The 40,589-nt window shown below is 29.8% G+C and carries 33 protein-coding genes and 1 riboswitch; of the genes, 16 read left to right on the top strand and 17 right to left on the bottom strand.

Features of this window, described 5'->3' with window-relative positions; all coding sequences use genetic code 11:
* Window positions 1-154: 154 nt before the first annotated feature.
* Window positions 155-880 carry a (S)-benzoin forming benzil reductase gene (locus P2G10_RS11925; protein WP_275316809.1) on the top strand — a complete coding sequence of 242 codons (726 nt, stop codon included), beginning with the start codon at window positions 155-157 and terminating at the stop codon, window positions 878-880.
* Here the strand turns inward: P2G10_RS11925 and priA are convergent.
* Entirely contained in the window at window positions 877-3,324 is a 2,448-nt protein-coding gene (gene priA, locus P2G10_RS11920) for a replication restart helicase PriA (protein WP_275316807.1), read from the bottom strand. The two genes, P2G10_RS11925 and priA, sit on opposite strands and share 4 nt — an antisense overlap.
* Window positions 3,325-3,493: 169 nt before the next feature.
* Between priA and P2G10_RS11915 the strand changes: the two genes are divergently transcribed.
* Window positions 3,494-4,357 (top strand): alpha/beta fold hydrolase, encoded by an 864-nt coding sequence (locus P2G10_RS11915; protein WP_275316806.1) that lies wholly within the window; start codon window positions 3,494-3,496, stop codon window positions 4,355-4,357.
* 160 nt (window positions 4,358-4,517) lie between these two features.
* Here the strand turns inward: P2G10_RS11915 and P2G10_RS11910 are convergent, their stop codons facing one another.
* Window positions 4,518-4,736, bottom strand: coding sequence for a VF530 family protein (locus P2G10_RS11910; protein WP_218772605.1), 219 nt, complete (start codon window positions 4,734-4,736; stop codon window positions 4,518-4,520).
* 30 nt (window positions 4,737-4,766) lie between these two features.
* Complete coding sequence (locus tag P2G10_RS11905; protein WP_275316804.1) at window positions 4,767-5,312, bottom strand: TlpA family protein disulfide reductase; 546 nt, start codon at window positions 5,310-5,312, stop codon at window positions 4,767-4,769.
* A gap of 138 nt (window positions 5,313-5,450) precedes the next feature.
* Between P2G10_RS11905 and gcvT the strand changes: the two genes are divergently transcribed.
* Entirely contained in the window at window positions 5,451-6,533 is a 1,083-nt protein-coding gene (gene gcvT, locus P2G10_RS11900; protein ID WP_275316802.1) for a glycine cleavage system aminomethyltransferase GcvT, read from the top strand.
* Between the two features lie 66 nt (window positions 6,534-6,599).
* Here gcvT and P2G10_RS11895 read toward each other — a convergent pair whose 3' ends face one another.
* From P2G10_RS11895 to P2G10_RS11880, 4 genes are read right to left on the bottom strand one after another with little or no spacing between them, the layout of a single operon-like run.
* Complete coding sequence (locus P2G10_RS11895) at window positions 6,600-7,712, bottom strand: efflux RND transporter periplasmic adaptor subunit (protein ID WP_218772608.1); 1,113 nt, start codon at window positions 7,710-7,712, stop codon at window positions 6,600-6,602.
* A gap of 35 nt (window positions 7,713-7,747) precedes the next feature.
* Window positions 7,748-8,968: an ABC transporter permease gene (locus tag P2G10_RS11890; RefSeq protein ID WP_275316801.1), complete on the bottom strand. Its 1,221-nt coding sequence runs from the start codon at window positions 8,966-8,968 to the stop codon at window positions 7,748-7,750.
* Window positions 8,969-8,970: 2 nt separating this feature from the next.
* Entirely contained in the window at window positions 8,971-10,200 is a 1,230-nt protein-coding gene (locus tag P2G10_RS11885) for an ABC transporter permease (RefSeq protein ID WP_275316799.1), read from the bottom strand.
* Between the two features lie 2 nt (window positions 10,201-10,202).
* Window positions 10,203-10,892, bottom strand: coding sequence for an ABC transporter ATP-binding protein (locus P2G10_RS11880; RefSeq protein WP_218772611.1), 690 nt, complete (start codon window positions 10,890-10,892; stop codon window positions 10,203-10,205).
* Between the two features lie 161 nt (window positions 10,893-11,053).
* Here P2G10_RS11880 and P2G10_RS11875 point away from each other — a divergent pair, with 161 nt between their 5' ends.
* Window positions 11,054-11,467, top strand: a complete 414-nt coding sequence (locus P2G10_RS11875; protein WP_275316798.1) for a thiol-disulfide oxidoreductase DCC family protein — start codon at window positions 11,054-11,056, stop codon at window positions 11,465-11,467.
* A gap of 76 nt (window positions 11,468-11,543) precedes the next feature.
* On the opposite strand, the gene P2G10_RS11870 is transcribed toward P2G10_RS11875, so the two are convergent.
* A complete protein-coding gene (locus tag P2G10_RS11870; protein ID WP_275316797.1) occupies window positions 11,544-13,412 on the bottom strand; it encodes a TonB-dependent receptor plug domain-containing protein in 1,869 nt (622 codons plus the stop codon).
* A gap of 94 nt (window positions 13,413-13,506) precedes the next feature.
* A riboswitch (cobalamin riboswitch) is annotated at window positions 13,507-13,704 on the bottom strand.
* Window positions 13,705-13,760: 56 nt separating this feature from the next.
* On the opposite strand from P2G10_RS11870, the gene P2G10_RS11865 reads away from it, so the two are divergent.
* Window positions 13,761-14,870 (top strand): ABC transporter substrate-binding protein, encoded by a 1,110-nt coding sequence (locus P2G10_RS11865; protein WP_275316796.1) that lies wholly within the window; start codon window positions 13,761-13,763, stop codon window positions 14,868-14,870.
* Between the two features lie 109 nt (window positions 14,871-14,979).
* Window positions 14,980-15,711, top strand: coding sequence for a DUF2971 domain-containing protein (locus P2G10_RS11860; RefSeq protein WP_218772615.1), 732 nt, complete (start codon window positions 14,980-14,982; stop codon window positions 15,709-15,711).
* Between the two features lie 135 nt (window positions 15,712-15,846).
* Here P2G10_RS11860 and P2G10_RS11855 read toward each other — a convergent pair whose 3' ends face one another.
* The 7 genes from P2G10_RS11855 to P2G10_RS11825 form a co-directional block, all read right to left on the bottom strand.
* The gene (locus P2G10_RS11855; protein ID WP_275316795.1) at window positions 15,847-16,455 is read right to left on the bottom strand and encodes an alpha-ketoglutarate-dependent dioxygenase AlkB family protein; all 609 of its coding nucleotides are present in this window, start codon (window positions 16,453-16,455) and stop codon (window positions 15,847-15,849) included.
* Window positions 16,456-16,516: 61 nt separating this feature from the next.
* Entirely contained in the window at window positions 16,517-17,695 is a 1,179-nt protein-coding gene (locus P2G10_RS11850; RefSeq protein WP_275316794.1) for a hypothetical protein, read from the bottom strand.
* Window positions 17,696-17,755: 60 nt separating this feature from the next.
* A complete protein-coding gene (locus P2G10_RS11845; protein WP_275316793.1) occupies window positions 17,756-20,206 on the bottom strand; it encodes a M1 family metallopeptidase in 2,451 nt (816 codons plus the stop codon).
* Window positions 20,207-20,324: 118 nt separating this feature from the next.
* Window positions 20,325-20,921 (bottom strand): DUF4252 domain-containing protein, encoded by a 597-nt coding sequence (locus P2G10_RS11840; protein WP_275316792.1) that lies wholly within the window; start codon window positions 20,919-20,921, stop codon window positions 20,325-20,327.
* A gap of 76 nt (window positions 20,922-20,997) precedes the next feature.
* The gene (locus P2G10_RS11835) at window positions 20,998-21,528 is read right to left on the bottom strand and encodes a DUF4252 domain-containing protein (RefSeq protein WP_218772620.1); all 531 of its coding nucleotides are present in this window, start codon (window positions 21,526-21,528) and stop codon (window positions 20,998-21,000) included.
* Between the two features lie 44 nt (window positions 21,529-21,572).
* Entirely contained in the window at window positions 21,573-22,043 is a 471-nt protein-coding gene (locus tag P2G10_RS11830) for a hypothetical protein (protein WP_275316790.1), read from the bottom strand.
* Window positions 22,030-22,539, bottom strand: a complete 510-nt coding sequence (locus tag P2G10_RS11825) for an RNA polymerase sigma factor (RefSeq protein WP_218772622.1) — start codon at window positions 22,537-22,539, stop codon at window positions 22,030-22,032. The genes P2G10_RS11830 and P2G10_RS11825 overlap by 14 nt, the downstream gene beginning before the upstream one ends.
* A 159-nt stretch (window positions 22,540-22,698) precedes the next feature.
* Between P2G10_RS11825 and P2G10_RS11820 the strand changes: the two genes are divergently transcribed.
* Entirely contained in the window at window positions 22,699-24,153 is a 1,455-nt protein-coding gene (locus tag P2G10_RS11820; RefSeq protein ID WP_275316788.1) for a S41 family peptidase, read from the top strand.
* Between the two features lie 106 nt (window positions 24,154-24,259).
* On the opposite strand, the gene P2G10_RS11815 is transcribed toward P2G10_RS11820, so the two are convergent.
* Window positions 24,260-25,153, bottom strand: a complete 894-nt coding sequence (locus P2G10_RS11815) for a DUF72 domain-containing protein (protein WP_275316787.1) — start codon at window positions 25,151-25,153, stop codon at window positions 24,260-24,262.
* Between the two features lie 3 nt (window positions 25,154-25,156).
* On the bottom strand, window positions 25,157-26,110 hold the full coding sequence (locus tag P2G10_RS11810) for a patatin-like phospholipase family protein (protein WP_275316786.1): 954 nt from the start codon (window positions 26,108-26,110) through the stop codon (window positions 25,157-25,159).
* 326 nt (window positions 26,111-26,436) lie between these two features.
* On the opposite strand from P2G10_RS11810, the gene P2G10_RS11805 reads away from it, so the two are divergent.
* From P2G10_RS11805 to P2G10_RS11765, 9 genes are all read left to right on the top strand, one after another.
* A complete protein-coding gene (locus tag P2G10_RS11805; protein ID WP_218772626.1) occupies window positions 26,437-26,727 on the top strand; it encodes a hypothetical protein in 291 nt (96 codons plus the stop codon).
* A gap of 75 nt (window positions 26,728-26,802) precedes the next feature.
* Window positions 26,803-27,618, top strand: coding sequence for a GLPGLI family protein (locus P2G10_RS11800; protein WP_218772627.1), 816 nt, complete (start codon window positions 26,803-26,805; stop codon window positions 27,616-27,618).
* A gap of 14 nt (window positions 27,619-27,632) precedes the next feature.
* The gene (locus tag P2G10_RS11795) at window positions 27,633-30,305 is read left to right on the top strand and encodes a TonB-dependent receptor (RefSeq protein ID WP_218772628.1); all 2,673 of its coding nucleotides are present in this window, start codon (window positions 27,633-27,635) and stop codon (window positions 30,303-30,305) included.
* 38 nt (window positions 30,306-30,343) lie between these two features.
* Entirely contained in the window at window positions 30,344-31,402 is a 1,059-nt protein-coding gene (locus P2G10_RS11790) for a WD40/YVTN/BNR-like repeat-containing protein (protein ID WP_275316784.1), read from the top strand.
* Window positions 31,403-31,479: 77 nt separating this feature from the next.
* The gene (locus tag P2G10_RS11785) at window positions 31,480-34,416 is read left to right on the top strand and encodes an amidohydrolase family protein (protein ID WP_275316782.1); all 2,937 of its coding nucleotides are present in this window, start codon (window positions 31,480-31,482) and stop codon (window positions 34,414-34,416) included.
* Between the two features lie 19 nt (window positions 34,417-34,435).
* Window positions 34,436-35,734, top strand: coding sequence for an amidohydrolase family protein (locus P2G10_RS11780; RefSeq protein WP_275316781.1), 1,299 nt, complete (start codon window positions 34,436-34,438; stop codon window positions 35,732-35,734).
* A gap of 202 nt (window positions 35,735-35,936) precedes the next feature.
* Entirely contained in the window at window positions 35,937-36,728 is a 792-nt protein-coding gene (locus P2G10_RS11775) for a TrmH family RNA methyltransferase (protein ID WP_275316780.1), read from the top strand.
* A gap of 99 nt (window positions 36,729-36,827) precedes the next feature.
* Window positions 36,828-38,078, top strand: coding sequence for a DUF2254 domain-containing protein (locus tag P2G10_RS11770; RefSeq protein ID WP_275316779.1), 1,251 nt, complete (start codon window positions 36,828-36,830; stop codon window positions 38,076-38,078).
* An 85-nt stretch (window positions 38,079-38,163) separates the two neighbouring features.
* Complete coding sequence (locus P2G10_RS11765) at window positions 38,164-40,473, top strand: type IA DNA topoisomerase (RefSeq protein WP_275316777.1); 2,310 nt, start codon at window positions 38,164-38,166, stop codon at window positions 40,471-40,473.
* The last annotated feature ends 116 nt before the right edge of the window (window positions 40,474-40,589 follow it).

Here is a 40,589-nt window from a genome sequence, read left to right as displayed (position 1 = left end):
GTAATGACGTATAGAATTCGTCATTGCAAACAAAGTGAAGCAATCTCTATTTCAATAAAATAAACTTTCCTAAAACTACTCTTTATTGTTTTGATATGATACATTACTTCACCATTTTTCCTCATAATAATATTTCATTTTGTATTTTTACTTTATGGATATAATTATTATTACAGGTGGTAGCAAAGGAATCGGAAAAGCATTGGCTAATAAATATGCTACAGAAAACTACAAAGTATATTCTTTGGCTAGAACATCTTCTGATTTAGCAAACGTAACAAATATTAATATAGACTTATCGAATCTTACAGAAACAGAAAACACTTTTAGTACTCTTTTAGAAGAAATTGTTAATACCAATATTTCCTCAATTACTTTAATTAATAATGCTGGACGTTTAGGTAAAATATCTAATCTAGAAAATTTAAAACCTATCGATATTTCCAAAACAATTCAGTTAAATACTACTACTCCAATTATACTATCTAGCCTATTTATCAAAATAACAGAACAATTAAGTTGTAAAAAACAGATTATTAATATTTCTTCCGGAGCTGCGAAAAGTCCATATCAAGGTTGGTCTATTTACTGCACGTCAAAAGCTGCAATTGACATGATGACTAAAGCTATTGCTACGGAACAAATTGAAGTAAAAAACGGTGTAAAATGTAATGCTATATATCCTGGCGTTGTAGACACCAACATGCAATCAGAAATTAGAAGTACTAATAAAACTGACTTTAATAGCTTACAACGTTTTGTTGATTTAAAAGAAAATAACGAATTATATACGCCTGAATTTGTAGCTGAAATTATTTACAAAGTAGATACCGAAAACCAATTAAAAAGCGGAGATATTGTTGATATTAGAGATTTTTAATAAGCATCTACATCAATAATAAAACGGATTGGTCTAAAATCTTTTATCCCTTCAAATGTATTTCTTACTTTTTGCAGTTGCTCTTTTGTTTTTGCCAACGATTGTTTTGGCGGAATTTTTATAATCAAGTTTTTAATATACAAATTACGAACACGAGAAACTGCCGGAGCTGTTGGACCCAATACATTATCCTGAAAAACAATTTGTAATGATTTTGCCAACCAGTTTACGCCGTTTTCTACACGATTGTAATCTTTGTGTTTCAACGTAATTTTTATCAATCGAAAATATGGCGGATATTTAAATTGCCAACGTTCTTGTAGTTGCTCCTTATACATCTCAGCATAATTTGTGGAAGAGACCTGCTGTAAAATTTGATGATACGGGTTATACGTTTGTATCGCAACCTTACCTTGCTTTTTGCTTCGTCCTGCCCTACCCGATACTTGTACCATTAATTGATAAGCTCTTTCGTGTGCTCTAAAATCTGGGAAATTCAACATCGAATCGGCACTTAAAACGCCTACTAACGATACGTTTTCAAAATCTAATCCTTTCGATAACATTTGTGTACCAACTAAAATATCAATTTCCTGGGCCTCAAAAGCACCAATTATTTTTTGATATCCATATTTACCACGTGTCGTATCTAAATCCATTCTTCCGATTTTATACTTCGGAAAAAGTTCTTTTAATTCTAATTCAATCTGTTCGGTTCCAAACCCTTTAGTATCTAGAGTTGCGCTACCACAAGCACCGCAACTATTTGGCATTGAACGTTGATAGTGGCAGTAATGACATTTTAATTCACGTCGGAATTTATGAAACGTTAAACTCACGTCACAATTTGGACATTCGGGAGAAACACCGCAAGTTGTACACTCTACGACAGGTGAAAATCCACGTCGGTTTTGAAATAAAATCACCTGTTCTTTTTCTTCTAACGCCTCCGTTATCATTTTTAACAATCGGTCAGAAAAATGACCTTTCATTTCCTTTTTTCGATGTTTTTCTTTTACATCAATCAACTCAATTTTTGGTAATTGAATATTCCCAAAACGTCTTGTTAATTCTACAAAACCATACTTATTTTGTTTCGCGTTATAATAACTCTCTAAAGACGGCGTTGCAGAGCCTAACAATACTTTTGCTTTATGTAAATGACCTAAAACTACCGCTGCATCTCGTGCATTATAACGTGGCGAAGGCTCGAATTGTTTGTACGAACTTTCGTGTTCTTCATCAACAACTATTAACCCTAAGTTAGAAAAAGGTAAAAACCCTGATGATCTTGCACCTAATATTATTTGTGCTTTCGGCTTATTCTCTAACACGTTATTCCAAACTTCTACCCTTTCATTCATAGAGTATTTTGAGTGGAATACTGATATAAAGCTTCCAAAATAACGCTGTAAACGCGTAATTATTTGTGTTGTTAAAGCTATTTCGGGTAATAAAAACAATACTTGCTTGCCTTCCGCTATAACCTCTTTTATCAGTTTTACATATATTTCTGTTTTCCCTGAACCGGTAACTCCGTGTAAAAGTGTTACATTTTGAGTTTCAAAAGAAGTTTTTATTTCATTAAAAGATTGCTGCTGAAATTCGTTCAGTTCTTTTATTTCATTGGTTTCACCTTTAAAATTAATTCGATCTGTTTGAATTTCATAAAACTCGAAAATCTCTTTATCCACCAATGCTTTTAAAACTGCTGATGAAGTGCCCGATTTATCTTCTAATTCCTTACTCTTTATTGGTTTTTTAGAAACTGATAATTGAAAATAAGTCAATACAGCTTCTCGTTGTTTTTTTGCTCTAGAAAGCTCTTCTAACAAATTCTGCAAAGCTTCGTTTGAGGTATATTTCGAATTTAAACGAACATACTTGACTAATTTCGGTTTATATGTTTCGTAAATTTCCTCTTTAATAAAAGCGGCTTCTTTGTTTATCAATCCATCGATAATTGGCAAAACTGTTTTCTTACCTAAAATATCTGCTACCTGGTGAATAGTTATTTGCGAATGATGCTGTAGTGCTTCAAAAATTAAAAACTCTGAATCTGTTAAACTTGTTTCATCAGTAAAAGTTTCGTTTTTGTAAATAATCGTTTCACTTTCCAATAAAAAAGCAGATGGTAATGCTGCTCTGTAAACATCTCCTAAAGAACACATATAATAACTAGAAATCCATTCCCAATGTTTTAATTGACGCTCCGTTACAATAGGTTTTTCATCTAAAATTTGATGAATGTCTTTTGCCTCGTATAATTCTGGTGCATTTTGATGAATGTTAAACACCAAAGCAGTGTAAATTTTACTTTTACCAAAAGAAACAGCTACTCGCATTCCTTTTTTCAGGAATGAAAACTCTGCCTCATTTACCGAATATGTAAATGTTTTTTTTAACGGAATTGGTAATATGACGTCGATGAAATATGGTGTCACTTCGAGTAATTTTATGATTGAAATGAATAAAGTTATATCGAGAAGTTTTTTTTCAGTTCTCTATATAATTTTAATTTTCTCTTATCTGTTCAAATAAATTTTACTCGAACTGACAAAATCAAAACTACACAAAAATCACTACATTGTAAACAGAAAAATAAAGGTATTTATGACTTCATTAGAATGGAAAGCAAAAGGAAATATTATTAGAGTTAATAATCGAGATATTTTTGTTATTGATGAAGGAAATCATGAGAATACATTAATCATTTTACATGGATACCCAACATCTTCTTTTGATTATTATAAAGCGTTGCCTTATTTAACTAAAAAATATCGAGTGATTATTCACGATCATTTAGGCTTTGGTTTTTCAGACAAACCTTTAAATTATTCGTATTCTTTAATTGAACAAGCCGATATCGCTTTACTTTTATGGAAAAAACTAGCTTTACAAAACATAACTCTATTAGCACACGATTACGGAACAAGTATTGCTACCGAAATTATTGCGCGTGCCAATATAAATCAAGCAAATATTACGATAGATAAATTGATTTTATGTAACGGAAGCATGCATATTGAATTGGCTAAACTAAGAACGATTCAGAAATTATTAAAAAATAAAATTACAGGAAAATGGGTTGCTAAATTGGCGAATCAAGCTCTTTTTAATCGAAATATAAAGAATATATATTTTGATAAATCTAAAGTTTCTAAATCCGAGTTAAACGAAATGTGGTTTCAAATTAATTATAATAATGGTCGGAATGTGATTCACTTATTAAGTAATTATATTAACGAGCGTTATTATTTTTGGCATCGTTGGATTGGTGCTTTAACACAAACCAACATCGAAACAAAAATTGTATGGGCAACACACGACCCTATTGCCGTAAAAGAAATTGCTGAGTTGTTGCATAAAGAAATACCTAACAATACATTATTATGGCTACAAAACACAGGACATTTCCCTATGTTAGAAAAACCAAAAGAATGGAGTGAATTGGTTTTAAAAGACGAAATTATTTAGCTTTTAAATGAAATTTATTTATGATTACCCGTTATTAACGATAGACTGAATACGTCAACCTGAACTTGTTTCAGGTTCTCTTAACAAACGACAAGCTTCATGTCAGATGTGATTCCGAAATAAATTCGGAATGATGCTAAAAAAAGAAATATGACTTAAATTAACTAATATACTCTAAGTACAATGCTTCTACTTTAGTTCTTGCCCAAGGAGTAGTTCTTAAAAACTTTAAACCAGATTTGTAAGTAGGATTATTTTTAAACGCATTTATCTTTAAAATTTCACCTAATTCTTCCCAACCATATTCTAAATATAATTCTTCTAGCATGGTGGCTAATTTTATTCCGTGAAGCGGATTATTTGGTTGTTCTTGGCTCATAATATATTAAAAAACACAAAAGTAAAGTTTCTACTTGATTAATTCGTCTAATAATTCTCTAACTTTAGTACTATTCCAATTAGCTGGTCCTTTTTTATCGGTAACAATGTTTCCTTTTTTATCAATAATAAAAGTAGCAGGAATCGAATTACTTTTTAATTGCCCAGGAACTTTACTCAAGGTATTATAAGTAGGTAAATTATAACTATTTTTAATGTAAAAATCATCAATAACAGTCCAGTTTTCATTACTTACAAAAACAAAGGTTACTTTGTCTTTATAATCATCATATAATTTTTGAATACTTGGCATTTCTGCAATACAAGGAGGACACCAAGTTGCCCAAAAATTTATGAAGACAACCTTATTTTTGGTTTCATTAAAATCAATATTCGCCGTATTTAATCCTTTTAAGTTCCAGTTATAATCCGTTAATTTTTCTTGCTTATCATCAGTAATAACCGAAGGCGAAAAAGAAATCAACCGTATAAAATATACTTTCGTTGGCGGATATAACAATAAACCGATTATAATTACAAATACAATATTAGAAATCGTTTTTTTACTAAACTTCATTACTACTTATTTAAAGCTTATCAAATGTACTACTCTTCTTGATAATTTACTTCTTAAAATATTAAATTGAATGACACTATTTGTTTGTCATATTTTCGATATTTTAGCAGTACTTTTTATAAAACAAACAACTTTAAAATGAAAAATACTGCATTAACACATATTCATGAAGCTTTAGGCGCTAAAATAGTTCCGTTTGCGGGTTACAACATGCCTGTACAATACGAGGGTGTAAATATAGAACACGAAACCGTAAGAAAAGGTGTGGGTGTTTTTGATGTAAGTCACATGGGTGAATTTTTCTTAAAAGGAGAAAATGCTTTGGCTTTAATTCAGAAAATAGCCTCTAATGACGCTTCTAAATTAGTTCCTGGAAAAGCACAATATAGTTGTATGCCAAATGCAGATGGAGGAATAGTAGATGATTTAATCATTTACATGATTGCCAAGAACGAATATATGCTAGTAGTAAATGCTTCTAATATTGAAAAAGATTGGAACTGGATTTCTAAACACAACGATTTAAAAGTTGAAATGGAAGATCGTTCTGATGATTGGTCTTTATTAGCTATTCAAGGTCCAAAAGCTGTTGAAGCTATGCAATCGTTAACTTCAGTAAACTTATCTACTATTAAGTTTTATACTTTCGAAATTACTGATTTTGCAGGAATTCCAAACGTAGTTGTATCAGCAACAGGTTACACTGGTTCTGGCGGATTTGAAATTTATGTTAAAAACAAAGATGTAGAACAACTTTGGAAAAAAGTTTTTGAAGCTGGTGCTGATTGGGAAATTAAACCTATTGGTTTAGCAGCTCGTGACACTTTACGCTTAGAAATGGGATATTGTCTATATGGTAATGATATTGATGATACTACTTCTCCTTTAGAAGCTGGTTTAGGTTGGATAACCAAGTTTACCAAAGACTTTGTAAATGCCGAAGCTTTAAAAGCACAAAAAGAAGCCGGTGTTACTAAAAAATTAGTAGCCTTTGAATTAACAGAACGCGGTGTTCCTCGTCATGATTATGAAATAGTTGATGCTGATGGAAATAATATAGGTAGAGTTACCTCTGGTACAATGAGTCCTTCTTTAGGAATAGGAATTGGCTTAGGATATGTAACGAAAGAACTTTCTAAAGTAGATTCTGAAATTTTTATTCAGATTCGTAAAAAACAAATTCCTGCAAAGGTGGTTAAATTACCTTTTTACAAAGGATAGTTTTAAATAAATAGCATAAAAAAAGCAACTCAAATGAGTTGCTTTTTTTATAGGAAGTAACTACTATTAATTCTTTCCGTTTTTAGATTCTTCTTTAGAAACTTTATTCCATATTTTAATTTCATCGGTTGCTGTAACTCCCTCTAAAACTTCAACATTTACTCCGTCAGACAATCCTAATTTAACATCTTTCTTTTCATATTCTTGATCACCAGTTTTAATTTCAATATATGGCTTTTCAGTTTTTCTGTCGAATTGTAATAATGCTTCTTTAATAGATAAAACACTATCTCTTCTAGCTAAAACAATTTCGGCATTTGCACTATAACCTGCTCTAATAAAGTGAGAATCATCTAAAGTTACATCTGCTTTAATTTTAAATTGAACTGCTCCTCCTTCATCTGTTCCTTTTGGAGCGATAAAGTTTAATACTGCTGGGAATTTTTTATCTTCAATAGCACCTAAAGCTACTTCAATTTTTGTTCCTTTTACTAATTTACCAACTTCTGATTCATCAACCTGACCTTCAAAAATCATTTTAGTCATATCTGCAATACGAGCAATCGTAGTACCGGCGTTAAAATCGTTTGTTTGTGTTACTTGATATCCTTTTTTAACAGGAATCTCTACAATCATACCATCAGTAGTAGCTCTAATACTTGTGTTTGCTGCACTTCCTAAACCTGATGTGGTACCTTTTTTAATGATATCCATATCTGATTGTGCATTTGCTAAGTTTTGCTTTGAATTGTTAAAACTTAATTCAGAGTTTTCAAATTGTTGACGAGATATTACTCCCTTATTAAAAAGACTCTTATCTCTATCAAACTGATTTTTAGCATTATTAAATGACAATTTTGCATTTTTAACAATACCATTTGCTCTGTTTAAAGAAGCAACGTTTGGCACTACTCTTACAGTTGCAATTAAATCTCCTGACTTAACAATTGCACCTTCTATAACGGCTATTTTATCAATAATTCCTGCAATTTGAGGTTTTATTTCAACCTCTTCTAAAGGAACTACTTTACCTGTAGCAACACTCTTTTTAACAATTGTAGCTTTAAAAGCTTTTTCTGTTTTATACTCTATTGGTGAAGCGCTATTCTTCTTTCCAAACCATATTAACACTAGTACTAATGCTAACGCAATTCCGCCAAAGATGATTACTTTTTTCATTTTTATCTATTTATATTCTTGTTAATTGATTTTTTTTATTCTTCTCTTAATGCTTCAATTGGCTGTATAACTGTAGCCATGTATGCTGGTATAAATCCTATAAATGTACCTAGTATTATTAAAACTGCATATGCAATTAATACGATTGGTATGTTTACTGTTGGATTTGTTAAAATATCTGCTTTATCAATTAGCATTAAAATTAAACCACCTGCAATGATACCTAATGATCCTGCTAATAATGTTAAGAAAATTGATTCTAATATAATTTGCTGACGAATCATAATAGGTGTTGCACCTAATGCTCTTCGAATACCAATTTCTTTTGTACGTTCCTTAACTGTAATTAATAAAATATTACCAATCGCAAATACTCCTGCAATTAATGTTGCAATACCAACGAACCAAGTTAAAAACTGCATTCCTGTTAAAAAACCTGTTACTTTGGCTATTTCTTTTCCTAAATTAAAGCCGTTAAAAGCACGGCTATCATCAGGGTGAATTTTGTGAATACTTTTTAATAACCCTTTAACATCTGTTTCTACTTGTTCGATATCAAAACCTTCTTTACCGGTTATCATCATCCATTGAAACTTGTTACCCGAATTGTAAACCAAGCGGAAAGTGCTAAACGGAATATGTACAGTGTTACCTCTTCCTCCTATTCTACCTGGCTTGTATACGCCAATAACTTTATAACCAATATTGTTTACTTTTAAATAAGTACCTAAAACCTCTTCATTTTTATCGAATAACTGCTCGTAAACATCGTCGCTAATTACACAAACTTTTTTATTTTCGTTAATATCATTCTGATTGATAAAACGACCTTCAATTAAGTTTTTCTTTTGAACTTTATCTAATAACGGGTAATCTCCGAAAATAGTTAGGTTTGCTGTTTTTATTCCGTTTACTACCAAACCTCCGGTAGCATTTCTTGGCACAACAAATTCTATACCTTTAACTTCGGTTTTAATTTTTTCAACATCGCTTGTTGTTAATTGTATTTGCCTACCTTCCTGAAAACCTTTAAAAGCTTTTGATGTTCTACCACCAGCCATAAAAACACTGTTGGTTGCAAAATCACCAAACATACTATTAAAACCATTTTCAATTCCTTTGGCAGCACCTAACAATCCTACAAGAAGTAGAATTCCCCAAAAGGCTCCAAAAATTGTAATTGCAGTTCTGGTTTTATTTTTACGAATACTTTCGTAAATTTCTTGCCATACATCTTTATCAAATAGAAATTTCATAATTAATCTGCTCTTAAGGCTACTATTGGTTTAATTTGTGCTGCTTTTTTTGCTGGTAAATAACCTGCAATCACTCCTGCTAATATCAATGTTATGGTAGCTCCCACTACAACTGGTTTCGATACCCCTGGATTTAGAATAAAATATTGTTCTAAACTTGGTCCGGTAATTTCTAAAATACCTACTCCTATTACCAATCCTAAATATCCTGCCAAAGCGGTTATTAAAATAGCTTCTAACATAATCATTGTTATAATAGAACTTGGTTTTGCTCCTATGGCTTTTCTAATTCCTAGTTCTTTAGTACGTTCTTTTACAACGTATACCATAATGTTACTTATACCTACAACACCAGCAATTAGAGTTCCTAAACCAATTATTAAAATTAAAATACCTAAACCAACCATCATACTAGACACCTCTTTGTTATCTGATGCGTAATTGTTGACTCTAATTCCTCTTTGATCGTTTGGATCTATTTCGTGTTTTTTCTTTAATTCACGAAGCATTTTGTTTCCGAACGCGATAGCCTCATCAATACTTAATTTTGGGTTGTACGTTAATCCGAAGTCGCCAATATGATCGTTATTACCATAAATTTGCTGCATAGTAGTAAATGGTGTGTAAATATAACGCTCATCACTATCGCCTCCTGGATCAGAAAAAACACCGATAACTTTATACATTATTCCGCCAATATTTAATTGCTTACCAAAAGCACTTAATTGACCGAATAAATCTTTTTCAACCATACGACCGATAACAATTACTTTCGATCTTTCGTTTAAATCTCTAAAGTTTAAAAAACGTCCTTCTGTTATTTCGGCTGATTCTAATATGTCATATTGCGGATATACACCTCTAATGGTATAATTGTCTTCTTCCGTTTTATAAACAACTTTTGAGCTTCTTTGTATACGCGGACTAATCATTTGAATTTTATCAGAATACTCTTCCTTTAAAAAATCAAAATCATCATTTTTAAATTGAATTCTTCGTCCAACCTGGTGTCCTTTATATGCTTTAGTTGTGCTGTTTGAACTGATGTAAATTGAATTAATTGCATCTGAAGCAAACTGTTCTTTAAAAGTGTTTTGAAGTCCGTTACCAATACCAAAAAGTAAGGTAAATAGTAAAATTGCAAAGGCAACCGTAAAACCCGATAATATAGATCGTAGTTTATTTTTGCTGATGCTTTGAAAAATTTCTCTCCAAGTATCTATATCAAACATAATTAAATTGCTTTTGCTTTGGTGTATTCATCACTTATAATCACACCGTCTTTTAAACGTACAATTCTATTAGTTTGTTCTGCAACTTCCTCTTCGTGTGTAATTACAAAAACAGTCATTCCTTCATCATTAATTTCTTGTAATAAACCCATTACAGAATCTGTTGTAGATGAATCTAATGCTCCTGTTGGTTCATCGGCTAAAACCACCTTTGGTTTTGTAGCTAAAGCTCTTGCAATAGCAACACGTTGTTTCTGACCTCCCGAAAGCTCGTTTGGTAAATGGTGTGCCCAATCTTTTAAACCTACTTTTTCTAGGTAACTTAATGCAATTTCTAAACGTTCTTTTCTAGCAACTCCTTTATAATATAAAGGTAAAGCAACGTTTTCTAATGCTGTTTTGTATGATATTAAGTTAAATGATTGAAAAATGAATCCTAAGAACTTATTACGTAAGATTGCTGCTTTTTTCTCATTTAAATTTTCAATTAATTCTCCGTTTAAATAATACTTACCTTCATCGTGTGTATCTAATAAACCTACAATGTTTAATAAGGTTGATTTTCCTGATCCAGAAGAACCCATAATCGAAACAAATTCACCTTCTTTTATGTGTAAATCTAATCCTTTTAAAACATGAAGTGAGTCTTTACCTATTGGATAGGATTTGTGTAGGTTTTCTATTCGAATCATTGCTTGGTTAATTTTATAAAAATCTAAATTAAATACTGATAATTAGCTTATTACTAATTTTATGTTAAATCACTATTTACTTTCTTACAAGACGCCTAATTTTGAATTATGTTACAAAATATTACATTATTTTTAAATTTAATTATAATAAATACACGTAAATGATTGATTTACCAAAGGATAAGGAGATAATTTTATTTGACGGAGTTTGTAATTTTTGCAATAATACAGTTCTATGGATTATTCGTTTTGATAAAAAAAACAAATTTGTATTTGCTTCTTTACAATCTGATATTGGAAAAAAAATAACAAATCATTTGGGTATAGATACTTTAAAAATTGATGCTATTATTTTATATGCACCAAATATTTCTTATGAGATTAAATCTACTGCTGCTCTAAAAATTATGAATAAGTTTGGTGGTTTTTGGAAACTTACACAAGTTTTCTTCTTTATACCTGAAGGTATACGAAATATCGTCTATGATTTTATCGCTAAAAACAGGTATAATTGGTTTGGTAAAAAAGATGCATGTATGATTCCCTCTAAAAATATCCGTGACAAATTCTTATAAAAAAAATCCTACCAATTAAGGTAGGATTTTTTCTTCTTTTTCTTTTCACTATTTACTATGCAATTCTCCCTCTTTATTAAAACTTAACTTTTAATCCTAAATTATAATTTCTTCCTCTAGCTGTATATGCACTTACATCTTGAAAATTATCATTTAATAAATTTGTTACACTTCCGAAGAAAGTTACTTTATCTTTTAATACTTTATGGTTTATAAAAAAATCAACTACACTATATGAATCTAAAAGACCACCAAAAGTTTCTCTTTCTCCGGTGAATCTGTATGTTGCATTCACAAAAGTTTTCGAAGCCAATTGATAATTAATATTTGCTCCAAATTTTTGTTTTGGTAAATTAATAACACTTACACCACCATCAATATTAGTATAAGTATAATCTGCCGAAAATGATAATTGTTTTAAAGGATTGTAAGTTATACCTGCTTCAATACCTTTTAAGTTAAAAGTACCTATATTGTTTAAGTATTTACCAGCATTCCAAACTACTTTATCTGTTTCTTCTCTATAAAAATATGTTGCATTTAAAGTTACATTATCTAAAACATCAAACTCAAAACCTCCTTCTATCGTAAAATCTTTTTCAGGTGTTAACTCATCAACGCTATCTGCTTTATTAAATATTTCAGTTAATGTTGGTGTTATAAATGCTGTACCGTAAGAAGCGAAAAGTTTTAATTTTTTATCTTCTAAGACTTTTAAATTATAAGATGGGTTTACATTATAAACAAAATGGTTTCCATACTCATTATGAATATTCATACGAACACCTCCATTTATATTAAATCCAAAATCAGAATTATAGTTTAACGATACGTAAGGATCATAAAAACTTTGTTTTGCAGTTCCTTTTTCAATAACGCCATCTTGTAACATGTCTTGATATTGTCCTGTAATACCTGTTAAAAAAGAAAACTGATTAGAAACTCTGTAATTATTAAATACATCAAATCCTTTTACTTCTCCTTGGTAAATACTACCTCCAAAAGAATTCGATTCTCTGTCTATTTCTGTATAAAAACCTCTCGCTTTTAACTCTCCTTTCGCATAACTAAAATCAGTTGTGAATACAGCTCTGTTCTGTTTACTTTCAGAAAATAAATCAGCATCTTCAGCTGGATAAGAAGAATCAAACTCATTATTAAACTTATTAAAGCTTCCTTGAATACCAACTTTAACTTTATTATTAATTTCATATCCTATCTTTAATAAAGCATTTTGTCGGTAGAACTTATCTTCTTTATTAGCCGTGCTATTTAAGCTTTCTATTGCTGATAAACCAGATGAACTATTTGAATTTAAACCTAATAAATAAGTTACCTTATCTATTTTTCCTTTAAAGTTAAAATTAGCTTGTAACTCGTCTCCTGCAATTTTTGTGTGTTCTGCAGATCTATTACTACCTAATGAAGTTGTAAAAGTTCCTTCAAATTCTTTTTGTGAACCTTTCTTTAAAATAATATTAATTACACCCGCAGCAGCTCCCGAACCATATAACACTGAAGAAGCTCCTTTTAAAACCTCTATAGATTCTATTTGATTTAAATCTAATTGTCTTAAATCAAAATCTCCTGCAATAGATGAAGGATCATTTACGTTAATACCATCAATTAACACAGCTGTTTGCTTGTTTCTACCACCTCTAATATAAACTCCTAAATTTTGACCTCTATTACTCTGAGCACCATTAATTTCAATACCAGGAATTTCATTTAATAATTGTGTTAATGATTTTCCTTGTCTCTCTTCAATCTCTTTTGAAGTTAGTTTGTAAACTATTTTTCCAATGTTCTTTTTATTCATCTTAGTTTTAGTTGCTGTTACTACAACTTCATCTAAGTTTTCAGTTTTTTCTTGCTCTTGAGCAATAATTTTTGTGCTTGCAAATAAAGATGCAATAGCACCAACAATTAGTAATTGTTTGTTCATTTTTAATGATTTAATTTTTACAATTAATCAGGTAAATTTCTTGTACGGTACAGAATAGTAATAAGTACAGTAACCTTTATCCCGAAAGTTTTTACTTTTTTTTTTGATTTTGGCAGGTCTCCTGACTTGCGTCTTGTAACTTACCTTCCCATTTTAAAAAAAACAGTGGTAAAAGTGATAGTTACAAGCTTTATAGCTTACAGTTGCGGGAACAGTTTTGGATTTTAACCAAATTCCCTTTTAATTTCTTAAAGAAGATTTCTTAAAGAAAACCAAATTCGCGGCAAATGTAGTTTAAAAATTGGTATTACAAAATAGTTTTGTATCCTTGTTGCAAAAATAAAAGCCATGAAAATTACTCTTTTAAGAAAATCACTTTTTATCGTTGTATGTATTTTAATAACACAATGTAAATCAAAAGAAAAAGAACAAGTAATAGAGAGTAAAAGTATTATATCACATGCTTTAGGTTTCGATTTGGTTAAAGAAAATAATCAAACCACATTGATTATTAAAACTCCGTATCCAAAATCTAAAGAAACATTTACCTATCGTTTAGGTAATGATAATGCTGATATAAAAACTCCAATAAATGAAATAGTCGTTACTTCAACTACTCACATTCCTATATTAGAATTATTAAACAAAGAAAAAACCTTAATCGGTTTTCCACATACCAAATATGTTTCTTCAGAAAAAACAAGAGTTTTAATTGATAGTGGCTACGTAAGAGAATTAGGTAAAGAACAATCTTTAAACACCGAAATTTTAATAGATATTAAACCTGATTTAGTTGTTGGTTTTTCGATGGGAAAAACAAATAAAACATTAAATACCATAAAAAATGCAGGAATCCCAGTTATTATAAACGGTGATTGGCTGGAAGAAACACCGCTTGGTAGAGCAGAATGGATTAAAGTTTTTGGAGCTTTATATAACGAAAATAAAAAAGCTGATAGTATTTTTAATACTATAAAAAAGAATTATTTAGAAGCTATAGAAATTGCCAAAAAAGCAACGAACAAACCAACAGTACTTTCTGGCGCTATTATGAGCAAGGATATTTGGAATTTACCTGCCGGGGAAAGTTTTGTTGCTAAATATTTAAATGATGCTAATCTTAACTATTTATGGAAACATACCAAAGGAAAAGGGAGTTTATCATTAAGTTTCGAATCTATTTTAGATAAAGGTAAAAATGCTGATTTTTGGATTGCCCCAGGTTATTTCACTTCTAAAGAGCAAATGTTAAACAGCAATAAACACTACGCCGAATTCAAGGCTTTTAAAAATGACCATATTTATTCTCCTGCTTTGAAAAAAGGAAAAACAGGTGGTGTTTTATACTTTGAACTAGCTCCCACCCGACCTGATTTAGTTTTAAAAGATGTTATAAAAATTTCTCACCCGGAACTATTACCTGACTATAAATTAACCTTTTTCGAAAAAATGAAATAAGGTTGGTTTGGTTCTTAATTCGATTAATGTTATAATAATTTAAAAATAAAAACATCAATAAAATTGTGCTTAATTACTACCATTGAGTATCTAATATTCCTAAATTATTATGAGAAAAATAAATTCATATCCTATCAGTTCTAAAAAAAATATTGAAAAAATAAGAGATTTAAAAGGAATTCCCGAAAGTGTATTTAAATATTTCAACTTAGAAAAACACAATTTTGACAGCCTAAGAGAAAAATATCTATATTTCTCTAAATACTCTAATTTCAATGACCCTTTTGATTGTAGTTTAGATTTAATTACTTTTTCAAAAAAAAATGGACGATATAAACCACAGCAAGTAAAAAACTTTCAAGAGACAAAAACTAAAATTGAAGAACTTGGAATTTGCTGCTTTTCTAGAACAAACAAATCAATATTAATGTGGTCACATTATGCAGACAATCATAAAGGGTTCTGTATCGAGTTTGAAACAAATAAAAGATTACTCGGTATAAACCCCTTAGATATAAACTACACTGATAAATTCAATAAATCACAATATTTAAAACAGCCTAAAGATTCCTTATACCATCTAATTTACACAAAAGCTAGTAATTGGAAATATGAACAAGAACTTAGAAGTTTTGATTATAATTTATTCAACGAAGAATCACGAAAAATAAAATTTATAGATACAGATATTAAAGCAATTTATTTTGGTGTAAAAACTGAAAAAAGTAATATTGAATTAATCAGAAAAATTATTATTGAAAACTACAGTAATAATATTAGTTTTTTCCAAGGAAAAAAATCTAATTCAAGTTTTGAAATAAATTGGATTGAATTAAACTAACCACAACAATGCATAAACTCAATTTGAGCTGAGTTTCCTAACGAACTTGTAAATTTTCTATTTTACTTCCGTCATAACACGAAAAATCTTCGATATCCCAAAAAACTAAAGCTTATACAAACCGTTAATGAAAACCTATTTCTCAATAGTTCGAAAAGTTAAATTAATTCGAGGTCGGTGTATTTTTTTTGTTGGTGGTAAACGGTGTAACCAATGCGTTTGTGTTTCATCTTTCATTACCAATAAAGAACCATGTTCTAACACTTTATAAACCGTTTCTTTGGTTTCTTTATGTTTAAATCCAAACTTGCGCTCTGCGCCTAAACTTAAAGAAGCAATAGCGCCTTGTTCTTTTAAATCCTTTTCACAATCACTATGCCAAGCCATTCCTTCAGATCCGTCGTGGTATAAATTGAGCAAACAAGAATTGTAAGTTTCGTTTGTTTCTTTTTCTACTAATTCCTTTAACTCTAACAATTCTTTTGTAAAAAGTAATGCTGTTTTTGTGCTGTTAGAATAAGAGTATTCGAAAGGTTTTTCTGCATACCAAGCTACTTTTCTTTTGGTAAAAATTTGCTTCCCGAATATAATAGCTTCATCATTTTTCCATTCTATGCAATCTAATAGCCTATTATAATAAGCTTCCGCTTTTATGCTAGATAAAACTAGTCCGTAGTAATTTACAGTCCCGTCTTTGGGAAGTAAGTTTTCAGGCAAATCATTAAATTGTGAGAATAAATCCATCGATTATAAAAATAAAAAACTCCCGCTTAAAACAGGAGTTTTCATAGTGTTTATTTAAAATTTAATTTCTAAACTTATGACGCGTAATAATATGCTTTAACCTCTCCTTTAAATCCGTTCCTGTATCGTATACCATTTGTTCATTTGAAGGAAAATTGACCGACTTTAACTTTGTTAAATTAAAAAACGATTTATCTAAAGCTCTTCTATCACCATCATAATTAGCATAACTATGCTCAAAAATAAATTCGCTTTCAATAGGAAAGCTTTCTATTAATTGATCAGTAGAATTATTATAAAACTTAACAACCCCGATTACTTTGCTGCTCTTAGATTGCGTAAAACGGTATAATTTACATCTAATATTTTTAAAATTATCAACCTTAATTTTATTACCTAAACTATCTTTAACGTAAACACCTTTAGTGTTTTTTAAATACTTAAAACCATCTTTTAGTTGTTTCTCTTTTATAATTTCTTTTTCATGAATTTGTTCAGGAGAGATATCAATTCTTCTAAAATTAAGTTCTAAATCAAAATCGTAGTTAATTTGTTTGTTTTTTCTAGAATGATAAACCGTCCATAAATCATCTAAACCATAAGTATCCATTGCCAATAAATCATTTTCTAATCTTCTTGGTATTATTTGATTGGTTTCATTACTTACTGATAAAAAAACATAATCGGTTCCTTTAACATGAGCTTCTTCTATTAATTTTCTGGTGTTTTTATAATTCGAATTAATCTTATCTAAGTGCTGTAATTCATTAAAAGCGCTTCTATAATTCATTTTGTTACGACGACCTTCTTTTAAGAATGCTACTCCGTTTTTATATAAAAAATCAGAATAATTTTCTTTAGACTGAATAATATTATTGTCGTAATTCGTTAATTTAAAACGTGTTTTTTTTAAAGGCAATAAAGGTTTTATCTTTTCTTGTCTGTTATTTAAACGATTATATAAATCATAAATAGTTTTTAAGTTTTCAGCGTTGTTTTCCTTCTTTAAAAAGGCAATTTTAGATAGATCTCTATCACTTGCTTTTTTAAAAGCATTTTGTAACATTACAACATAAGGCTGGTTTTTTTCTTTAAACTTATCTTTAGCCAAGTTTTTAATAGATAATGCTATTGCTTTATCGTAATCTCCTGAATTAATTGCTTTTTCAGTTGTTTTAATGCTACTACAAGAAATTGCAACAAAAGCTATAAAGATTAACTGTAAGGTAATTTTTTTCATGTATTTCAGTTTGTTTAGAGTAGGCAATTATAATGCCAATATATTTATTTTTTTATCTATTTACTCTAATAATTTTGCCATTGCTAATTTAACAATTTCAATGTTGTTATTTTTGTTTGGTTGGTTTTCTGTCTTTTGTTTTTGCACTACTTGACGTAACAAATTTATACCTACTTTATCGAAATTGTATTGTTTGTACTGAATTCCTTTCGAAACAATATCATCCGTTAAGTTTTTAATAGCAGCTGTATTATTACTTTTTGCTATTTTTTCATAAGCCTTTTTATACAAGGTTTGTATTTTTTTATTTTGACTTAAATACATACCTGACATTACATTGCTTGCTATAAAAGTTAATTCATCATCATCATTTTCTTCTAAATAAATACGTGTTAAAGGCGTTGCAATAATCTTTTTAACCGCATCAGGTAAAGTTTTAGATTTTGCAATAGCCAACGTTTTATCTACATAATACATTCCTACTAACGACTTTCCTAAAACAGCATACGACTTACTTGTTAAACCTTTCTCAAAAACAGCTTTTAACTCAGGATCTGTTAATTTACCTAAGGTTTCTATCGCTGCTGCTTGTACAAGTGTTTTAGAATCGTTGTTTGCTATTTGCTTTATTGTTTCTATCTCTCTTCTTTTAGAATTCTTGTTTACCAAATTAATGTTTTCTAACGCTAATATTCTAACTTTATAAAACTCATCATTCATTGCATTGGTAATCGCATCAAAAGCTTTGGTATCATCTTGCTGTCTTTTTGCAACCTCTATCAAAGCTTCTTTTTTATGCATATAACTGTCTGCATATTTTAATTGATGAATATAATCACTCAATATTTTATTTTCATTTACATCGCATAACAAAACTGCATTCGCATTTACCTGAATTAAATCTGGCTGCTTTGTAAACGGAAAAGTAAAAGAAGCTTCTTTGCTTTCTACAAAAACAGTGTGCCTTGTTCGTTTACTACCTTCAAAGACATCTATCGCAAAAGGGAATTTAAACTCGTTCTCTTGATTCTGAATAATATTTACAGTAACCGTTTTTCTTAATTTATTAAAATCATAAGATATTTCTAACTGCGGATGCCCATTATTAAAATACCATTGATTAAAAAACCAATTTAAATCTTTTCCACTAACTTTTTCGAAAGCCAATCGTAATTGATGTGCTTCTCCTGTACCGTATTTATTTGTCTTTAAATAATTGTTTAAACCTGCATAAAAAGCTTCATTACCTAAATAATTTCGCAACATATGTAAAATTGCGCCACCTTTGTTATAACTAACCGCATCAAACATATCTTCTTTGTCTTGGTAGTTAAAACGCACTAAATGTTTATCAAAATTTTGACCGTTTTTATAGGCTTCAGTATCTTCTAGTAAATGAGCATCTGCATCATTTTTTCCATATTTATATTCACGCCATAAATATTCGCTGTAATTTGCAAAACTTTCATTCACGGTAAGATTACTCCAACTCTCTGCGGTTACTAAATCGCCAAACCAATGATGAAAAGCTTCGTGAGCAATTGTATTTTCTTGTATGTTTTCATCAATTAATTGCCCTGGCATTTGGTAGGCATTTTCTCCGTGAATAACAGCGGTAGTATTTTCCATAGCGCCACTTACATAATCACGCCCAACAATTTGCGCATATTTATTCCAAGGATATTCGATACCAGTAATTTTAGAGAAAAAAGCTAACATTTCTGGTGTTTTACCAAAAATTTCCTTCGCATAAGGAGCGTATTCTTTTTCTACATAATAATCTACCGGAATATTTTTATACGTATCCTTAACAATCTCATACTCTCCTACTCCCATAAAAAATAGATACGGTGCATGTTTTTTTGTGAAATTCCAATAATCGGTTCTTGTTCCGTTTGTATTAGTTATTTGACTTTCTAACTTACCATTAGAAAGTGTTACATACTTATTAGGAACAGTAATATAGATTTCTTGTGATGTTTTCTGATTTGGTGCATCTATTGTTGGAAACCAACAACTACTTGCTTCGGTTTCACCTTGTGTCCAAATTTGTGTTGGTTTGTTTTTATCCAAACCAGTTGGATTTATAAAATACAATCCTTTGGCTGATGTAATCGCTGCACTCCCTTTTTGTTGTACTTTCTCTGGACGAGCTGTATATTTTATATAAATGGTAAATTCTTCATTTCGTTTATATATGCGAGGTAAATCGATTATCAACTTATAATTATCGTAATTATAGTCTAACACTTTAGCATTCATTGTTATTTTATGAATAACCATTGCTTTAGCATCTAACGTTAATTTACCTGTTTCATAAAAATGAGGTTTTACTGTTAGCCATGTTTCCCCATTCAGTTGTTTTTCTTTAAAGTTAAAATCAACCTTTAATTTTGTGTGAATTAAATCGTGAATTTTATCTTTTTCTCCTCGATACGTATTCTCTACTTGCGCAAAAAAGGATACCGTAAAAAGTGCAACTATTAGTGTAAGGGTTTTTTGAAACTTCATAAATACTTTCGTTTGAGCATCAAAAATAAGCAAATCTATTGGGAGGCTTGTTAATGAGTCGTTAAAAAGAAAAAGCCATCAATAAATTGATGGCTTTTAGTTATTTTATACTAGTTTTTTAGTTAGAAGCTTCTACTGTATCTTCTTCAGTAACTTGCTTTTTATTTTTCATTGGTATTGTATTTCCTAACAGCGCTTTAAACTTACTTAAATCTAAATCACCACCATCTACTTTTGCTTTCTGCATCATCTGCATAATCTTACCTGGATTCATATTGTCACCTAAAATACGTGCAATACCTACTCCCATTTCTTTACCATAACCAAAGGCAATAATTTCATCTACAGCATCAGTTTCACCTGAATAATAGATTGTAGCATGCATACCATCTTTTTTAAAGTTGATTAATTTTTTATAATCAGATCCTTTTAAAATCTCTTTTAACTTATCTTTTTCCTCTTCATAAGTTGCTTCATCAGCATCTTTATAAGGTAAACCCGTTAAGTTTACTTTGCGAATGCTTTCGAATGCTTTTTTATCTTCTTCCGATGCTTTATCCATACTTAACTGTAGTATGCTCGCAGGAACATCTAAAGTTATAAATCCTTTTTTATCTTGACTGTCTACTAAATAACTTTGCAATGAAGCTTCTTTTTTACATGAAACCGTTACAAATGAGATTGCTAGTAATGAATATATAAATAGTTTTTTCATTGTATTTTTTATTTTTGAATTGGTTTAAAAAATAGGGTTAAAAAATTTATTTCTTAACCCTATATTAAAGAAAGTATTACTTGCTACTAACTTTTACTTTTACATTATTATCTTTCGAAAATGTTTCTGCTAGTTTCGACATTTTATTAATATCGATAGTTCCTGTTAAAGAAACAATAACCGATTCTACTCCACCTTTTTTAGATCCTTTATCTTTTACGAACATTAAAACTTCACTAACAAAATCTTTGTTTTTTGTTGTTCTAACGTAAATTTTAACTCTAGAATCCTTGTCTTTGATACGCATTAATTCGGTTAAATTACTTTTACTTACGGCAGATTTTACCATGCTTTCCATTTGCGAAGCAACACTTGTATTTTCTGTAGTAAATATTTTTAACTCATTTAATTCTTTTACTATATTAAAAACTTCAACAGCTTCATTATCTTCTGAACCTACATTAAATTTCGATAGCATTTCAAAAGCGTCTTTGTTTACAACTACTGATGAAACGTCGTCTATATCTTCTAACTTATCAAATATTGATTGTCCGAAACTTAAGTTTGCCGTGAATACGAATGCGAATATTATAATTATTTTTTTCATGATTGTCTTAATTTATAAAGTACTTGGTTTTACTTTTTTTGTTATTAATTTACTTTGCTTATTACTTTGTTTACTGTTTTTTCGTAGGTGTTTAAGTATTGTAAAGCATCAGTTCCTTTGTTTAAGTTGTTTGAAACCGCATATAATGCGTCGTTTCCTTTGTTTAAATTGATTGAAAGCAGTTGCAACGCTTCTGTTACTTGCGCAAACTTTTTTCTTTGCTGATGTTCTTGGTACTTTTCATTACCTATAAATACACTAAATAGTAAGACTACTGACGCTGCTACCGATAACCATTTCCAGTTCTTCTTAGGTTTCTCAGGTTTTAACTGAATGGTTTTGGTAAACGTTTCGTCTTTACTTTCTTTAAAATAACCAAACAACATACTGTACTCTTGCAAATGCGGCGCCACGTTAGGCGACGTAAAATACTCTTGAAGTATTTGCTCTTCTTGCAAAGTAGTTTCTGCGTTAAGGTATTTTTCTACTAATTTATCTATGTTAGCTAACTCCATAGTTGTGTTTTTTTATTAATTCTTCTCTAATTGTCTTTCTTGCTCTTGATAAGGCTACTCTAACAGCAGTTGGTTTCATATCTACCATTTTACATATCTCATCAAAATCATATTGTTCTACATCTCTTAATTGAATAATTGTTTTTTGTTGTTCTGGTAATTTATCAATCAATTTGTGTACTAAACTTACACTGTCATTATATTCTACTTTTTTATCTAAAGACGTTTCTTTTTCTTTATAATTACTATGAACCAATGTTAAATTACTTGCCTGCTTTGATTTTAAACGATCATAACAATAATTTTTTGTCATCGTCATTGCAAATGCTTCTACATTTTTATAGCCCGACAGTTTTTCTTTGTTCCTCCATAATTTAAAAACCAGTTCTTGTGTAGCATCTTCAGCTTCTTCGGTAGAAACTAAAAGTCTTTTTGCCAAACGAAAGACCTTGTCTTTAAATGGTAGTACAACTTTTAAAAAGTCTGATTGATTCATGGTTTAGTTGGTTAGTTTTGTAAACTTAGTATTAAAACACCGTCTTAACTATCAGGTTTACATAACTACGACGAGGTAGTTATAAGTTTGTTACATCAAAATCTAAAAAAATAATATTAATCATTAAATTGCGTTGATATTAAAGCTAATATATTCCTTATGAAAATACTTAAAGCCTCTCTTATTGTTTTTTTACTACTATCAATAGTTTCTTGTAGTGAAAAAGATGACACGCCTACCGACGTTCAAATTCAAAATTTTGTTTGGAAAGGATTAAACGCTTATTATTTATGGCAAAGTGATGTTGCTGATTTATTAGACAGGCGTTTTAATAACGACCAAGAATTATATAGTTATTTATCTGAAGCAGGAAGTCCTGAGAATTTATTTAACAATTTATTGTTTTTACCTAATGAGTATCCAAAAGATCCAAACAGAACTTATTCTTGGATTGTTGATGATTACATTGCTTTAGAAGAATCTTTTGAAGGTACGCGTCAAACAACAGGAATGAAAGTTAGAGGAGCTGATTTTGCAGATGGTTCTAATAATTATTATGTGTATGTATACGATGTGGTAAAAAATTCTGATGCAGAAACGAAAGGTGTTGTTAGAGGAATGTTAATTACCGAAGTAAACGGAACCTCTTTAACAAGAGCTAATGTAAATTCGCTTTTTAGCACTAATTCTTTTACGGTGGGATTGGCCGATTACAATGCAGGGAACCCTGTTAGTAACGGAACAACGATTACATTAACCAGATCAATAATAACTGAAAGCCCAATTAAAGAAGCAAAAGTAATTGTTGATGGTGGCAATACTATTGGTTATTTAATGTACAACCAATTTTCTAGTGATTTTGATGGTGAATTAAATGCTGAATTTGCAAAGTTTAAATCGCCACTTATTACCGATTTAGTAATCGATTTACGATACAACGGTGGTGGTTCTGTGCAAACAGCTGTATATTTAGGAAGCATGGTTACTGGTCAGTTTAAAGACCAATTATATGCTAAAGAAGTATGGAATAGCAAAGTGTTAGCTGCAATAAACCCTGAGTTTTTAATTAATAACTTTACAGATAAAATTTTAAATAAAGATAGTAATGGTAATGTTGTTTTAAACGAGACTATTAACAGTTTAAATTTAAACACCATCTATTTTATTGTATCAGAAAATACTGCTTCGGCATCAGAACTAATTATAAATGCACTTTCTCCTTATATTGATGTAAAATTAATAGGAGCGCAAACTTATGGGAAACATGTAGGTTCTATTACTTTATACGATTCTGACGACTTTAGAAGAAATGGCCCTAATTTTAAAACAAATCATACGTATGCAATGCAACCAATTGTTTTAGAAATTCAGAATGTAGATGGCGAAAATAAGCCTGATGGATTTACTCCCGAAGTGCTTATGGAAGAAGATCCTGGTAATTTGGGTGTAATTGGTGATTCTACGGAACCTTTATTAGAAAGAGCTATTCAATATATTACCACAGGTGCTAAAGGAGTTTCTTTACCTAAAAAAATAAATACCAACTATAGTCCACAGTGGAATTCTAACATGAAATACAGTGATTATAACAATATGTATATCGATTTAAAGTAAATCAATTTTGTCAACCTGAACTTGTTTCAGGTTATGATCATAACATATAGTATTATAAATTTTTAAATAATTGAAAAATCCAGCTTTTAAAGCTGGATTTTTCACTTTACAACAAGCTCATTTGTTGTTGTATATTTTCATTCGGAACTTTTAAATCTGTTCCTAACTCTTGGTTTAATTTTTTAATAAAATAAGCAGCCAACAAAGGTGATTCCTCTTCTATATTCTGATGAATAAAAAAGTGTATGTTTTTTAATCCTAAATCGCTCCATTCTTTTAAGCGATGCACCCAAGCATCTAAACGTTCATAATCCGACGGATGATTTGCTCCTACAAATCGTATAAAAGCTTCGTTATTTGTTAAACTCATATGCAACATATCGCGCCTACCCGATGTGTCAACTAATATGTTTGCTATGTTGTTTTCTTGTAGTAATTGAGTAAATTCATCAAAAACAGTAGAGTTTGAAAACCATTCTTCATGCCTAACTTCTATCGCTAACGGAATTCCTTTTGGCCAACTAATTACAAAATTTTTAAGTGTATTAAAGTTTTCTGGTCCAAAATCAGCATGCATTTGTAAAAAAATAGTTCCTAACCTATCTTGTAAATGTGCTGAATTATCTAAAAACAAATTTACAAAATCTTGAGTGCCTTGTAAGCGTTTAAAATGACTAATGTCTTGTGTTAATTTCGGAAAAAACTTAAATCCCTTAGGTGTTTTTAATTTCCATTTTTCAAACTGTTCTGCTGAAAAAAGGCGATAAAATGTTGCATTTAATTCGATTGAGTTAAACTGTTTCGAATAATATGCTAATTCATCTTTTGTTCTCTTCGGATAAAACCCTTTTAAGTCGGCTTTATTCCATTTTGCACAACCAACATATATGTTTTGCTTTTGGTTAGTAGCTACAAATTTTAAAACATCTTTTGTTTTTATGTTGGTAATTGGCAACGTATAATCTATTAACCCAGGATTATTTACTTTTCCGAATTGCATAAATTATTCGTTTTCTAAACCTTCTTCTATTTCTTTATTTGCGATCATTTCTGGTCTAAATTGGCTCATTTTTTCATCATCTAATCTTTTTGCATATAGATATCCCGATGTCCACCATTTTTTCATTTTTTCTTTATCAAAAACCAATGAATTCGTTGTTAAAACGATTGGTGTATAATATAAATTAAGCTTTACATCATGATGTTTTGCTGATAATTTACCAATAGTAATATTATGACGTTCTACATTTTCGAGCATAAAATCAAAAACATCTAACATTAACGTAAATGGGTTTTTAGCAGGTAATCTATTAATCTGAGTAACCTCCGTTTCTAAAATAATAGCATCTATTTCTTTAGCTCCTCGCAAAATTGCTTCTCTAATTGGTACTAAACTACCAAAACCTCCATCTGCATATTGACAACTGTTTTTTTCTAGTAAACTCATAAAAGGCACATAATTACACGAACCCCAAATCCAATCACAAAAATCATCGTAACTGCACTCAGAAATAGCTTTATATTCTATTTGATTTGCTGTTAAATTAGAAACCGTTACAACAACTTCTTTGTTGTTTTTTAGAATTTCGTCATACATTTCGCGTGTAACATTTTTCTTTATAAGTTTTCGCAAATTTTTACTCTCTCCAAAAGTTTTTCTGCCGTTTAAAAAATTCCAAAAAGTATTTATGTGGCGAATAGAAATAACTTTTTCTCCATGAACTTTTGTTATTTTAAAAGGGCTGTTACTAAAAATAGAATTCTGATTTACATTGGTATATAATTCTTTTAAAGCGTCTAGTTTTTTTAAAGCTAAGTGAGAAACCATTAAACTTCCTGTAGAGGTTCCTAAAAACAAATCATAATCATTTTTCTTTTCTTTCATCAAAAACTCAACTACACCGCCTGCAAATGCTCCTTTGCTTCCACCTCCAGAAATTACCAATGCTTTTTTCATATAATTGATTTGATTTTATCTATTTTTAGTTTTGTAAAAATAGATAATATTATTCAGTAGAAGATATTTATAAAAAATAACATTTTATTTTGCTTTTTGAGTTTTTTTTTTTTTTAGATTTGAAAACTTTTAAATAGAATCTGATCAATTCTGACTTAAAAATTGCCGGTAGAAAAAGAATGTATATATAAATTGCGACCATTCTTTTTTAAATTATTCTAGATACACTTATACTTTAGAAAAACGTTTTTCTAAAGTATAAATATTGTTTTAAATGCAATAAATGTTGCATATAAATTTATTAACTAATTTAAAAAACACAAATAATGAAAAAAATAATATTTACTTTAGCTTTTATGCTAGTTAGCTCTATAACTTTTGCTAACAATTCTGTAAAAAAAGAAGAAATTAAAACTGTTAAGGTTGAGTTAATGAATAACAAACAAGCAGACATGTGGATGTCTACTTGTACTAGAACTGTTACTAATAGTGATACAGGTGAATCTTACACAGTTAGCGGTCTTGGTTTTGGTAGTTCACGAGCATCAGCTAGAGCTAATTGTCATTCTAATTCACTAAAAGTAGCTAATGATTTAGTAAGCGAATTAGGGAATTAATAATTAAAAAAATGTTAGGGAGGTATAAGGTTATTTAAAACCTAACCTCCTTTTTTTTATAAAACTAAAATTATTATGATAAAAAAAATATTTGCATTATGTCTTATTATAGTTGGTATTAATTCTATCTATTCACAACAAGATTCTATAAGTGTATATCAAATACAATACGAAAGAACATTGAATCTAGATCATCTATACAATCCTTTAGTAGCTACTTATGAATATACCAAATTTATTGAATATAATAAATCAATTTACAAGAAAAAAAGTAATGTTAAAAAATCAAATTCCTCTTTAGTAAAAGAAAAAGATAATGATTCTCCTATATTTTTTAATTTATCAGGCAAGAATGTTGGTACCGTTTTTAAAAATTATGGTAAAAATGAATTTTTCTACAAGCACCAGATAATAAATAAACCCTTTGTTGTTAAAGACAGTTTAACTATTTTTAATTGGGCTATTAAGAATAAAAAGAAAGAAATTTTAGGTTTTAGTTGTCAATTGGCTTCTATGGATTTTAGAGGAAGAAAATACGAAGCTTGGTTTAGCACAGAACTTCCTGTTGGAGGCCCTTGGAAATATGATGGTTTACCTGGTATGATTTTGGAGCTTAAATCTACCGATAATTTTATAGCCTTTAAAACTATTAGTATTAAAAATAATAAAATTAAGTTAGGCGCATTAAAGAATCCTTTTAAAACAAAAAAAACACTTACTTGGGATCAATTTAAGGCGTTATATAAGAAAAAAGCTCTCGAACTTTTCACCTACCAAACAGACAAACATCATCTAGGTACAGAAAGCTCTAGGGGTGGTATTGAAATGTACATAAGTGAAGATGATAGAGAATATAATAAAGCTTTAAAAGCACATCAAAAGAAACAATAAATTACTTATTAAAATTGAGTACAAAAGATAAAATTACGTTTATTCTGTTTCTTACTTTTTTTGGTTTAAAATTTAGTTATTCCCAAATAATAAAAGGTACAATTTCAAACATTAAAGGAAACCCTTTAACTGCTAATATTCTAATAAAAACACCTAATAATATTGAAACTATTAGTGAATTTATTTTAGTTAATAAGGGTAAATTTTCTTATCAATTAAAGAAGAAATATAATACTACTGGTGTAGTTTTAGAAGTTACTGCTGCAGGTTATACTCCTTATGAAAAAATTATAAAACCTTCAGAGTTTAAAAAAATTATAAATTTAAAATTTATATTACTAGAACAAAAAATTGAAAAACTTGATGAAGTTGTTATTGAAGCTAAAAAAAAGTTTACAATTAAAAAAGACACCGTTACTTATAAAGTAGCAGCATATAAAGATGGTACAGAAAGAAAAGTAGAAGATTTATTAAAAAACTTACCTGGTGTAGAGATAAATGATAGCAATGGCATCATTAAATATAAAGGAAAAACTATTGAAACGGTTACTATTGAAGGAGATAATTTATTTGATTACAATTACAGTATTGGTACTAAAAATATTAATATAGATTTAGTTAAAGAAATTGAAGCTATAGAGAATTACTCTGAAAACAGTTTACTTAAAGGTATTGAAAACAGCAATAAGGTTGTTTTAAACCTGAAATTAAAAGAAAACAAAACAGATTATTCACTAAGTACCGATTTAGGAATTGGAGATTTTCCTGACTCAAAAAAAACTCCGTTAGATGTCTCTGCTAATTTATTAGGTATCAATAAAAAACACAAATCATTTGCCATAGTAGCATACAATAATATTGGAGAAAATGCATCCCCTTTTAATTACTTTAATAATCAACTAAATTTAGAGCAAATTAAAGAGCTTAAGTATTTAGCTGAAAAAATAATACCCGAATTAACTTTACTACAAGTTACAAACAACAATTTATCTAATATAAATAATCAGTTTTTTGGTAACTTAAATAGCATTTATAGTTTTTCTAATAAAATAAAAGCTAAAGTAAATTTATATTCTATTTCGGATAAAATTGAAAGTAGTCAATTTTCAGAAAGCAACATAGAAATTAATAATCAAGTTTTCAATACTTTTGATAATCAATTTATTCAAAAAAGACCTGTACAATATAGAGGAGATATTGAATTAAAATATAACACTTCAAAATCATCATTATTAAAATATGATATCAGCATAAGAGATGAAGTTATTAATAATAACAAAACTATATTCTCTAACCAAAGTGATGACTTTCTTTCATATTCAAAATTCAAAAACATATTTCTTAAACAAAACCTAGAATACACTAAAAAAATATCTGATAAAAAAGTATTGCAATTAAATTTAGTAAATACAATAAATACTGTTGATCAAAAGTTAAACATTGAACCTTCTGTTTTTAACAGAAACGAATATGAAAAAGATATTCAAAATCTTAATTCAAAAAAAAGGCATACTTCTTTTAAAGCCATTTTACTTGGTAAAAAAAACAATAATAAGTACACGTTTTCAGTAGGAACTAACTTAATAAATCAAAATCTTAATTCTAATTTATTTAGTCAAAACAGTACACAAAATTTATCTATTGCAAATAGTTTAAATAATGTAAACTATACAAAAAATGAAATTTACAATCATGCTTCGTACAGTTTTAAGTTAGGAAAAACATCTATAACACCCAATTACTCCTTAAAATATTTATATCAAAATTTAAACGAAAATAACACATCATTAAATTCTGGAATAGTTGTCTTTGAACCTTCAATTAATATTAGATATAAAATAGATAGAACATCTTCATTAAGTTTAAATTCGGGGTTAAACAAAGATACTTCAGTTATGAAATATTTATTTTCTAATCAAATATTAATAGATAATAGAATTGTAAAAAATAACATCCCAAATATATCTTTACAGAATAACCAAGCATTTAATTTATTCTATTCAAAAAATGATTTATTTAATCAATTTCAATTATATATAGGTGCAAATTATATAAAACAAAAAGGAAACTTTTTTAATAATACTTCCATAAACGAAAATGCTACTAAAACTACAAACTTCTTTCTACCTGAAAGCACCGAAAATATTGCTTTAAATTTTAATGTTTCTAAGTTGATACCTGCTTTAAAAACTAATTTTAAAATTACTTCAGCTTATTCTATTTTTAATTATAAAAATATCATTAATAATTCAGAACTTAGAAATAATAAAAGTAAGTTTTCAACCAATAGTCTTTTTTTTAAAACAGCATTTTATATACCTATAAATATAGAAAACAAGACTACATATGTGCTGCAAGAAAATAAAAGTACCAATAATATCTTTTTAAATAAATCTTTAGAAAATAAACTAAAATTAATTTTTAAACCATCTAAAGAAATTTCTGGTTCAATTTCTTATAATTATTTTATACCTTCTTTTAAAGATAAAAAAAATAATTACTCATTTTTAAATTCTAAAATATCTTTTAGACCCAAAAATAAAAATTGGCAATTTAGTTTATCTGGTGTTAACCTCTTAAACGAACAGTTTTATACTCAAAAAAATACTACTGATATTTCCAGTGACACTTTTCGTTTAAATATACTTGAAAGACACTTTTTATTTAATTTTTCATACTCTTTTTAAAGTCATTTAATTAAATTAGTGATCTTAAAACTACAAAAATGAATCGATTATTTGCCTTTTTTCTATTAACTGCCTTAACAATTTCTTGCAAAAAAGAAAACTTACCCAGAACCCTAAAAAAAATAAATATCACCGAGTTTAAAAGAGATAGCGCAAGTATTAGAGCTATTTATCCAATAAATAAAACTAGTTTGTATTACGCTAGTTCAAATGGTGTGATTGGTTTTACCAAAAGCAATGGAGACAAGTGGGGTGAAAATTCTTTTATTAATATTAAAGATAATGACACCCTTATTCCTAATTTTAGAAGTATTACTTATAACGGAACTGCTGTTTTTGCGTTAAGTATTGGCAACCCTGCATTATTATATAAATTAGATAACACTAAAAAACAAACCACTTTAGTTTACAAAGAAGTGCATGACAAAGTATTTTACGATAGCATGAAATTCTTTGCCGATGGTAAACACGGTATCGCAGTTGGTGATCCTACCGAAAATTGTGCTTCTATTATTTTAACTTCGGATGGTGGAAATACTTGGAACAAATTATCTTGTGAGAACTTACCTATTTTTGAAGAAGGTGAAGCTTTTTTTGCTGCAAGTAACACCAATATAAAAATTATAAATAATACCGTTTGGATTGCTTCTGGAGGCACTAAAGCAAGAATTTTAAAATCTACTGACTACGGAAATACTTGGCAAATTTATGATACACCTATAATTCAAGGTAACGGGCCACAAGGAATTTATTCTATCGATTTTTATGATGAATTAAACGGTATTGCCATTGGAGGTAATTATGCAAAACCAAACGACAACTGTGCCAACAAAGCCATTACTTCTGATGGTGGAAAAACTTGGACGTTAGTTGCCGATAATCAAAACCCTAATTATAAAAGTTGTGTGCAATATGTACCTGATACTAATGGTAAAGAAATTTTTGCCGTAGGTAAAACCGGAATTTCATTTTCTAATGATGGCGGACATACTTGGACGGAAGTAAGCAGTGATTCTTATTATACCATTAAATTTGTTGACAAAAATACAGCATGGTTGTCTGGCGATCAAAAAATTGGAAAGCTAGTCTTAAAGTAATCTTAATTATTTGTTAAAACGTTATTTGCTCATTATTAAATAAATATCTTTATCACATAAATCAACTTAATTAATCAATGAAAAAAGTACTCATTCTACTCTTATTTCTTTGTGTATCAATAGTACATGCACAAGAATACTTTCCAAGTAATACAGGAGTTAAAACATCAAAAAATAAATTATATGCATTTACTAATGCAAAAATTTATGTAAGTCCAACCAACATTATAAAAAAAGGAACACTACTAATTAAAGACGGTAAAGTTTTAGAAATAGGTAAATCTGTTGCCATTCCTAAAGGAACTGAAACCGTTAATTTAAATGGTAAAACTATTTACCCTTCTTTTATTGATGTGTATTCTGATTTTGGAATAAAAGCACCTAAAAGAGAAGGTGGTCGCGGACAAGGACCACAATATGATGCTAGTAGAAAAGGATACTATTGGAACGATCATATTAGACCTGACGTAAATTCTTTTAACGATTTTAAATTCGATACTAAAAAAGCCAAAGAATTATTAAACTTAGGTTTTGGTACTGTAAATACGCATTTAGAAGATGGAATTATGCAAGGTAACGGAGTTTTAGTAGCTTTAAACCCTGCTACTTCTGATGCCTATCGTATTTTAAATAAGCAATCTGCTAATTACCTTTCTTTTAGTAAAAGTAATAAAACACGTCAGTCTTACCCTACATCGCGTATGGGAGCCATGGCGTTGTTAAGACAAACGTATTTAGATGCCGCTTGGTATGCTAAAGGAAATATAGAAAATACTGATTTAGCTTTACAAGCTTTAAATGATAAAAAAGATCTTCCTCAAATATTTAGAGCAGGTAATTATTTAGATGATTTACGTGCAGATAAAGTAGGTGATGAATTCGGAATTCAATATACAATTGTAGGTGGTGGTAACGAATACGAACGTATCAATGCTATTAAAAACACCAACGCTACTTTTATTATTCCTATCAATTTCAGAAAAGCATACGATGTAAGTAATGCTTTTTTAGCGGATAAAATTGAGTTAAGCGATATGCGTAAATGGAATCAAGAGCCTGCAAATCCTGCAGCACTTGCTAAAAATAATGTTCCCTTTGCATTAACTACTTATAAGTTAAAAAAAGCTACTGACTTTACAGCTAATTTACAAAAGGCTATAAAGTTTGGTTTAGACAAAACAACTGCCCTAGAAGCTTTAACAAGTATTCCTGCTAAAATTCTACAAAACGATAAAATAGGAAACTTAAACAAAGGTAGCTTTGCTAACTTTTTAATTACTTCTGGTGATATTTTTGATAAAAACACAACGCTTTATGAAAACTGGGTACAAGGAGATAAAAATGTAGTAAACGATATTACTATTAAAAATATTTCTGGTGAATATACTTTAGCTGTAAATGGAGAAACATATAAAATGTCTATCAGCGGAAAAGGAACTAAGCAAAAAGCTACTATAAAAAAGGATGCTAAAAAAATTAGTTCTAAGTTTTCATTTGTAGATAATTGGGTGAAAATTACTTTAAGAGATGGTGATAATTTTTCTCGTTTGTCAGGATTTGTTGATCATAAAAACCTAAACGGAACTGCGATTAATAATAGCGGAAACGAAACTAATTGGACAGCTACTTTCAACTCTAAAAAAGATGAGAAAAAAGATGAGAAAAAGGAAAAGAAAACTACTGTAGTTGCTGTTTCTTATCCTAATATAGGGTTTGGAAATTATACTAAACCACAACAACAAACTATTTTAATTAAAAACGCAACAGTCTGGACTTCAGAAAACAATGAAGTTTTAACAAATACGGATGTTTTAATTAAAGATGGTAAAATTTCTCAGATAGGAAAAAATCTTTCAAATCACGGTGCTAAAACTATCGACGGAACTGGTAAATTCTTAACTGCTGGTATTATTGACGAACATTCGCATATTGCAACTTCTGCAGTAAACGAATCTGGCCACAACTCTACTGCCGAAGTAACAATTGAAGATGTTGTAGATCCTGATGATATTAATATTTACAGAAACATTGCTGGTGGAGTTACTTCTATTCAAATTTTACACGGCTCTGCAAATCCAATTGGTGGTCGCTCTGCCATTATCAAGTTAAAATGGGGAGAAGAAGCTGATGGATTAATCTATAAAAATACGCCTAAATTCATCAAATTTGCTTTAGGTGAAAATGTAAAACAAGCCAATTGGGGAGATACTCAAACAGTTCGTTTTCCACAGACACGTATGGGAGTTGAACAGGTTTATATCGATTATTTTCAAAGAGCAAAAGAATACGATACTAAAAAGAAAAACGGACAACCATACCGTAAAGATATTGAGTTAGAAACATTGGCTGAAATTATTAATAAAGAACGTTTTATTTCATGTCACTCTTATGTACAGTCTGAAATTAATATGTTAATGAAAGTTGCTGAAAAGTTCAATTTTAACATCAACACTTTTACACATATTTTAGAAGGTTATAAAGTTGCTGATAAAATGAAAGAGCACGGCGCTGGTGGTTCTACATTTGCAGATTGGTGGGCTTATAAATACGAAGTTAACGATGCAATTCCTTACAATGCTGCAATTATGCACAACCAAGGAATTACAGTTGCTATTAATTCTGATGATGCAGAAATGTCTCGTCGTTTAAATCAAGAAGCTGCTAAATTAATTAAATATGGTGGTTTATCTGAACAAGAAGCTTGGGCTACAGTTACCATAAATCCTGCAAAATTATTACACTTAAACGACCGTACTGGTAGTATTAAAGTTGGTAAAGATGCAGATGTTGTTTTATGGAGCGGTAACCCGTTATCAATTTATTCTAAAGCAGAAAATACCATTATTGATGGTGCGCTTTATTTTGATATTAAAAAGGATAAAGAAAAACGTGCAGTTATAAAAAATGAGCGTTCGAAACTGATTAATATGATGCTAAAAGAAAAATTAAAAGGCGCTAAAACACAAGCTCCTGTTAAGAAAGCTAAAAAATTATTTCACTGTGATACAGAATAAGAACTTAAAAATAATAAACATGAAATTTAAAATAATATATAGTTTAGTTTGTTTCTTATTCTTAGGAAATATACTAGCACAACAAACACCTGCGCCCAAACAAACGCAAGATTATAGTATTGAAGGTGCTACCGCTCATTTAGGAAATGGAAAAGTTATCGAAAACTCATTAATCATGTTTTCTGAAGGTAAAATTTCTTTCGTTGGTAGTGCAATGATGAAAATTGCTAGAAGAGGAACAGTAATTAATGCTAAAGGAAAACATGTATATCCGGGGTTTATTGCAGCAAACACTTCTTTAGGTTTAGCAGAAATAGATGCCGTAAGAGCTACGAGAGATTTTGATGAAGTAGGTTCTATGCTACCACATATTCGTAGTATTATAGCATATAATACCGAAAGTAAAGTAATTGAATCTATGCGTCCGAACGGAGTTTTAATGGCGCAAATTACGCCTCGTGGTGGTGTTATTTCAGGAACATCATCTATCGTACAATTTGATGCTTGGAACTGGGAAGATGCTGCTTTAAAAACAGACGATGGTATTCATATGAATTGGCCAAGTAATTTTAGCAACGGTCGTTGGTGGTTAGGTGAAGAACCTGGCTTAAAACCAAATAAAAATTATACAAAAAATATTGCTCAAATAACTAGCTATATTAATGATGCAAAAGCATATTTGGTTGGTGATAAAACTGCTAAGATTTTACCTTACGAAGCATTGCAAGGAGTTTTAAACGGATCTCAAAAAATGTTTGTTCACGTGAGTGGTCAAAAAGCGATTACAGATGCTGTTACTACATTAAAAAAGGTAGGAATTAAAAATTTAGTAATTGTTCACGGACAAGAAGCTGAAAAGGTTGCAGATTTACTAAAAGAAAATAATATTCCGGTAATTTTAGAACGCGCACACCGTTTACCTAGTGCCGAGGATGAAGATTATGATCTACCATATCGTGCTGCCAAAATATTATCAGACGCTGGTATTTTAATTGGTTTAGGTATGGAAGGTGACATGGAGCGCATGAGTGCTCGTAACATTCCGTTTTACGCAGGTACATACGCTGCTTACGGATTAGGAAAAGAAAAAGCTTTACAGTTAATTACTCAAAACAATGCTAAGATTTTAGGTGTTGATGATAAAGTAGGAACTTTAGAAGTTGGTAAAGATGCTACCTTATTTATATCTGAAGGTGATGCTTTAGATATGCGAACAAATATTTTAAACGAAGCTTTTATACAGGGCCGAAAAATTAGCTTAGAATCGCACCAAACAAAACTTTGGAAACGTTATTCTAATAAATATAAAAATCAATAATAAAATTAGTATTTTAATAAACGTCATTCCGAGCAACGTGAAGGAATCTTTAAGTTATGAACTTCTAATTTTAAGATTACTTCGAAATTAAAAATTTCACGTAACGACGTTATATATCAATATTATAATAGCTTTTTAATTCAATTATAAATTGTATTATAAATACTATCAAAAATACCCTTAATTGGGTATTTTTGTATTTATGAAACAAATTAGCAGCATACAGAATCCTTATATTAAAGATTTATTAAAACTTCAAGATAAATCTCGAGAGCGAAAAAAGAAAGGATTGTTTTTAGTAGAAGGACAACGTGAAATATCTTTAGTTTTTGGCGGTGGTTATGAAGTAGAAACTATTTTATTTGTTCCGAATATGTTATCGAACGAAAATTTAGATGAGCTGTTAAAACATACTACAAACTGTATAGAAATCACCAAAGAAATCTATCAAAAAATTGCTTATCGCGATACTACAGAAGGTGTAGTTGCTGTTGTTAAGTCTAAAACATTTAATTTAAAAACGATTCAATTTAATACCACTACTCCACTTGTTTTAGTTTTAGAAGGCATTGAAAAACCAGGTAATATTGGTGCTATGTTGCGTACTGCTGATGCTGCAAATGTAGATGCTGTTTTTATAACAAATCCAAAAACCGATTTATTTAACCCCAATATTGTACGCTCTAGTGTTGGTTGCCTTTTTACCAATCAGATTGGGATTGGAAAATCCGAAGAAATTATTGATTTTTTACAACAGCATAAAATAAATATTTACAGTGCTACGCTTCAAAATTCTAACGAATATCACAAAAACGATTATACCAAACCAACTGCTTTAGTTGTAGGTACAGAAGCAACCGGATTAACACAAATTTGGAGAGATAAAGCAACGCAAAACATCAATATACCAATGCAAGGTCAAATAGATTCGATGAACGTTTCTGTAGCCGCTGCCATTTTAACTTTCGAAGCTAAAAGACAACGTGGGTTTTAGTCTATCTGTATCTAAAACATTTTTTTCTGTAAATTAGCTATTTAGTTAAAATGAAATGATAGCTTAAAATTACTTCTTGTTTAATTAAAAAATTATTTGATGAAAAAAAAAGTAATTATTTATTATAATAAAATCCGTCAGCAACTATGGTTTAGACCGCTTTTATTCTGTTTATTTTCAGTTTTTGGGGCACTCTTAGCACATCAAATAGATGGTTTTGGAATTAGCAAACATGTTCCTAGTATAGACACAGACTCTATAAAAGGGCTTTTAGATACCATATCTTCAAGTATGTTGGTAATTTCTATATTTGCTGTAACATCTATGCTATCTGCATTTTCATCAGCAAGTAGCACGGCAACTCCAAGGTCTTTTAAAATTGTAGTTACAGATGACGTTTCTCAAAATGCTCTATCCGTTTTTATCGGAGCCTTTATATTTAGTATAGTTGCTACTATAGCTCTTGATAATGGGTATTATCAAAAAGCAGGTAGGTTTTTACTTTTTTTATTAACCTTAATATTATTTACTGTTGTTATTTTAACATTTTTACGATGGGTAGATAAAATTTCAAGATTAGGTCGTTTAGAGCACACAATACAACAAATAGAAACGGTAGCTTCTAAAGCTTTAGCAACTTATATTAAATACCCAAATCTAAAAGCTAATCCCATTAAAAAAAAATTTAATAAGGCTAATGCTATATGCGGAAACACAATTGGTTATATACAACACATTAATATAGAAGTATTACATGAATTGGCTGAAGAAAAAAAAATAAAAATTCAACTAAATTGTTTACCAGGAAAATTTATTAATAAAAACTTTGTTGTTGCTTATGTTAGCGAGACTGATATAGAAATTAAAGAAATACAACAAAGTATTAATAGTGCGATTCATGTAGGTCATAATAGGTTGTATGAAGATGATCCTAGATTAGGATTTACCTCTTTAACCGAAATTGCAAGTAGAGCTTTATCACCAGGGATAAATGACCCTGGCACAGCAATACAAATTATTGGTTGCCATGAGAGGCTCTTTTTTTTATGGCAACAAAAAGCTCAAGAAGAAGAACAAGAACATGAAATTACATATAATCGTGTTGAAGTGCCCCAAATAGCTATCGCTGATTTTTTTGATGATGCTTTTAGACCAATTGCAAGAGACGGTGCTAATAATATTGAGGTTATGCTAAGATTACAAAAAACCTTTAAATCAATTGCAACCATTGATAATGATAAATTCAAAAAAAATGCTTTAAAAAATTCTGAGGACGCATATAATAGAGCTGAAAAGGCTATTGAGTTTAATAATGATTTAATTTTATTACGAAAAAAGTGTTTATTTTAAAATAAATCATCAATTAACATATTCCAAAATTACTATCTACACGAACCAATTTATTTTAGTAATTTCGAATTTCTAAATAGCGTTAATGAAAGTCTGTATTGCCGAAAAGCCGAGTGTAGCTCGCGAAATTGCTAATATATTAGGAGCCAATACCAAACGAGATGGTTATTTCGAAGGTAATGGTTATGCGGTTACCTATACTTTCGGACATTTATGCACACTTTTAGAACCTAAAGACTACAAACCGCACTGGAAAAGTTGGGATTTAAACAACTTACCCATGCTTCCCGAACGTTTTAACACCAAAGTAACCAACGATGGTGGTATAAAAAAACAGTTTAATATCGTTAAATCGTTATTTGAAAGAGCTGATGTTGTTATAAACTGTGGAGATGCTGGTACAGAAGGAGAACTCATACAACGTTGGGTAATAAACCAAGCAAATTATAAAGGTGAAGTACAACGCTTATGGATTTCTTCACTAACTGAAGAAGCTATTAGAGAAGGTTTTAATAATTTAAAACCAGCCGAACAGTATGATAATTTATACTACGCAGGTTTTTCTCGTGCCATTGGCGATTGGTTATTAGGTTTAAATGCAACACGATTATATACCGTTAAATTCGGGGGTTATAAACAAGTATTGTCGGTTGGTAGAGTGCAAACCCCTACCCTAGCCATGTTAGTGAATCGTTTTAAAGAAATTCAACATTTTAAACCACAACCTTATTGGGAACTACAAACTTTATATCGCGAAACACTTTTTAGTTACGAAGAAGGGCGTTTTTTAAAGAAAGAAGAAGGTCAGGTTTTTGCTGATAAAGTAAAAGAAAGCGATTTCGAAATTACTTCGGTTACCAAAAAGAAAGGAAAAGAATACGCACCTAAATTATTCGATTTAACAGGTTTGCAGGTATATTGTAATAATAAATTTGGCTTTTCTGCGGATGAAACCCTAAAAATGGTTCAGAAGCTTTATGAAATGAAAGTTGTTACCTATCCAAGGGTTGATACTACTTTTTTACCTAACGATGTCTACCCAAAAGTAGCAGGTATTTTAGGTAAGCTTACAAATTACAGTCAGTTAACAAAACCTTTATTAGGACAGAAAATAAAGAAATCTAAAAAGGTTTTTGACGATAAAAAAGTAACCGATCACCACGCTATTATTCCTACCGGAATTCAGAATAATTTACAGTACAATCAACAACAAGTGTATGATATTATTACACGTCGTTTTATTGCTGTTTTTTATCCAGAAAGTGATGTTTCTAACACTTCGGTAATTGGTGTAGTTGATAAAATAGCTTTTAAAACAAGCGGAAAAGAAATAGTATCCAAAGGATGGCGTGTTGTTTTTGAGCACGGAAACGATACTAAAAAAACAGAAGCAAACACCTTACCTACTTTTGTAAAAGGTGAAAAAGGACCACATGAACCTAGCTTTTTAGAAAAAGAAACCAAACCGCCACGTAATTATACTGAAGCAAGTTTATTACGTGCTATGGAAACTGCGGGAAAGCAGGTTGATGATGATGAAATGCGAGAATTGATGAAAGAAAACGGAATTGGTCGTCCGTCTACTCGTGCAAGTATTATAGAAACTTTATTTAGAAGAAAATATATAGAACGTCAAAAAAAATTAGTGATTCCTACCCAAACAGGAATCGATTTAATTGATTTAATTGACAATGAATTATTAAAATCTGCCGAATTAACCGGTCGTTGGGAAAAACGTTTAAAAGAAATTGAACGAGGAGAATTTAATGCCGGAACTTTCATAAACAACATGAAAAAAATGGTAGACGAATTAGTGTACGAAGTCCGTTCTAGTACTAAAACAAAACGACTGTCTTCAGAAAATGAAGCTCCGAAACCAAAACCAAAAAAGGCAGCATCTAAGAAAAAATCAGTAGTATCTAAAGAATGTCCGAAATGTAAAAAAGGTCAGTTATTAAAAGGAAGTACCGCCTACGGATGTTCAGCTTATAAAAGCGGATGTGACTTTAAATTACCTTTTAGTTTTATGGATAAAAAAATATCTGAGAATCAATTAATTCGCTTGATTGACAAAGGATGTACTACTAATTTAAAAGGGTTTAAGCACGGCAACGATAAAGTTGAAGGATTGGTTCGTTTTGATGCTAATTTCAATTTAAAACTAGAACAAAAACAAACGTCGGTTAAAGCGCAATCGAAAACAACCGAAGTTTCTGAAACAATTATTTGTCCGAAATGTAAAAAAGGAACTGTTTTAAAAGGAAAATCTGCTTACGGATGTTCTCATTACAAAAATGGTTGTGATTTTGTATTTACTTTTGATAATATCAAAAAAATAGCCAACGGACAAACGTTAACTAAAGAGTTGGTTTTAAAAATTATAAGTTCTAGTTAAATTAAATGTCATTACGAGTGAAGAATCAACAAAGTAATCTCTTACAATAAGATTGCTTAATTTTTATTCGCAATGACAAAGCATTAAAACATTAAACTTACTATTTAACGTCATTA

It is taken from the genome of Tenacibaculum bernardetii, from assembly GCF_029125915.1.
GTDB lineage: Bacteria > Bacteroidota > Bacteroidia > Flavobacteriales > Flavobacteriaceae > Polaribacter > Polaribacter bernardetii.
The sequence above is the reverse complement of the archived record's forward strand: the minus strand, read 5'-3'. Positions and strand labels throughout refer to the sequence as shown.

Excerpts from the sequence above, each read along its gene's own strand:
- P2G10_RS11925 (WP_275316809.1), top strand. The coding sequence starts at position 155 with ATGGATATAATTATTATTACAGGTGGTAGCAAAGGAATCGGAAAAGCA.
- P2G10_RS11915 (WP_275316806.1), top strand. The coding sequence starts at position 3,494 with ATGACTTCATTAGAATGGAAAGCAAAAGGAAATATTATTAGAGTTAAT.
- P2G10_RS11910 (WP_218772605.1), bottom strand. The coding sequence starts at position 4,736 with ATGAGCCAAGAACAACCAAATAATCCGCTTCACGGAATAAAATTAGCC.
- P2G10_RS11905 (WP_275316804.1), bottom strand. The coding sequence starts at position 5,312 with ATGAAGTTTAGTAAAAAAACGATTTCTAATATTGTATTTGTAATTATA.
- gcvT (WP_275316802.1), top strand. The coding sequence starts at position 5,451 with ATGAAAAATACTGCATTAACACATATTCATGAAGCTTTAGGCGCTAAA.
- P2G10_RS11895 (WP_218772608.1), bottom strand. The coding sequence starts at position 7,712 with ATGAAAAAAGTAATCATCTTTGGCGGAATTGCGTTAGCATTAGTACTA.
- P2G10_RS11890 (WP_275316801.1), bottom strand. The coding sequence starts at position 8,968 with ATGAAATTTCTATTTGATAAAGATGTATGGCAAGAAATTTACGAAAGT.
- P2G10_RS11885 (WP_275316799.1), bottom strand. The coding sequence starts at position 10,200 with ATGTTTGATATAGATACTTGGAGAGAAATTTTTCAAAGCATCAGCAAA.
- P2G10_RS11880 (WP_218772611.1), bottom strand. The coding sequence starts at position 10,892 with ATGATTCGAATAGAAAACCTACACAAATCCTATCCAATAGGTAAAGAC.
- P2G10_RS11875 (WP_275316798.1), top strand. The coding sequence starts at position 11,054 with ATGATTGATTTACCAAAGGATAAGGAGATAATTTTATTTGACGGAGTT.
- P2G10_RS11870 (WP_275316797.1), bottom strand. The coding sequence starts at position 13,412 with ATGAACAAACAATTACTAATTGTTGGTGCTATTGCATCTTTATTTGCA.
- P2G10_RS11865 (WP_275316796.1), top strand. The coding sequence starts at position 13,761 with ATGAAAATTACTCTTTTAAGAAAATCACTTTTTATCGTTGTATGTATT.
- P2G10_RS11860 (WP_218772615.1), top strand. The coding sequence starts at position 14,980 with ATGAGAAAAATAAATTCATATCCTATCAGTTCTAAAAAAAATATTGAA.
- P2G10_RS11855 (WP_275316795.1), bottom strand. The coding sequence starts at position 16,455 with ATGGATTTATTCTCACAATTTAATGATTTGCCTGAAAACTTACTTCCC.
- P2G10_RS11850 (WP_275316794.1), bottom strand. The coding sequence starts at position 17,695 with ATGAAAAAAATTACCTTACAGTTAATCTTTATAGCTTTTGTTGCAATT.
- P2G10_RS11845 (WP_275316793.1), bottom strand. The coding sequence starts at position 20,206 with ATGAAGTTTCAAAAAACCCTTACACTAATAGTTGCACTTTTTACGGTA.
- P2G10_RS11840 (WP_275316792.1), bottom strand. The coding sequence starts at position 20,921 with ATGAAAAAACTATTTATATATTCATTACTAGCAATCTCATTTGTAACG.
- P2G10_RS11835 (WP_218772620.1), bottom strand. The coding sequence starts at position 21,528 with ATGAAAAAAATAATTATAATATTCGCATTCGTATTCACGGCAAACTTA.
- P2G10_RS11830 (WP_275316790.1), bottom strand. The coding sequence starts at position 22,043 with ATGGAGTTAGCTAACATAGATAAATTAGTAGAAAAATACCTTAACGCA.
- P2G10_RS11825 (WP_218772622.1), bottom strand. The coding sequence starts at position 22,539 with ATGAATCAATCAGACTTTTTAAAAGTTGTACTACCATTTAAAGACAAG.
- P2G10_RS11820 (WP_275316788.1), top strand. The coding sequence starts at position 22,699 with ATGAAAATACTTAAAGCCTCTCTTATTGTTTTTTTACTACTATCAATA.
- P2G10_RS11815 (WP_275316787.1), bottom strand. The coding sequence starts at position 25,153 with ATGCAATTCGGAAAAGTAAATAATCCTGGGTTAATAGATTATACGTTG.
- P2G10_RS11810 (WP_275316786.1), bottom strand. The coding sequence starts at position 26,110 with ATGAAAAAAGCATTGGTAATTTCTGGAGGTGGAAGCAAAGGAGCATTT.
- P2G10_RS11805 (WP_218772626.1), top strand. The coding sequence starts at position 26,437 with ATGAAAAAAATAATATTTACTTTAGCTTTTATGCTAGTTAGCTCTATA.
- P2G10_RS11800 (WP_218772627.1), top strand. The coding sequence starts at position 26,803 with ATGATAAAAAAAATATTTGCATTATGTCTTATTATAGTTGGTATTAAT.
- P2G10_RS11790 (WP_275316784.1), top strand. The coding sequence starts at position 30,344 with ATGAATCGATTATTTGCCTTTTTTCTATTAACTGCCTTAACAATTTCT.
- P2G10_RS11785 (WP_275316782.1), top strand. The coding sequence starts at position 31,480 with ATGAAAAAAGTACTCATTCTACTCTTATTTCTTTGTGTATCAATAGTA.
- P2G10_RS11780 (WP_275316781.1), top strand. The coding sequence starts at position 34,436 with ATGAAATTTAAAATAATATATAGTTTAGTTTGTTTCTTATTCTTAGGA.
- P2G10_RS11775 (WP_275316780.1), top strand. The coding sequence starts at position 35,937 with ATGAAACAAATTAGCAGCATACAGAATCCTTATATTAAAGATTTATTA.
- P2G10_RS11770 (WP_275316779.1), top strand. The coding sequence starts at position 36,828 with ATGAAAAAAAAAGTAATTATTTATTATAATAAAATCCGTCAGCAACTA.
- P2G10_RS11765 (WP_275316777.1), top strand. The coding sequence starts at position 38,164 with ATGAAAGTCTGTATTGCCGAAAAGCCGAGTGTAGCTCGCGAAATTGCT.